This window comes from Micromonospora sp. DT53 (assembly GCF_049841535.1).
Lineage (GTDB): Bacteria > Actinomycetota > Actinomycetes > Mycobacteriales > Micromonosporaceae > Micromonospora.
This window is the reverse complement of the sequence record NZ_JBNCKM010000002.1, coordinates 1-57,231: the sequence shown is the minus strand read 5'-3', so window position 1 is coordinate 57,231 and position 57,231 is coordinate 1. Positions and strand designations below refer to the sequence as shown.

Sequence of the window (57,231 nt, the reverse complement as noted above, 5' to 3'; positions counted from 1 at the left end):
CCACCGCCCTCAGCACCGCGCTGGAGGACGAGGCGAGCCGGATCGACGTCACGATCAACCCGCGCTACCGGGCGGTAGGTGTGCCGTCGGTGGTGAGCACCGGCCAGTCGCTGGTCTTCTACTCGCTGCCGTACATCAACGAGGCCGGCCCGGTCACGGACATCTCCACCCCGGAGCCGCTGCCGTCGAGCGACGCCCCGAGTGCCGAGGGCCCAGCACCGGACGAGGGCACGGCCAGCTGAGCATGACCGCACGGATCGTCCTCCTGGTCACCTCACCCCGGTTGCCCGCCGGCCTGTTGACCTCCGCGGCCTGGGACGTCGTACGCCAGCACCCGGTGCTGACCGGCGCGGACGGCGAGTTGGTCATGGCCGTGCGCCAGGCGGGCGCCGAGGTCACTGTGGTGGACGGCCCGGCGACGCAGCCGTTGTTGGACGCGGTGGCGACGCACGGCACTGTGGTGTGGCTGGCCGGCCCGGCCGGCGACGAGGCGCTGGCCCGGGAGTTGGGTCTGCGGCTGGCCCGGCAGCCGGGGTTGGCCGAGATGGAGCTGATGTACGGCTCGTGGGATCCGCCGGGTGCCCGGCTGCTCGACGCGGTGGCCGTGCTGGATCGACTGGCCTCGCCGGGTGGCGACCCGTGGAAGCGGGCGCAGACGCACCGCAGCCTCGCCGGTTACCTGCTGGAGGAGAGCTACGAGGCGTACGACGCGATAAGCGCCGACGACACCGACGCGTTGCGTGAGGAGTTGGGCGACGTCCTGTTGCAGGTGGTGCTGCACGCGCGGCTCGCCGAGGAGTTGCCCGAGGATGAGCGGTGGACCATCGACGACGTGGCCGGTGGCCTGGTCGACAAGATGATCCGGCGTAATCCGCACGTCTTCGCCGGTGCCGAGGTGGGCACCCTGGAGGAGATCACCGAGAACTGGGAGCGGATCAAGCGCGTCGAGAAGGCACGGCACTCGGTGCTGGACGGCGTGGCCCTGAGCCAGCCCGCGCTGGCCCTGGCGACGCAGATCCTGGACCGCGCGGCCCGCAGAGGCATCGAGGTTCCGCCCCCGTTGGCGGACACCCAGACGGACGCCGAAGCCAAACTGGGCGCCAACCTCCTGGCAACGGTAGCCGCAGCCCGCGAGCAGGGCATAGACCCGGAAGCAGCCCTCCGCCGAACCATCCTGTCCCACGCCCAGTCCATCCGCGCCGCCGAACCCCCACCCCCACCCAAACCCGCCAGCCCGCGGTGATCATGAAGTTATTGCCCCGACACGCCGAGGTGGATGGCAATAACTTCATGATCGACGCAGTGGCCTCAACCCGGCCGTGTCGGGGTGGGTGGTCGGTAGGGTGGGCGGGTGGAAGCGTTTGGGGTGCTGGCCGAGCGGGTTGTCGAGGCATTGCTGGAGTCGCGGCCGGGGGTTGCCACCGCGGCAGGTGACCACCGGTTCGACGACCGGCTGCCGGACCTGTCCGCCGACGGGTTGACTGCCGATCGGGCGATGCTCTCCGACGCGGCCAACGCACTGTCCGAACTGGACCCGGACTCGCTCGACGTCGAGGAGCAGGTCGACCACGCGCTGCTCACCTCATTCGTGGACCGGGAGCTGTTCGAGCTGACCGAGATCCGGTCGTACGAGTGGGATCCGCTGCGGCACAACCCCGGCCCGCTGCTGCACCCGCTGCTGTCCCGCCCGTACGCCCCCGCGGAGGTGCGGCTGACCCAACTGGCCGGCCGGCTCGCCGCCGTACCGGACGCCCTCGCCACCGCCCGCGCGACGCTGCGGGACATGCCGCGGATCCACGCGGAGACGGCGGTCGGGCAGTTCACCGGCACGGCCGCGCTGATCCGCGACGAGCTGCCCGCGCTGCTCGCCCAGGCGCCGAGCCACCTCGACCGGGTCGAGCCGGCGGCCACCGCGGCGATCGCCGCGCTTGACGAGTTCGTCGCCTGGCTGCGCGTCGGCCTGGCCGCCGATGCGGGCCCCGGCCGTGACCCGCGACTGGGCCGGCGCCGTTGGGAGGCCCGACTCTGGCACACCCTCGACACCGAGCTGGGCGCCGCCGAGATCCAGCGGCGCGCCTGGGCCAACCTGGACCGGGTCACCGCGGAGATCCGCGAGGCGGCCGTCGAGCTGGTCGGCGGCCCGGCCGACGACGCCACCGTGCGCCGGGCGCTGGACCTGCTCGCCGCCGAGCACCCGAACGACGCGACGATCGTCGATCTGGCCGGGGTGACCCTGGACGAGGCGACCGACTTCGTCCGCGCACACGACCTGGTCAGCCTGGTCGACGACAGGTGCGTGATCCAGGAGATGCCGGAGTTCGCCCGGGGGGTCGCGGTGGCGTACTGCGACGCGCCCGGCCCGCTGGAAACCGCCGTCGTGCCGACCTTCTACTGCATCGCGCCCACCCCGTCGGACTGGCCGGCGCAGCGGGTCGAGTCGTTCTACCGCGAGTACAACGACCACATGATCCGCAACCTGACGGTGCACGAGGCGATGCCTGGGCACTTCCTCCAGCTCGCCCACGCCCGCCGCTACGTCGGTGGCACGCGGGTTCGCGCGCTGGCCGAGTCCGGCCCGTTCATCGAGGGCTGGGCGGTCTACGCGGAGGAGGTGATGACGGCGCTCGGCTTCGGCGGTCTGCCGGTGCGGTTGCAGCAGCTCAAGATGCAACTACGGATGACCATCAACGCGCTGCTCGACCAGTTGGTGCACGCCGAGGACCTGCCCGAGGCCGAGGCGATGGCGTTGATGACCGGGCGCGGCTTCCAGGAGGAGGGCGAGGCGGCCGGCAAGTGGCGGCGGGCGCAACTCACCTCCACCCAGCTCTCCACCTACTTCGTCGGGTACAGCGAGGTGGCCGAGATCGCCGCCGCCCGCCCGGACGGGGTGTCGGTCCGCGACTGGCACGACGCGATGCTCGCCCACGACTGCCCGCCCCCGCGCCACCTGCGCACCCTGCTCGGTCTCTGACAAGAAACGCCGGGCCGCGCGGGCTCAGCGCCGCGCGGCGGTCACCGTCACGTCGATCAGCCAGCGCGAGATGGAGTACGCGGGCGGCAGTCGCGCCGGCAGCGCACCCAGGCCGAACCGGTGGGTCGGTCACGAGCCGCCGGGACGGCGGTCGACGACGCCGGCGCCGGCGGGCGGATCGAAGGCCTGCTCGTCGACAGTCGCGGAGTAGTCGCTCAGCGCCAGCTCCATCGGCTTGCCGTCGACCGGCCCGGTGAAACTGCCGAGCACGCCCTCGGTGGTGACGCAGGCGGTGAAGTCGCCGGACGAGCTCTCCACCGCCACGCAGGCGGCGTGGTGCCCGGCGACTGTGGTGTCGCTCGGCTTGATGACCGCCTGCGGGTCGAGTGCGGCGGCGGTGAGCAGCCCGACCACCACCGGCGGCGTGACGAGGCCCTGCCGGTTGGCCTCGCCGAACAGCGTCACCGTGGGCTTGCTGCCCGGGGTGGGCGGGGCGATCAGCGTGCACTGCGGGCGGGCGCCGGTCGTCGTGCACCGGGTGATGGCGTCCGGGGTGACGGTGAGTTGCCCGCCCGGATAGGTGTACGCGGATCGGGCCGGGTCCTGTGCCTGCACGATCGCGGCGCGCTGGCCGCCGGGCAGTTGGTAGTCGGCCGAGTAGGTCAACTCCAGTGCCCGATCGAGCCGGGCGGCGAGGTCGTTGACGATTTCCGAGCGGCCCATGGCGACTCCGGCGTCCTCGAATGTCTGACAGCCGGTGACCGTGAGCGACGCGATGACCGACACGGCGAGCATGCGGAGGGTGGTCGAGGCGGCGGGCATGGCGACCAGCCTGGTGGATCTGGTCCGCGCAGCGCAAACCCGTTGCCGGTTGACGCCCGGAAATCCGGGAATGTCCGTCAACGCGGGGCGAGCCGGGTGCGCGGGCGACGCCGTGCCCGTTCGCGCCGCCCGATACGCTGCGTTCAACACCTGCCTCAGCCGCACCGTCGCGGCCCACCCACGGACCGGATCACAACAACGAGGAGCGACTTAGTGGCAACCATCGAGGGAATCGTCGCCCGGGAGATTCTCGACTCGCGGGGCAACCCGACGGTCGAGGTCGAGGTCGGTCTGGACGACGGCACGGTAGCCCGCGCCGCCGTGCCCTCCGGCGCCTCCACCGGCGCCTTCGAGGCGATCGAGCTGCGCGACGGTGATGACGACCGTTACCAGGGCAAGGGCGTGGAGAAGGCGGTCTCCAACGTCGAAGACAAGATCGTCGACCAGATCATCGGGTACGAGGCCAGCGAGCAGCGGCTGATCGACCAGAAGATGCTCGACATCGACGGCACCGACACCAAGTCGGAGCTGGGCGCGAACGCCATCCTCGGGGTCTCCCTGGCGGTGGCGAAGGCTGCTGCCGGCAGCGCCGAGCTGAGCCTCTTCCGCTACCTGGGCGGCCCGAACGCGCACCTCCTGCCCGTGCCGATGATGAACATCCTCAACGGTGGCGCGCACGCCGACTCGAACGTCGACATCCAGGAATTCATGATCGCGCCGATCGGCGCGCCCACGTTCCGTGAGGCGCTGCGCTCGGGCGCGGAGGTCTACCACGCGCTGAAGTCGGTGCTGAAGAAGAAGGGCCTCTCCACCGGGCTCGGCGACGAGGGTGGCTTCGCGCCGAACCTGCCGACCAACGCGGCGGCCCTGGACCTGATCGCCGAGGCGGTCGAGAAGGCCGGTTACCGGCTCGGCACCGACATCGTGTTCGCGCTCGACGTGGCGGCCACCGAGTTCTTCGACAACGGCAGCTACACCTTCGAGGGCGCCGCGAAGTCCGCCGAGGACATGAGCACCTACTACACGAAGCTCGCCGACGAGTACCCGATTGTGTCGATCGAGGACCCGCTGGCCGAGGACGACTGGAGCGGTTGGCAGACGCTTACCGCCTCGATCGGCGACCGGGTGCAGATCGTCGGTGACGACCTGTTCGTGACCAACCCGCAGCGCATCGCCCGTGGCATCGCGGAGAAGTCGGCGAACGCGGTCCTGGTCAAGGTCAACCAGATCGGCTCGCTGACCGAGACCCTGGACGCGGTGGACCTGGCCCACCGGGCCGGCTTCAAGTGCATGATGAGCCATCGCTCCGGCGAGACCGAGGACACCACAATCGCCGACCTGGCGGTGGCCACCGGCTGCGGCCAGATCAAGACCGGCGCGCCGGCCCGCTCGGACCGCGTCGCGAAGTACAACCAGCTGCTCCGGATCGAGGAGGAGCTGGCCGACGCGGCGCGCTACGCCGGCGCTGGCGCGTTCCCGCGCTACCGTTCGGCCTGAGACGCACGAAGCCTCGGGGGAGGGGTGTGACGATGCAGCAGCGCCGCACACCGGGTGGTCAGCGTCCCGCCCGTCGGCCGGGTCAGTCCGGTCGGCCGGGCGGTGGGCGCGCCACTCGGGGATCGGTCCGGGAGGCCGGCGTACGCGCCGAGCCGCGCGCCGCCGGTCGCGCACCGGGTGCTGCCCGGGGCGCCGAGGGTGTGCGCTCCGCGAATCGTCCGGCGGCCGCTCGGCGTACCGCCGCCGGTGGTGCCGTGAAGCGGCTCGCCGCACCCCACCCCCGTCGCTTCACCGGCCGGGCCACCGTGCTGTTCGCGGTCCTGATCGCGCTTGCTCTGGCCTACACCTACCCGGTCCGGGTCTACCTGGACCAACAGGCCAACATCGAGCGGATGGAGGCCGCCCAGGCGGTGCAGGAGCGGGAGATCGCGAAGCTCGCCGAGAGGGCCGCGAAGTGGCAGGACAAGGCGTTCATCGAGACGCAGGCTCGGGAACGGTTCTTCATGGGCCGGCCGGGCGAGAAAATCATGGTGGTGCTGCACGACCCGGAGGGCGCCGCCCGGGACGCGGGGAAGTCGGCCGGTTCGGCCACCCCGCCCGGGCCGGCGACCTGGTACGACACGCTCTGGTCGAGCGTGCAGGCGGCGGACAGCCAGCAGCCGGGCAAGTGATCCACCGACCAGCACACCAGGAGAGATGGGCACCGTGACTGTCGTACCACCGTCGGAGCCGGCGGCGGATTCCGTTCCCCTGCCGCAGCGGGAGCCGGCCACCGAGGCCGATTTGGCGGCGGTGGCCGCGCAGCTCGGCCGGACGCCCCGGGGCACCCGGGCGGTTGCCCATCGTTGCCCGTGCGGCCTGCCGGACGTGGTGGAGACGACCCCCCGCCTCGCCGACGGCACCCCGTTCCCGACCCTCTACTACCTGACCTGCCCCCGGGCCACCGCGGCGTGCAGCCGACTGGAGTCGGCGGGGCTGATGAAGGAGATGGCGGACCGGCTGGCGACGGACCCGGAGTTGGCCGCCCGCTACCGTGCGGCGCACGAGGACTACCTCACCCGCCGGGAGGCGGTCGGCGAGGTGCCGGAGATCGCCGGCATCTCGGCCGGCGGGATGCCGGGCCGGGTGAAGTGCCTGCACGTGCACCTGGGTCATGCGCTGGGCGCCGGCCCCGGCGTGAACCCGTTCGGCGACGAGACGTTGGAGCTGGTCGAGCCCTGGTGGTCGGCGGGGCCGTGCGTGGACGTGCCGGCGGGCGAGTGAACGCCCAGACCGGGTCCGAGGCGCCCGAGAGTCAGATCCTCGTACGGCGGGCCCGCACCGGGGACGTGCGGGGCATCCGGCGACTCGTCGACACCTACACCGACGACCGACGGCTGTTGAGCAAGGCCACCGTCACCCTCTTCGAGGACGTGCAGGAGTTCCGGGTCGCGGTCCGGTCCGAGGACGACGTGGTGGTGGGCTGCGGCGCGCTGCACGTCATGTGGGAGGACCTGGCCGAGATCCGCACGGTGGCCGTGGACCCGTCCTGCCGGGGCCGGCGGATCGGTCACCGACTGGTCGGCGAGCTGATCGACGCGGCCCGGGAGTTGGGCGTGGCGCGGATCTTCGTGCTCACCTTCGAGACCCGGTTCTTCGGCTCGTTCGGCTTCCGCGAGATCGACGGCGCTCCGGTGCCGCAGCCCGTCTACGAGCAGTTGCTGCGCTCGTACGACGAGGGTGTCGCCGAGTTCCTGGACCTGGAGCGGGTCAAGCCGAACACGCTGGGCAACACCCGGATGCTGCTGCGGCTCTGATCAGCCCCTGCGGGGGTGGGCGGCGAAGAACTCCCACATCAGGTCGGTGGCGGACAGCCCGGCGGACGACGCGGCGAGTTGACCGGTCTTCGCTCCCGGCCAGCTGTGGCCCATGTCGGCGAGCGTGTAGACGCTGACCTCGCTGCCGTCGGCGCAGCCTGCCACGGTGTGCGTCACACCCGGCACCCCGGACGCCTTCGGGCTCGGCCGGCAGTTGAGCCGCTGCTGCCAGGTGCGCATGCCGGTCTGGAAGGTCGAGGCGTACCGGTCCTGGCCGCCGATGAAGGTGATCACGGAGACCGGGCTCTTCGGCACGTAGCTGTCGGGGGTGGTCAAGTGTCCGCTGTAACCACCGCTGACCACCCCGATCGCGGCGAACTTGCCAGTGCTCTCCACCGCTGCCCGGAAGCTCATGTCGCCGCCGTTCGAGATGCCGGTGAGGAACACCCGGTTCGGGTCCGCGTGCCAGGTCTGCACCAGATGGTCGGTGAGGACGTTGAGGAAGCCGACGTCGTCCGCCTTGCCGCAGCAGATCAGCGCGTTGAAACCGCCGCCCTGCCCATCGGGGTAGGCCACCAGCGCGTTGTCCTTGTCGGCCTTGGCGTCCAGGCCCGCCATCTCCCACAGGGAGGTGCCGCTGCCGGGATAGAAGTGCAACGCGATGACGAGCGCGGAGGACGTGCCCGGGTCGTACCCCGGTGGCGCGTGCAGCAGGTAGGTGCGGTCGAGCCCGTTGTGCCGCAGGGTGAGCTGGTGGTCCCCGGCCGCCGGTCGTTCGCTCGACACCGACGGTGTGGCTGGAGGGGCCGACGAGGGCTGCCCCCGCTCACCACAGGCCGCGGCCACGACGATGACGCAGAGCCCCGTTAACACTGCCACCGTTCGCCGCACGCCGGCCACCCCCCGTCGACCCCTGGGTCCACACTGGAGATCATCCGGCGGCGAATCAACCCTTTCGGTCCTGGCCGAAGGCAGGCAGGCTGTTGCCATGCTTCGCCTCCACCTCGGGTCGGCCGACCTGTGCCGGGTGCGCTTCGCCAACCGGTTGCATCCGGTCGGGATCGCGCTGCTGGCCGGTCAGTGGCTGCGCGATCCCACGGTCGCGGCGATGGCACCGACCCTGGCCGAGCGGGCGGTGGCGGCCGAGGGCACGGCTACCGCCCAGGCTGCCACCGCGATCCTGCGGCACCTGCTGCCCGACCGGGGGCGTCTGCCGGACTTCGTCACGCCCTTCGCCGGCCTGGAGTCGGTGGAGGCCGGTCTGGAGGCGATTCGGGCCACCCCGGCCCGGCGGGTCCGCGCCGAGGTCACCATGGCGTACGCGGACACGCCGGCCAGCCCGCTGCGGCGGCGGTTCGCGGCGGCCGACCCGGAGGTGCTGGACCTGTTCGGCGGGGCCGTGCAGACCTGGTTCGACACGGTGCTCGAACCGCACTGGGCCGAGCTGGTGTCCTCGTACCGTCAGCAGGTGACGTCTGCCAGCCAGCGGCTGGCGCAGCACGGGCTGGCCGGTCTCTTCGCGGGTCTGCACCCGGCGATCCGGTGGCGGGAGCCGGTGCTGGAGGTGCGGACGTGGTGGGACGCTGATCTCCCCGGCACCGGCCACGGGGTCATCCTGCTGCCCTCCCCGTTGGCCGGGCCGCGCCCCCGGGTGCTGGTCGAGCAGGGTTACCCGATCCTGCTCGTCTACCCGGTGGTCATGCCCGCGCCCGGGCCCTCCGACGACGGTTCCCTCGGTCGGCTGCTCGGCGTCACCCGGGCGCAGGTGCTGCGCCGACTCGCGGCCGACGGCGGGTTGACCACCACCGTGTTGTCCCGGGCGGTCGGGATCAGCCTGTCCTCGGCCTCGGAGCACGCCCGCGCGCTGCGGACCGCCGGTCTGGTGGCCAGCGAGCGCGAGGGCGGGGCCGTCCGACATCGCCTGACCTCGCTCGGCGCGGAGCTGTTGGGTGCTGGTCGTCCTGTTGAGCGTGATGCCCCTGAGTCATTTTGATGCCTGGTAGTCATCGGGCTCAGTAGGGCGACCGGCCTGCCAGGTCGGCTGCCGCCCGCTCGGCCCGCCAGGCAGGCACCGCCGGTGGGCTGCCGTAGGGTTGCGGGGTGACGACGCGTGTGGCGGCCATCGACTGCGGGACCAACTCGATCCGACTGCTGGTCGCCGACCTGCCCGATGCCTCGACCGAGCCGCAGGCGCCGCTTGTCGACCTGACCCGGCGGATGGAGATCGTCCGGTTGGGGCAGGGCGTGGACCGCACCGGCCGACTGGCGCCGGAGGCGATCGAGCGGACCCGGGTGGCGTTGGCGTCGTACGCCGCAGACATCGAGAAGCTGGGTGCGCAGCGGGTACGGATGTGCGCCACCTCGGCCTCCCGGGATGCCGCCAACGCCGGTGACTTCACCGACATGGTTCGGGCCACCCTCGGTGTCGCGCCCGAGGTGGTCAGCGGCGACGAGGAGGCCCGGCTGTCGTTCACCGGCGCGGTGCGCGGGTTGCCCGCCGACGCGAAGGAGCCGTTCCTGGTCGTCGACATCGGCGGTGGCTCCACCGAGTTCGTGGTCGGTGACCGGGCCGCCGGAGTGCGGTCGGCGATCTCGGTGGACATCGGCTGCGTCCGGATGACCGAGCGGCACCTGCCCGGCGACCCGCCGACGTCCGAGCAGGTCGCGGCGGCGCAGGCCGACATCGCGGCAGTGGTGGACCGGGCGCTCGCCGTGGTGCCCGGTCGCGAGGCGGCCACCCTGGTCGGCCTCGCCGGGTCGGTCACCACAGTTGTCGCTCTCGCGCAGGGCCTGCGGGAGTACGACCCGGAGCGCATCCACCACGCCCGGGTGTCGTACGAGGAGGTCACCCGGGTGACCGCGGAGTTGCTGGGTCAGACCCGTGCGCAGCGGTTGGCGAACCCGGTGATGCACCCGGGTCGGGCCGACGTGATCGGCGCGGGAGCGCTGGTGCTTCGCGTGATCATGGAGCGGGCCGGGATGCCGTCGGTGGTCGCGTCGGAGCACGACATCCTCGACGGCATCGCCTGGAGTCTCCAGCCGGCCGCAGCAGGCTAACCAGAGCGCTTGAGCAACTCGTCGTCATTGACGTCGCGGTGTCCGAGCGCCTCGGATGCCCCGACTTCCTGAAAACCGAGTCGATCTCGTCCGGCCGCGCTTGCCCGCCCGCCCGGCGTGTCGCGGTGGATCCGTTGACGCTACTTCGCATTACGCAGTAGTGTGCAATGCGTGGACACCACACAGTTGCTGAAGGGCGTGCTTGATCTGGCCGTCCTGGCCGTGCTCCGAGAGGAGGACGGTTACGGTTACGACATCCTGCGCCGGCTTCGCGAGGCCGGCCTGGAAGAGGTCGGTGACGCCTCGGTCTACGGGACGCTGCGCCGCCTCTTCGCCGCCGGCCTGCTCACCACCTACGTCGTTCCGAGCGAATCCGGGCCGCACCGCAAGTACTACTCACTCAACGCCGCGGGGCGCGACCAGCTGACCCGCTCCGGCAAACTCTGGCGCTCGTTCGCCACCACCATGGACACTCTGCTCGACGATCGGGGGCTGGCGGCATGACCGTCACGGAGCAGGAGATCACCGACTACGTGGCGCGGGTCCGGGCCGCTCTGGCCGACCTGCCGCCCACGCAACGCGACGAGCTGACCGAGGATCTGGCCGACCACCTCACCGAGGTCGCCGCCGAGTCCGAGGGCACCCTGGTCGAGCGGTTGGGCGAGCCCGAGACGTACGCCGCCGAGCTGCGCGCCGCGGCCGGCGCCGCGCCGGGCAGCGGGCGCAACCTCGACCAGCGGGTGGCGAGCGCGATGGCCCGGGCCCGCGGCCGGCTGCGCGCGATGGACACCCGTCTCGGCCCACCCCTGGGGTACGCGACGGCCAGCGACTTCCTCCGACTGCTGCGCCCGGCCTGGTGGGTGCTCCGGGGCTATCTGGCGGCGATGCTGGTCACCGTGGTCACCACCGGTGGCGAGTTCGGGCTGCTGCCGAGGCTCGGCGGTGAGCTGCTCGCCGGCCTGATCATGCTGATCGGCTTCCTGCTCGGCTCCATCTGGATCGGTCGCCGTTCGGCCCAGCTGACCCGCTGGCCGCGCTCGGTCGTGCAGGTGAGCAGCGCGGTGCTTGTGGTCTTCGCGCTCGCCGCACTGGTCAACGCGGAGAACGGGCGTGACAACGACTACTACTACGACCAGACCTCGGTAGACAGCCAGTACAGCCAGATCCGGGACGTCTTCGTCTACGACGGTGAGGGCCGGCTGGTCGAGAACGTCCGGCTCTTCGACCAGAACGGCAATCCGATCCGGCTCGGCTATCACCCGGACTGCCCGAGCCCGCTCGACGTCTATGGCCAGCCGTTGCTGCGGCCGTACCCGTACTGCCCGGATCAGGCTCCCTTTGGGCCTCGCGGCCCGGGGGTGCCTCTCCTGCCGACGCCGCCCACGACCACGCCCGACCCGAGCAGCACCTCCAGCTTGACCGGAACGCCGACGCCAACGGCCACCGGTCAGCCCACGGCGGGCCCGAGCGCGACGCCGAGCGGCACACCAACACCCACCCCGACGAGTTGAACCACGATGTGAACTGGATCATGCTGGTGCGGCTGGGAAATAGCTGAACGGACGAGGCGAGCGGGACGACACCGGAAATCAATGATCGTTACGGTGTCGTCTGCTCATCAACCCCTCGGAAGGAACCCCCGTGCCAGAGCAGGTCGCACCGCCCCCCGCGCCCGACGCCGAAACCCCTGAGCCGGCCGTCGAGACGCCACAGGCGGCCGTGCCGCAGCAGGCCAAGCCGGAGTCGGCCACCGAGGCGCCGCAAGCGGCCGCGTCGGAGTCGGCCCCCGAAACTCCGCAGCCGGCCGCGCCGGAGCAGGCTGAGTCGCAGCCGGCCGAGTCGCAGTCGGCCGTCGAGACGCCGCAGCCGGCCGAGCCGAAGGCGGAGAAGTCCGGTGCGAAGAAGGCCCTCGGCATCGTCGGTGCGATCCTCGCCATCGTCGTCATCGCCGGCCTGAAGTTCGGCGTCGCCTCGGCGATCGGCAACTTCTTCAACAAGGACGAGACCGCGGACGCCAAGACCGGCGACTGCATCGCCGAACTGCCCGAGGTCACCGGCACCGAGCAGGAGGAGGTCGACGGCGCCAAGGTCGTCGAGTGCACCTCCACCGACGCCGCGTACAACGTGGTCGGTCGGGTGGACGGCCAGAGCGAGGCTCAGGCCAAGGCCGAGACCACCTGCACCCAGTACTTCAAGGCGGGCGAGGAGGGGTACATCTTCTCCAGCATCGAGCCGGGTAAGACGGGCTATGTGCTCTGCCTGACCAAGAAGGTCTGACCGGAGCGGTAGATCGGTGTCGACGGCGGCGGGAGAGACCCCGCCGCCGTCGGCGTACCCGGAGTCACCGGCGGGCGAACAGGAGGTGAATGCCACTGTTCCGGCGTCTTCCCGACGGCCCCGCGGCGTGGCAGGCTACCGGCACGTAGGACCACTGGGCGACCAGCCAACGATGACTGACCGCTAGGAGGACGGCCCATGGGCGAAATGGTGAGCTACCGCGGCAACGAGGGCGCGAGCGAGGGGTATCTCGCGATACCCGCCAGCGGCACGGCCAGCCCCGCCGTCATCGTCATTCAGGAATGGTGGGGTCTGGTCCCGCACATCCGGTCGGTGGCGGACCGGTTCGCCGAGGCCGGTTTCGTGGCCCTCGCCCCGGACTTCTACCACGGTGAGACGGCCAGCGAGCCGGACGAGGCACAGCGGCTCCTGCTGGCGATGCGGATGGACGAGGCGGCGAAGGACATCGCCGCAGCGGCCGACTATCTCGCCGGGCGGCCCGAGGTCACCGGTAAGGTCGGTGCCGTGGGCTTCTGCGCCGGTGGCAGCCTCGCCCTCTGGTCGGCCACCATCTCCGAGCGGATCGTCGCCACCGCCGGGTTCTATCCGGTGCTGCCCTGGGAGTCGATGCGCCCCGAGTGGGCCGACTACGCCGGCAAGGCCGCGGTCATCCACTGCTCCGAAGAGGACGGCACCTCGGCCGACGAGGGCGTACAAACCGCCCGTCGGGCCATCGAGGAGGCCGGTGGCGACTGCCACCTCTACGACTACCCGGGCACCTCGCACGCCTTCTTCAACGACGACCGGCCGGAGGCGTTCGACCAGCGCGCCGCCGCCAGCGCCTGGGCACGCACCCTGGAACTCTTCCGGGCCAAGCTTGGCTGAGACGCGTACCCCCGAACAGGTGGTCGCCCGCGCAGCGCGGGCGACCGACCTGGCCGACCTCGACGCGGCGGTGAGCGACTGTTTCGCCTGCCCACGGCTGGTCGAATGGCGGGAGGAGGTCGCCCGCACCCGCCGGGCCTCGTTCCGCGACCAGGAGTACTGGGGACGACCGGTGCCCGGCTTCGGCACCGGTGACGCGCGGCTCGCCATCCTCGGGCTGGCGCCCGCCGCGCACGGCGGCAACCGCACCGGCCGGATCTTCACCGGCGACCGGTCCGGCGACGTGCTGTTCGCCGCGCTGCACCGCGCCGGGCTGGCCAACCAGCCGACAAGCGTCGCCGCCGACGACGGGCTCACCCTGCGGGACCTGCGGATTTTCTCGGCCGTCAGGTGCGCGCCTCCGGACAACAAGCCGACCCCGGCGGAACGGGACACCTGCGCACCCTGGCTGCACCGTGAGGTCACGCTGATCCGGCCCACGCTGCGGGTCGTGGTCGCGCTGGGCGCGTTCGCCTGGGCAGCGTGGTGGCCGGTGCTCCGCGCGGTGTACGGGCAGCGCCCGCCCAGCCCGCGACCGGCGTTCGGTCATGGGGCACACTGGTCCGGCACGAACGCTCCGGACTTGCTGGGCTGCTACCACGTCAGTCAGCAGAACACCTTCACCGGGCGGTTGACACCAGGGATGTTGGACGACGTCTTCGGCCAGGCTAAGCAGCTGGCCGGAGTGGACTGAGACGACGCGTGGGGTGGTGGCGATGACAGACGGAACACGCCCGCCCACGCCGGCCCCGTCCGCCGAGTCGGGTGTGCTGCCGCCGGTGCTCGGCCTGCTCCGCCGCTGGTGGCCGGTCGGCACGGTCGCCGTCCTGCTCGCCGGCGCCGCGCTGGCGTCCGCTCACTCGTCGATCGGGGCCAGCCGGATTCCGCCGGCCGCGGACAACGTTCCCTGGGTTCCCGAGTACCCGACCGTCGAGCCGTCACCGTCCATCCCGATCGAGCCACGCGACGCCGGTGAGGCCACCCAGGCGCACATCCCGCAGTGGGTCGGCACGGTGGCGGTGGTCCTACTCGGGCTGGCCATTCTCGCCGCACTCGGCTACCTCACCTGGATCCTGATCCGGGGCGCGCTGCGCCGCACCACCCGGGCACTACCGGCGCAGCGGGCCCGCCGTACCGCCGAGGGCACCGCCCGGGAGGTGGTCGCCGCCCTCGACGCCGGCCTCGTGGAACTCGACGACCGGGACACCGACCCGCGGGTGGCGGTGATCGCCTGCTGGGTGCGTCTGGAGGAGACCGCCGCCGCGGCCGGTGTGCCGAGGCTCGCCGGGGACACCCCCACCGACCTGGTCAGCCGGCTGTTGCAAGGTGACCCGGCCGCGGGCGTGCCGGCCATCGCCAGCACCGACGTGCTGGCCGAGTTCGCGTACGTCTACCGGGAGGCCCGGTACGCCACCCACCCGGTTGGCGAACGTACCCGGGACCAGGCCCGCGCCGCGCTCGGCCGGCTACGCGGAGAACTCACCGCGGCGGTGACCTCATGAGCAGCACCAGCATCGACGATCTGCTCGCGTTCGAGGAGGAGGCCGCGCCGGCCGGTCCGCAGGCGCGCCCGTCCCGATGGCGTCCGGTGCTGCGCTCGCTCGCGTGGGCCGCCGCGCTTGTCGCGGTCCTGCTGGTCGGCCTCCGCGCGGTGGGCCTCCAGGTCTCGCTGCCCGTACTGATCGCCGGGGTGCTCGCCGTGCTGGCGGTCCGCCGGGTCACCGCCCTGCTGGCGCCGCCACCCCCGCCGCCGCCGACTCGCCAGGCCGGCGCGGGCGAAGAGGACGGCAGCTACAACTGGGACGCCCGGGACGCGCTGCGTGGCGCGATCAACCAGTGGGAACGCCCCCTGGACTGGTCCTCGAACCGACCCGAACGATTCACCGAGGTGGTCCTGCCCCGGCTCGGTGAGCTGGCCGACGAACGGATGCGGCTGAAACACGGCGTCACCCGTGAGTCGGATCCCGCCCGCGCTCGCGTCCTGCTGGGTGAACGCCTGTGGACGTTCCTGGAGACCCCGCCTCGCCGCACCCCGTCGCCGCGCGACCTCGCGGTGATCGTCGCCGAACTGGAGAGCATCTGATGAACGACGTGGACCGGAGCATTGCCCCCGCCGAGGTCGGGCACCTGGCTCGGGCGGTCCTGGACGCGGTCGGCACCGTCGTGGTCGGCAAACGGGACGCGTTGGAGCTGGTCCTCGCCGGCATCCTCGCGGGCGGGCACGTGCTCCTGGAGGACCTGCCAGGGCTCGGTAAGACGCTCACCGCCCGCTCGTTCGCCCAGGCCCTCGGGTTGGATTTCCGACGGTTGCAGTTCACCCCCGACCTGCTCCCCGCCGACGTCACCGGCTCGTTCCTGTACGACCAGCGCAACGGCGACTTCACCTTCCGGGCCGGCCCGGTCTTCACCAACCTGCTCCTCGCCGACGAGATCAACCGGACGCCGCCGAAGACCCAGTCCGCGTTGCTGGAGGCGATGCAGGAGAAGCAGGTCTCGGTGGAGGGTGTGACCTACAAGCTGGACGAGCCGTTCCACGTGCTGGCCACCGCCAACCCCATCGAGTACGAGGGCACCTACCCGCTGCCCGAGGCGCAGCTGGACCGGTTCCTCCTGCGGGTCTCGTTCGGTTACCCGCAGCACGAAGAGGAGTGGGAGGTGCTGCGCCGTCGGATGAGCCGTCGCCGGGAGGAGGCGGACATCAAGCCGGTGGTCGACGCGGCAACGCTGCGGGCCATGCAGGCCGCCCTGGAGGACGTGGTGGTGGAGGACTCCATCGGCCGCTACATCGTGTCGCTCACCGCGGCCACCCGGGAGCACCCGTCGGTGCTGGTCGGCGCCTCACCTCGCGGTTCGCTGGCGCTGCTGCTGCTGGCCCGCGTCCGCGCGGTGTTCGGCGGACGGGACTACGTGGTGCCGGAGGACGTCAAGTCGGTGGCGGCGCCCGCCCTGGCGCACCGGATCACCCTGCGCCCGGAGATGTGGTTGCGCCGGGTCGACCCGGCGTTCGTGGTGGCCGAGGTGCTGGAGGCGACTCCCGCCCCGGCCAGTGGCGCGCTGCCCAGCTACGCCGCCGGCGGGCCCCGGCACTGATGACCGGACCGACCGTGCCGAGGGCCACCGAAGCCGAACCGGCCGCCGGCTGGGCGCCCACCCCGGCGCTCGGCCGCGCGGTGCTGCTCGCCGGCCTGCTGCTGGTGGCCGGGGTGCTGCTGGGTCGGGTGGACCTGATCGTGCTTGCCGCCCCGTTCGCGCTGGGTACCGCGTACGCGCTGCGTCGACGGCCCACGGCGCTGCCACAGGTGTGGATCAGCCAGGGTGACGGCGGGCCGCTGGTCGAGGGTGGTGACGTGGCGGCGGCGGTGAGCGTCGGCAACCCGGACACGGTCGACTACGACCTGGTGGTGATGCGGTCCCGAGTGTCGCCGTGGTTGCGGATCGACCGGGCCGGCTTCGCCCGCGACGAGGCCGTCGACGACGGGCAGCCGAACGCCGTCCCGACCGGTGCGACGGCGCAGGGCAACGACCGGCGCCGTTCCGTCGCGGACCGGCCATTCGTGACCTCGGTGCCGATCGCTGCCGCGGTGGACCTGGAGTTGGCCGGCAAGGCCCTGCGCTGGGGCCGGCACCCGATCGGCCCCGCCGGTGCCCGGGTCGCCACGGCCGGCGGCCTGCTGGTCTCCCGAGCGGTGATCACCGAGCCGGTCCGGCTGCGGGTCTACCCGCGTACCGAGCCGTTCGAGGCAGTCGAGGCGATGCCTCGTGCCGCAGGCCTGGTCGGGGCGCACCACTCCCGTCGACCCGGCGAGGGCGGCGAGCTGGCCGGCGTACGCGTCTTCGCCCCCGGCGACCGGCTGCGCCGGATCGACTGGCGGGTCTCGTTGCGGGCCCGGCAACTGCACGTGGCCGCCACCCTGTCCGACCGGGACGCGGAGGTCGTGGTGTTGCTCGACGTGCTCGCCGAGGCGGGCCGCTCCGGCGGGGTGGGCGGCGCGGCCTCGGTGCTGGACACCACCGTCCGGGCCACCGCCGCGATCGCCGAGCACTACCTGCATCGTGGCGACCGGGTCTCCCTGCTGGAGTACGGGCCGGCAGCCCGCCGGCTCCGGCCGGCCGCCGGGCGACGCCAGTACCTGACCGTCCTGGAGTGGCTGCTCGACGTCCGGGTCCACGCGTCCGCGCACGAGCCGTACGACCAGGTCTTCGGCCCGCAGTTGCTCTCCTCGGACGCGTTGGTGGTGGTGCTCACCCCGCTGCTGGACGAACGGTCGGCGCAGATGCTCGCCCGGTTGGCCCGCGGCGGGCGGTTCGTGGTGGCGGTCGACACGTTGCCGACCGACCTGGCGTCGCCGAAGGACCGGGGCTGGGCCGAGGTGGCGTACGGACTGTGGCGCCTGGATCGGGAGGTCATGATCGGGCAGCTCCGGGAGCACGGCGTACCTGTGGTGCGCTGGGCCGGCGCCGGCAGCCTGGACCAGGTGCTGCGGGACGTGGCCAGGTTGGCGACGGCCCCAAGGGTGGGTGGCCGGTGAGCGCGTTCGTGGAGCGGGTTCGGGCGGCGCAGTACGCCGTCGCCCGCATCAGCGCGGCCCCGCTGTTGGTTCGGGCCGCGATCTTCGTCATCGTGTTTGCCGGGTTCGCGCTGGCGTTCCCCGCGGAGGTGCTTTCCGGCCGGCCGATCCTCTTCCTGGCGGTGGCGGCCCTGTTGCCCGCGTTCGGGCCGCGCAAGGTCTGGGCGACCTTCACGGCGTTGGTCACTGTCGGCGGTTGGCTGCTCGCCACCGACGGGTACGGCCGTCCGGTCGCCCTGTGGCGGCTGCTCGCCGTCGCGGCCCTGCTCTATCTCGGTCACACCCTCTGCGCGCTGGCCGCGCTGTTGCCCTACGACGCGGTGGTGGACCCCGAGTTGATCACCCGTTGGTTGGTGCGGTCGGCCGCCGTGTTGTTGGGTGCCGCCGTGCTCGGCGTGCTGTTGTTGCAGGCGGCGGGGACGGGTGGCGGGGCCGGACACCAGTGGGTGACGGTGGTGGGGCTGCTGGTGGCGGTGGGGACGGCAGCGTTGCTGGGGTGGCTGCTGCGCCGCCGGTGACGGCTGCGAACTGAGGGTTACGCAGGTCACATGGGTTGTGCTCCGTCACAGATGGGGGGCGCGAGCGGGATTACCTGAGCCGGCCGGGGAAAGATAGACAACGTGAATCCGAAGCGGATCCTTGTGGTTGGTGCCGGGCACGTCGGTCTGTACGCGGCCCTGCGCCTGTCGAAGAAGCTCAGCTCCCGTGAGGCTGAGGTCATGGTGGTTGACCCTCAACCCCACATGACCTATCAGCCGTTCCTGCCCGAGGCGGCGGCGGGCAACATCTCCCCGCGGCACTCCGTGGTCCCGCTGCGGCGGGAGTTGCGCCGGTGCAAGATGGTGGCCGGCACGGTCACGCGGATCGAGCACGACCGCAAGGTGGCCACCGTGCAGCCGATCAGCGGCCCGGCCCGGGAGATCACCTACGACCACGTGATCGTGGCCCCTGGTTCGGTCTCCCGCACCCTGCCGATCCCCGGCCTGCACGAGCAGGGCATCGGGTTCAAGACCATCGGCGAGGCGATCTACCTGCGCAACCACGTGCTGGATCGGCTCGACGTGGCGGCCGCCACGCCGGATCCGGACGTCCGCCGTTCGGCGCTGACCTTCACCTTCGTCGGCGGTGGGTACGCCGGCATCGAGGCGCTCGCCGAGATGGAGGACATGGCTCGCGACGCCCTGCGGTACTACCCGGAGCTCAAGCAGGACGAGGTCCGGTGGGTGCTGGTCGAGGCCACCCAGCGGGTGCTGCCCGAGGTCGACCGGGACATGGGCGCCTACACCGTGCAGCAGCTGATGAAGCGCAACATGGACATCCGGCTGGACACCCGCCTCGAGTCCTGCGTCGACGGGGTGGTCAAGCTCTCCGACGGTGACAGCTTCCGCTCCGACACGATCGTCTGGACGGCCGGCGTGAAGCCGTCGCCGATGCTGGACGCGACCGACTTCCCGCGCGACGACCGTCGGCGGATCACCTGCCTGCCCACGCTCCAGGTGGTCGACGGTGACCAGGTGGTCGAGGGTGCCTGGAGCGCCGGCGACTGCGCCGCCGTACCGGACCTGACCAAGGAGCCGGGCAACTTCTGCTCACCGAGCGCTCAGCACGCGGTGCGCCAGGCCGCCCGGATGGCCGACAACATCGCGGCCGTGATCCGGGGCCGCGAGCCGGTGAACTACAAGCACAAGCACGTCGGCAGCGTCGCGAGCCTCGGCCTGCACAAGGGCGTGGCCCAGGTGTACGGGATCAAGATGACCGGTTGGCCGGCCTGGGTGATGCACCGGACGTACCACATGAGCCGGATCCCGTCGTTCAACCGGAAGGTCCGCGTGGTGGTGGACTGGTCGTTGGCGTTCTTCCTCAAGCGTGAGGTGGTCGCCCTGGGTCAGCTGCACGACCCGCGCGAGGAGTTCGCCGAGGCGTCCCAGCCGGTCGGCGCGCCGCGCGTCTGATCTCAGGTCTGCAAAGGGCCCCTCCCGGCTTGGGAGGGGCCCTTTTGTGCTGCGGTGCCGGAAGCACCCAGCCGATCATGGAGTTGTGGTGCCGGTTTGGTTCCACAGCAGGCGCTTTGTCACCCACCACAACTGCATGATCGACCCGGGCGGGGTGGGGGTGGGGCGGGGTGGGGTGGGGGTGGGGTGGGGGTGGGGTCAGACGCGCCAGGTCCAGGCGTCGGCTATCCGGGTCGCCGGGCCGTAGAGCTGCTCCAGGGTCGTCCGCAGGCTTTCCGCGTGCGGGGCGTCGTCGGTGAGCGCCACGCAGGAGGCACCCCAGAAGTCCGCGTCGCGGGCTGCCTGCCGGCGCTGCTCGTCGCCGATGGCAGGTTGGTCGCCGCGCCGCGCGACATCCGCCAGTAGTGCGGAGGTGGGCTGCTTGAAGGTGCCCATCGCCGCGGTGCCGCCCCTCCCGTACGGGCCGATGAAGAAGCCTTCCGGCAGCCCGAAACCGGCGTCGGCGGCGATCGCCCAGCGCATCGGCCAGGGCTCCTTCGGGGTGGGCAGCGGCACCGGGACCAGCACCCCTCCCGGCGGTACGCACTGCCGCCAGTGGCCGCCGGTGATGAACTCCGGCACGGCCGGTCGGCCGGTGGTCGGCAGGGGGGCCGGGAAGATCGGCAGCAGCGCCACGCCGACGGCCAGTGGCACCAGCCGCCGCGCCCGACCGGAGCTGCGCAGGGCCCGGTCGACCGCCAGCACCAGCAGCGTCGCGACGATCGGCAGCAACGCCAGCGCGAACCGCATCGGCAACGCCCCGTCCACCACCGGCAGCCCTCCGATCAGGGCGTACGGGCCGGGGATGGCCGTCCGGGTGCCGCCGAGCACCACCTCCGGGCCGAGCGAGAGCGCCCCCATCACCAGACCCGCCACGACGCAGGCGAAGACCAGCCGGCGTCGCCCGGCCCAGATCGCGCACACCGCGGCGACCAGCAGCAGTGGCCAGCCGAGGAAGGTGTTGTACTCGGCGGGGCCGGTGGTCAGCCGGGCGGACTCGTCGCTGCCGGCCACCGACAGTGGGGAGAGCGTCCACCAACTGCTCAGGTCGGCGGAGAAGTAGGCCGGGGTGAACATTCCGTCGGCGACTCCCTGCGGCCCGGCGAACTGGAACCACAGCGGATAGCCGAGCACCAGCAGGGCGAGCCCGGCGGCGATCGCCAACCCGCCGACGAAGCCGGGGAGCGCCCGGCGGGCCAGGTCCCGGTCCGCCACGGCGTACCCGACCGCCATCACCAGCAGCGTGACCGCGGCGAGGAAGAGCACCTCCTCGCCGATGAAGACCTGGGCGGTGACCGCGCCGGCCAGCCCCGCCGCGGAGGTGAACTGCCGCCGACGATCCGGCCCACCGCTTCGGGTACGGCCGGCCTCGTCGGGTGTCCAGGGCCCCGGGTCGGACGCCCGTAGCAGCCGGACCACCAGCCAGACGATCACCGGCACCAGCCACTGGGCGGTCATGTGCAGGTGGCTGTTTGTCTGCGAGACCATGCCCGGCCCGAATCCGCACAGCCCTCCACCGAGCGCGGCGGCCAGCCGACGGACGCGCAGCGTCCGGTGGAACAGCAGGTACCAGGCGAGGGCGGTGCCGGCGAGGTTGGCGGCGGCGAGCAGCGCGAAGGTGACCGGCGCGCCCAGCAGCAGGGTGACCGGCGCGAACAGGACGCCGAGCGCGATCACCGTGGTGTTGGCCATCAGGTTGACGCCGTCGGGAGCGTTGAGCCGGTCGGTGAGCAGATCGAAGTCGCCGAGCAGCGCGCGGGCGTCCACCGCCAGGAACCACTCGTAGAGGGCCTGGTCCTCCGGGTTGAGCGCCAGGGTGCGGCCACTCGGGTCGGGCCACAGCCCGTGGGTGAGCCAGCCGGCCAGCACCGCGAAGATCAATGCGGTCAGCAGGTCCGTCCGGTGCCGGCGGACGGCGGCCAGCAGCCGGGTGGCCCGGGGTCGGCGGTTGACGCGATCGGCGAGGCGGAATGCCTGCTCAGGGCCGGCGTCGGAGGCCGTGGGGGCTGCGCTGCTCACGGCATCGACCCTAATGTGGCCGGGCCGGCGGGGTACGCCGGGTCGCCGCAGACCGGCTACGGTGACACTGCACCAGGCGTGTCGGCGCGCCGGTGCCACTCGCCCGGGTGGTGGAAAGGCAGACACGGCCGCCTTAAAAGCGGCTGCCGAGAGGCGTGCGGGTTCGACCCCCGCCCCGGGCACCGGTCGGCTCACACATTCTCATTCGTGATCTCCAGGACTTGGCCGCGCCGTTTACTCTTGGAGGGCACGTTCACGTGCAAACGACCCCCTGAGGGAGGCCAGACAGTGAAGACCTCGAACCCGGTGCTCGCCCGGCTCGGCCAAGCGGCCGAGCGGGAGCGCTCCGCCGGGTACGCCCCGGCTGGGCCGTACGGACAGCCCGGCATTCCCCAGCAGTACCCGTCCCAGGCCGGTTACCCGGCCGCGCCGCCGACCGTGGCGCCGATGACCGTCGACGACGTGGTCGTCAAGACTGTCGCTCTGCTCGGCATCCTCGGCATCACCGCCGCGGCCGCCTGGGTGCTCGTGCCCGACGCGCTGGTCGGTACCGCCTGGATCGGCGCGGCAGTGGTCGGCCTGGTCCTCGGCTTGATCATTTCGTTCTCCCGGATGGCCAACCCGGCGCTCGTGATCGCGTACGCGGTCGTCGAGGGTGTTTTCGTCGGCATGGTCAGCAAGGCTTTCGAGACGGCCTACGACGGCATCGTGCTCCAGGCCGCCGCGGCCAGCTTCGGCATTTTCTTCCTGATGGCGATGCTCTACCGGGCGAAGGTCATCCGGGCCACCCCGGCCTTCGTCAAGGGCATGATCGCGGTGATGACCGGCCTCTTCGCGGTCATGATGATCAACCTGGTGCTGGCGCTGTTCGGCGTCAACACCGGGCTGCGCGACGGCAGCCCGCTGGCCATCGGCTTCAGCCTGGTCTGCATCGTGGTCGCCTCGCTGAGCTTCGTGCTCAGCTTCAAGGAGATCGAGGACGGCGTCCGGATGGGCCTGCCGCAGCGCTACTCCTGGGTGGCCGCGTTCGGCATCCTGGTCAGCCTGGTCTGGCTCTACATCGAGATCCTGCGCCTGCTGAGCTACTTCCAGGGCGACGACTGACCTCGTCCGCACTGCCGACCGGCGCCCGTCCCCACAGCGGTGGGGGCGGGCGCCGTCGTCCGCGCCGTTTGCCCGCCGCCGCCGGCCCGCCCGGGGCAGAGTGAGCCCTGGGAGTACGCGGGCGAAGGAGGCGGCGGTGCGCAGCAACAACCCGGTGCTCAACCGGCTGGACGAGACCGGCCGGGTCGAGGCCCGGGTGCTCGGCGCCCGTGACGTCGAGCCGATGACAGTCGACGACGTGGTGGTCCGTACCGTCGGGTTGCTGCTGGTGACCGGCGTGGCGGCGGCGGTGTCCTGGGCGGTGATCCCCGACGCCGTGTGGCTGGGCGCCGCGCTGGCCGGCAGCGCGCTCGCCTCGATCGCGCTGGTCCTGGTCATCTCGTTGCGGGGGATCACCAACCCGGTGCCGATCGTCGGCTACGCCATCCTCCAGGGCCTGCTGCTGGGGGTGGCGAGCCGCACCTTCGAACAGGTCTATCCGGGCATCGTGGTGCAGGCGGTGGCCGGCACCTTCGGCGTCTTCCTCGGCATGGCGGCGCTCTACCGGGCCCGGGTGATCCGGGCGACGCCCCGGCTGGCCCGCCTGGTGATCGGCACCCTGCTCGGCATCGCCGTGCTCAGCGTGGTCAACCTGGTGTCGTACCTGATCACCGGGCGACCGGGCCTGGAGGTCTACAGCGTCAGCGGGGAGGTCGGCTGGCTGCCGTACGCCTTCTCGGTGGTGGCCATCATCGCCGGGGCGTTCAGCTTCATCCTCGACTTCGATCTCGTCGAGCGCTCGGTGCGCGACGGTCGAGCCCGTCGGTACGCGTGGCTGAGCGCGTTCGGCCTGCTCACCGGGTTGGTCTTCCTCTACTGGCAGCTGCTCCGGCTGCTCAGCTACCTGCGCCGCTGACCGGCCCGACCCGGCCGGGCGCGGTGCCGGCCGTAGACTCGGCGACGATGAGCGCAGCGGAGTTGGACAAGGCCGTGCAGTTGCTGGTCCGTCAGATCGCGCACTGGCAGCAGCCGCGGTGGGCGGCGGTCGCGACCGTCGGCAACGTGTCCCGCGCCGACCTGGTGCACCGCCTGGTACAGGAGATCGCCAACCTGGCCGCCGACGCCGAGTCTGCGCCTCGGCGGGTGGTGCCCCGACTGGACAACGACCTGGCCCTGCCCGATCAGCTGCGGGTGGTCACGGCGGACCTGCTGGCCGCCGACCCGGGAGCCGAGGCGCTGACCCGGGCCGCCGCCGAGGTGACGGCGACCCGCAGCGCGCTCTGAGGGTGGCTCGGCTCAGCTGAGCCGTTCGAGCACCATGGCCATGCCCTGGCCACCGCCCACGCACATGGTCTCCAGACCGATGGTCTTGTCGTGCCACTGGAGTGCGTTGAGCAGGGTGCCGGTGATCCGGGCGCCGGTCATGCCGAACGGGTGGCCGACCGCGATGGCACCGCCCATCACGTTCAGCTTCTCCTCCGGGATGCCCAGCTGGCGGTAGGAGGGGATGACCTGCGCCGCGAACGCCTCGTTGATCTCGACGAGGTCGACGTCGTCGATGGTCATGCCGGCTCGGCGCAGCGCCTGCCGGGACGCCTCGACCGGCCCGAGACCCATGATCTCCGGCGACAGGGCGGTCACACCTGTCGAGACGATCCGGGCCAGCGGGGTGAGCCCGAGCTCCTCGGCCCGCTGGGCGCTCATCACCACCACGGCGGCCGCGCCGTCGTTGAGTGGGCAGCAGTTGCCGGCGGTGATCCGACCGTCCGGGCGGAACACCGGCTTCAGGCCGGCGACCGCGTCGAGGGTGACGCCGGCCCGGGGCCCGTCGTCGGTGCTCACCACTGTGCCGTCCGGCGTGGTGACCGGGGTGATCTCCCGGGCCCAGAAACCGTCGACGATGGCCTTCTCGGCGAGGTTCTGGCTGCGTACGCCGAACTCGTCCATGTCGGCGCGGGTGACGTCGTACACCTGGGCCAGGTTTTCCGCGGTCTGCCCCATGGTCAGGTAGATGTCGGGCAGCTCACCGGCGTCGCGCGGGTCGGTCCACACCTCGGCGTCGCCCTGCGCGCGGCGCTTCGAGCGCTCGCCGGCCGGCGCGAAGCGCGGGTTCTCCCAGCCGCCGCCGACCAGGGCCTGCGCCTCGGGCGGCAGCCCGTCGGAGCTGCCCCGGGCATAGCGGGAGACCATCTCGACACCTGCGGAGACGAACACGTCGCCCTCGCCGGCCCGGATCGCGTGCATCGCCATCCGTGTGGTCTGCAACGACGAGGCGCAGTATCGGGTCAGCGTGGCGCCGGGGACAGTGTCCAGACCGAGGAGGGTCGACACCACCCGGGCCATGTTGAAGCCCTGCTCGCCGCCGGGCAGGCCGCACCCGAGGTAGAGGTCGTCGATCGTGGTCGGATCCAGCGCGGGGATCTTGTCCAGTGCGGCCTGGACGATTGTCGCGGCGAGGTCGTCGGAGCGGACCTCACGCAGGGACCCCTTGTGTGCCCGGCCGATGGGGGAGCGGGCGGTGGCGACGATGACGGCGTCGCGGGACGACTCAATCGGCATGGACCAACGTTAACCCGCCAGTAACATGGCGCGGAAGAAGCCGGCGCGGCGGGAAATGTCACCCGGAGCCGAGGCGATCTAGCGTCGGGTCGTGGCCGCCGCCGCGGCGACGATCGCGGGCAGCAGCGCGTGCGCCCACACCCGGTAGCCGTCGGCGGAGGGGTGGAAGCCGTCCGGGCAGAGCGTCCCCGCGTCGGCCCGGAACACCGGCCCGGTCTCGGTGGCCAGGTCGACCACCGAGCCGCCCGCCTCCAGCACGGCCGTGGTCTGCGCGCGGGCCACCCGACGCCCGGACCAGCCGACCACCTGGCGCAGTGGAGGCGCGATGGCACGCACCGCGCCGAGGTCGGGGCAGGTGCCCACCACCACCTCGACGCGCGCCTCACGCAGCCGGTGCACCGCCGCACCGAGATAGGCCGCCGCGTCGGAGGGGCCGCGCAGCCCGGTGGCGTCGTTCGCGCCGATCAGGATCAACGCCACGTCGGGCCGCTCACCGAGCAGGGCCCTGGCCACCTGGGTGGCGAGGTCCGTCGAGCGGGACCCGGAGACGCCGACGCTGGACAGGTGCACCCGGCGGCCGGTCGGGCCCTCGGCGAGCAGGTTGGCCAGCTGCCCGCCGATGGTGTCCTCCAGACGGTCGACACCGACGCCCAGTGCCGAGGAGTCGCCCAGCAGCACCAGTCGCAGCGGAGGAGCGCCCGCCCGGCCGATCGTGGCGCGCAGCGCCAGGCCCAGCTCCGGTTGCGCGTAGCGTCGGTGCCGGGCGACGAACGCCTCACCGGCGAGGACGGCGGCGCCCCCAACGGTGCCGGCGAGCAGCGAGAACGCCGCCGCCCGACCCAGTCGGCCGGCGAGGCCGGAGGCCACGCTCCGCGCGCTGCGCTCGTTCATGCCAGTCCCTCCACTGTCGAGGTGTCCGCGGCGGGCCCGTGCTGCGGCACCGCGCCGACACCGAAGAACGCCCGTCGGCGCAGCTGCGCCCACCGGCCGGCCGGCCCTCGATCGCGGCCCCGGACCTGGACGCCGCTGACCTCCGTGCCGGCGTGTCGAGCCGCCTCCTGCGCGGCCTTCGGCAGCGACCGTACGCCGTCGCCGCGCGTCGGTGTGGCCCGTCGTTCCGGGGTCGCGCCGAGGGCGGAGAGCATCGTCGGCAGGAGCGCGGCGGCGGCCATCGCGTACCCCTCGGCGGAGGGATGGAACCGGTCCCAGGCGAACATCCGGGTCGGCTCGGCCGCGAACCGGGGGCCGAGCAGGTCACCGAGGGAGACGGTCCAGCCGCCCGCCTCGACCACTGCCACCGTCTGGGCGGCTGCGAGCTGGCGGCTCCAGCGGTGTGCCAGCCAGCGCAGGGGTGGTTGGATCGGGCGGATCGCGCCCAGGTCGGGGCAGGTGCCGACGACCACCTCGCAGCCCGCGTCGCGCAGGGTGTGCACCGCCTCGACCAGGTAGCGCACCGCCAGGCCGCGTGGGGTGCGGTTGGTGATGTCGTTGCCGCCGATGAGGATCACCGCGATGTCGGGCCGGCACTCCAGGGCCGCCTCCACCTGGTGGCGCAGCGCCGCCGAGATGGCGCCGACCACCGCGAAGCGGTGCAGCCGCACCGGCCGGTGCAGTCGACGGGACAGGCCGGTGGCGAGCAGCGCCCCGGGCGTCTCCCGACGGCGGTGCACCCCGTAGCCGGCCGCCGACGAGTCGCCGAGCACGACCATGGTGAGCGCCGGACCGGGGAACTTCGCGCCGTACATCCCGTCGCAGCGGGGTGGCGGCGCCTCGGCCATCGGGATGGTCCGTCGCGCCTGGCGGGCCTGGCCGACCAGCACCCCGCCGGTCGCCACCGCGGCCGCCGCGGTGGCGCCCGTCCCGATGGCAGCCAACATTGCGAACCGCCGGGCCTGCCGCCAGCGCTCACCACCGGGTACGACGGAATGTGCCACCCCCATACCGCGACATTATCGCGCTGGCCCGACACACCGCTGTCGTCGTGACGGCACCCGGGTGCCTGGAAACCGACGCGACGGGGTACCTGAGTGGAAGAGGCCGGCCGACTTGCGCCGACCCGCCACGCTGATCCGGCGGAGAGGAGCGCGACGATGGGTAAGACACTGAAGCGCAGCGCGGCGTTCACGGCCCTGGCGCGGGCCCTGGCGGCCGGCGCGCGCAACGGGCCGTCGATCGGCACGCGGCTGGCCGCGCTGCCCCGGATGATCCGAGCCACCGCCAAGGGAGAGTACGACGGCGGCCTCCGGCTGGCCCTGATGACCGCGGCGACGGCGTACATCGTCTCGCCGATCGACCTGCTCCCGGAGATCCCGCTGGCGATCTTCGGGCTGGCCGACGACGCGGTCATGATCACGTGGTTGGCCGGCAGCGTGCTCGCCGAGACCGATCGCTTCCTGGAGTGGGAGGCCCGTCGCAGCTCGGTCATCCCCGGGGGGCTGGTGCCCTGACGGCACGTACGCTGGGCGGTGAGCAAACGTCTTCCCGGCCGCCACCGCCGGCGCCGCAACGAAGGGCACACCGTGCAGTACTACGACAACGTCGTCGACATGATCGGCAACACCCCGCTGGTGCGTCTGCGTAACGTCACCAGGGGCATCCAGGCCACGGTGCTGGCCAAGGTGGAGTACGTCAACCCGGGCGGCTCGGTGAAGGACCGGATCGCGTTGCGGATGGTGGAGGACGCCGAGGCAGCCGGCCTGCTCAAGCCCGGCGGCACCATCGTCGAGCCGACCAGCGGCAACACCGGTGTCGGGCTGGCCCTGGTAGCCCAGCTCAAGGGCTACAAGTGTGTCTTCGTCTGCCCCGACAAGGTCAGCCAGGACAAGCAGGACGTGCTCCGGGCGTACGGCGCCGAGGTGGTGGTCTGCCCGACCGCCGTCGCTCCGGAGGACCCGCGCTCGTACTACAACGTCTCCGACCGGCTGACCCGGGAGATCCCCGGCGCCTGGAAGCCCAACCAGTACAGCAACCCGGCCAACCCGCGCTCGCACTACGAGACGACAGGCCCGGAGCTGTGGAAGCAGACCGACGGCGAGCTCACCCACTTCGTGACCGGCGTCGGCACCGGCGGCACCATCTCCGGCATGGGCCGGTACCTCAAGGAGGCCTCCGAGGGCCGGGTGCGGATCATCGGGGCTGACCCGGAGGGCTCGGTCTACTCCGGCGGCACCGGCCGCCCGTACCTCGTGGAGGGCGTCGGCGAGGACTTCTGGCCGGAGACGTATGACAGGGGTGTCGCCGACGAGATCGTGGAGGTCTCCGACAAGGCGTCCTTCGAGATGACCCGGCGACTGGCCCGCGAGGAGGGGCTGCTGGTCGGCGGTTCCTGCGGAATGGCGGTGGTCGCCGCCCTGGAGGTCGCCCGTCGGGCCGGCCCGGACGACGTGGTGGTCGTGCTGCTGCCCGATGGCGGCCGAGGCTACCTCTCCAAGATCTTCAACGACTCGTGGATGGCCCGGTACGGCTTCCTCGACAACTCCGGTGCCGAGCCGACGGTGGCCGACGCGCTGGCCAGCAAGCCGGGCGGGCTGCCCGAGCTGGTGCACGTGCACCCGACCGAGACCGTCCGCGACGCGATCGACTACATGCGCGAGTACGGCGTCTCGCAGCTGCCGGTGCTCAAGGCCGAGCCGCCCGTGGTGACCGGTGAGGTTGCCGGATCGATCGCCGAACGGGACCTGCTCGACGCGCTGTTCACCGGTCAGGCCCACCTGCACGACACGATCGAGCGGCACATGGGCGACCCGCTGCCGATGATCGGTGGCGGTCAGCCGGTCAGCGAGGCGGTGGGCATGCTGGAGAAGTCCGACGCCGCCCTGGTCCTGGTCGACGGCAAGCCCAAGGGCGTCCTGACCCGCCAGGATCTCCTGTCCCACCTGGGCGCCCACTAACTGCCACCCTCGGAAGCACCCGGGTCCGCCCGCAGGCGGCACCGGGTGTCTCCGTGCCGTCCTTTGCTCTGCTTCACTCCACGCACGACCGAGTGTCCGATAATCGGACATCCGCTGTTGCGCATGGTGAAGCAGAGCAAAGGACGCGGAACAGGGGTCGCCCCCGCCGGCCGAGGCGCAGGCGGTGCTCAGAGGCGGCGGCGGTGTTCAGAGGCGGCGGGCGTAGCGCAACTGTCGAGTCTGCGCCGACCCGATCGCCTCGTCCCGCTCGTCCCCGGTGGGCCCCCAGCCGCCGCGCTCGTAGAAGGAGCGGGCGTGGACGTTGTCGCTCAGCACCCAGAGCACGGCACGTCGCCAGCCCAACCCACGCATGGCGTCCAGGGCGTCGACCATCAGCGCCCGACCGGTGCCCCGGCCCTGCTCGGCCGGGTCGAGGTGGATCGCGTTGAGCAGCCCGGTGGCCGGCTCGTCCTCGTCGTCCGGGCCCAGGTGGCTGAACCCGACCAGCGCACCGGCCCGCTCGGCCACGGTCATCCGGTGGGTGTCCCGCTCCCAGATCCACCGCTCGACCCAGTACCGCCCCATCGCCTCCGGCGTCGGGTCGGCCAGCGCCTCGGCCGGCAGGAAGGCAGAGTACGCGGCGACCCGGGAGCGCTGGTGCAGGGCGCCCACCGCCATCAGGTCGCCTTCGGTCGCGGAGCGGAGCGTGACGGTCACCCGGCCGAGGCTACCCGGCGCGGCGGAAGCTGCACCGTGGTCAGGTCCTCGGCGATGATCAGTTCGCCGTCGAAGTGCGCGCGCGCCTCGTCGTGGAACCGGCGCGGATCGGGGTAGCGCTGGGAGAAGTGGGTGAGCACGAGTCGACGTACCCCGGACTCGGTCGCCACCCGGGCGGCCTGCGCCGCGGTCAGGTGGCCGACCTCGGCAGCGAGCGCGGCCTCCGACTCCAGGAACGTCGACTCGATGACCAGCAGGTCGGCGTGCTCGGCGAGGGCGTACACCCCGTCGCAGAGGCCGGTGTCCATCACGAACGCGAACCGCTGCCCCGGCCGGGGCACGCTCACCTCGGCCCGGGTGACGCGGCGTCCGTCGAGGTCCAGGTGCCCGACGCGAATCAGCTCGCCGACTGCCGGCCCGGCGATGCCGTACGCGGCCAGCCTCTCCGGCAGCATCCGGTGCCCGTCCGGCTCGACCAGCCGGTAGCCGTACGTCTCGATGGGGTGCCGGAGCCGGCGTGCCTCCAGCGTGCCGCAGCGTAGGGCGATCCGTTGCCCGTCGTTCTCGATGGGCTCGACCCGCAGCTCGGCGGTCTCGTGGAACGAGGTGGCGTACCGCAGTCGGGCGAAGTATTCCGCGCCCCCGGCGGGGAAGTGCACGGCCACCGGGTGCGGCACCCGGTCCAGGGAGAGCCGCTGGATGGTGCCGGGAAGGCCGAGGCAGTGGTCGCCGTGGAAGTGGGTGACACAGATCCGGGTCAGATCGGTGGCGGTGACAGTGGTGTGCAGGAGCTGACGTTGGCTGCCCTCGCCCGGGTCGAAGAGGATCACTTCGTCGTCCCAGCGCAGCACGTACCCGTTGTGGTTGCGCTGACGGGTCGGCGCCTGGCTGGCCGTCCCCAGCACCACCAGCTCGCGCATGGACATCGCCACTCCCGCGGATATGGAGCGACCCCCGGGGCGCTCCGCGCATGTGCGCGGGCCGGCTGGACTTGGCCGGCACCCCGGGGGTCGGGTGGCTGTCGTGGATTCGCCGCACCGCTGCCACACGGTCTCGACGATGGTGCTGCTGCCCGCCTTACGGCGAGCCGTTCACTGTCGAGGACAGCGGCTAGCTGACAGCCACCTCACGAGTCCGATTGCTATACAAGTCTGGACCACCTCCTTTCACGTGTACGGCCACGTTATCGAGTCCTCGGCGGGCTCTGCAACGGATTTCGATCACACGGTCCAACGGGAATGCCCGGCCACCTTCTCGGCGGCCGGGCATCACGCGTGTACGGGTGGTGGTGTTCAGCCGCCGACACGGGCCACGCCGACCGGGCAGCTCAGCCCGTTCGGGCCGTGGTTGCAGTACCCGTTCGGGTTCTTGGTCGGGGCGAGGTACTGCTGGTGGTAGTCCTCGGCGAAGTAGTAGCTGCCGAGCGGGGCGATCTCGGTGGTGATCTCACCCTTGCCGGCGCGCGACACGATGGGCTGGAACGCGTCCCGGGACGACTCCGCGATGGTCCGCTGCTCGTCCGTGGTCGTGTAGATGGCCGAGCGGTACTGGGTGCCCACGTCGTTGCCCTGGCGCATGCCCTGGGTCGGGTCGTGGTTCTCCCAGAAGACCTTCAGCAGATCCTCATAGTTGATCTTGCTGGGGTCGTACACCACCTGGACGACCTCGGCGTGCCCGGTCCGGCCGGAGCACGTCTCCTCGTACGTCGGGTTCTTGGTGATGCCACCCGCGTAGCCGGCGGAGGTGGTGTAGACGCCGGGAAGCGTCCAGAACAGCCGCTCGGCGCCCCAGAAGCAGCCCATGCCGAAGACCGCTACCTGGAGGCCCTCCGGGAACGGGCCCTTCAGCGGGGTGCCCAGCACCTCGTGGCGGTCGGCGACCGGCATGGCGATCGGACGGCCCGGCAGGGCCTGGTCGGGCGTGACCATCTCGGCGTTCGTACGGCGCAAAAACACGGTGGGGATCTCCTCTCGTACCTCTCCCAGCGTGTAACACCGGAGGGTTCAGCTTCCTTACCCGCGTGACCGTGAGTCAGGCCCCCTCAGGAGAGTGCCGTCGCGACCCGGTCGGCGTACGTCTGGGCCTCGGTGTCGTCGTCGTAGCGGGTGCGCGGCCAGAAGAAGCCACGCAACCCGTCGCCCTTGGTCCGCGGGACCACGTGGGTGTGCAGATGGGGCACCGATTGGGACACCTTGTTGTTCATCGCCACGAACGTCCCACCGGCTCCGAGAGCGGTCTCCACCGCCACCGCCAACCGCTGGACCATGGCGAAGTAGCCGGGCAACAGGTCGGACGGCAACTCCGCCAGGGTCACCAGGTGCACCCGGGGCACCACCAGCACATGCCCCTTGAACACCGGCCGGGTGTCCAGGAATGCCACCCCGTCCGGGGTGTCAGCCACGCGGAACGCCGGCACCTCGCCCGTCACGATCCCGCAGAACACGCAACCGCTCATCGGCTCAGGCTATGCCGACGGGCCGACCGGTCGACGGGTCGCGGTGCCCCCACGCGGGCATCGACTGTGATAATCATTGACCAGTCTGGATAAGTACACGGGGGCAACGTGCTGTCGCGACAGCGGCGCCCGGCCGGTGGGCCGAGGCGGGCTGTCGCCTGGACGGCGCCCTCACGGCGACGATCGGATTCCTTGTTGCGGCCTCAGGACCCCGGGCCGTCGTGGTTCGGTTCGTCGATACTCCGAAAGGACGCACCTTGCAGATCAGAAGAGGTCCGACCCTGGCGCTGGCCGCCCTGACCGTCGGGCTGCTGACCGCCGCGATCTCGACCCCGGCCCAGGCGGCCACCGCGCAGACGGCCACCCCGTTGGCGCTGCCGGGCGTCGCCGACGTGGTGTCGGCCGGTGACCGGGTCTTCGTCAGCGGTGGCTACTCCTCGACCGAGGTCGCGGTGACCAGCGCGACGGGCACTGTGGTCGGCACCCTGTCGGGGCTGCCGGGCCCCACCGACCTGCTGCTCAGCGCCGACCGGCAGACGCTCTACGTGGCGCTGCCCAGCGCCAACGCCATCGCCGCCTTCAACACCGGGTCGCTGACCGAGTCGGCCCGGTACGACACCGGCGCGGGGGAGTGCCCGTCGTCGCTCGCGTTGACCGGGCGGTACCTGTGGTTCGGCTACGGCTGTGACCAGTGGGGCGGCAACATCGGCCGGATCGATCTGGCCCGGCAACCGGCCCTGGTGACCACCGGGGTGGCCACCGGTCAGGACTTCTACGACGCCCCGCTGCTGACCGCCGCCAGCCAGAACCGTTCGGTGCTACTGGCCGGGCAGCCCGGGTTGAGCCCCGCATCGGTGTACGCGTACACGATCGGCACCGGAGGCGCACTGAGCGCGCCCAGGGAGAACGACTTCATGGCGGTCGGCAGCAACCTGCAGGACGTCGCGCTCGACCCCACCGGCACCACCGTCTTCACCGCTTCCGGTGCCCCGTACGTGGTGCAGGCGTTCCCGTTCGCCGACATCAGCACCCCGTCCGTGACCTATCCCACCGGTGCGTACCCGAATGCGGTCGAGGTGTCCCGCGACGGCACCAAGATCGCCGGCGGCGCGGACGCCTCCTACGACCCGGACGTGTTCGTCTTCCGGGCCGACGGCACCGAGCTGGCCCACTTCGAGCTGAACGACGACCTCAGCCCGGGCGCGCTGGCCTGGGCACCGAACGGTGCCCGGGTCTACGCGGTCTCCTACGACTGGACCGGGGACCACCCGGTCACCCTGCACGTCCTGCCCGTTCCGGCCGGCTGACCGGCCCGCCGGCCCCCTGGTCGGCACATGGGGGCCGGGCCGGATGGTCCGGCCCCCACCCGGAGTGCGGGTTCCGTTCCAGCCCTCGGGACGGGGGCACTAGCCTCACCAGAATGAGTCACGGCTTCGAGACGCTCGCCATTCACGCCGGTCAGGACCCTGAGGCCCGCACCGGCGCGGTGATCCCGCCGATCTACCAGACCAGCACGTACGCCCAGGACGCCGTCGGCGCGCCCCGGCTCGGCTACGAGTACAGCCGCTCCGGCAACCCGACCCGCGACGCACTCCAGGAGTGCCTGGCAGCGCTGGAGGGCGGGCCGGTGGGCCTCGCCTTCGCCAGCGGCCTGGCCGCGGAGGACACCCTGCTGCGGGCCGTGTGCCAGCCGGGCGACCACGTGGTGATCCCGGACGACGCGTACGGCGGCACGTACCGGCTCTTCGCCCGGGTCGCCCAGCGCTGGGGCCTGGAGTTCAGCCCGGCCAAGATCTCCGACCCGGCCGCGGTCCGGGCGGCCGTGCAGCCCGGCCGCACGAAGATCGTCTGGGTGGAGACGCCGACCAACCCGCTGCTCGACATCGCCGACATCGCCGCCCTGGCCGCCGTGGCACACGACGCGGGCGCCCTGCTGGTGGTGGACAACACCTTCGCCTCGCCGTACCTCCAGCAGCCGATCGCCTTCGGCGCGGACGTGGTGGTGCACTCCACCACCAAGTACGTCGGTGGGCACTCCGACGTGGTCGGCGGCGCGCTCGTCGTCGCCGACGCCGGGCTCGGCGAGGAGTTGCGCTACCACCAGAACGCGATGGGCGCGATCAACGGCCCGTTCGACGCCTGGCTCACCCTGCGGGGCATCAAGACCCTCGGGGTACGCATGGACCGGCACTGCGACAACGCCGAGCGGCTCGCCGCGTACCTCGACGGGCACGCCAAGGTCGCCCAGGTGATCTATCCGGGGCTGCCCTCGCACCCCGGTCACGAGGTGGCCGCCAAGCAGATGCGCCGGTTCGGCGGCATGATCTCGTTCCGCGCCGCAGGCGGTGAGGAGCACGCCGTGGACATCTGCAACCGGGCCAAGCTCTTCGTGCTCGCCGAGTCGCTGGGCGGTGTGGAATCCCTGATCGAGCACCCGGGTCGGATGACACACGCAAGTGCTGCCGGCTCGCCGCTTGAAGTTCCCGGCGATCTCGTGCGACTGTCTGTCGGCATCGAGACGGTCGACGACCTACTCGCCGATCTGGAGCAGGCGCTGGGCTGACCGCTGGGGGAGGATGGCCGTGCAGGACATCATGGCGACCTGGGTCGGAGCGACCGCCAAGCAGATCGCCCGAGGCGTACGCCGAGGTGACGTCTCGGCGACCCAGGTCGTCGCCGACCACCTCGAGTACATCTCCCGGGCCGACCGTGAGCTGGCCGCGTTCCGCGCCGTGCGCGGCGGGGAGGCGATCACCGAGGCCGAGAAGGTCGACGAGCAGGAGGATCTGGCCAACCTGCCGTTGGCCGGGGTTCCGGTGGCGGTCAAGGAGAACACCCCGGTCGCTGGCCTGCCCACCTGGAACGGGTCGGCCGCCGCCCGCACCGACGTCGCGGAGGCCGACCACGAGGTGGTGCGTCGGCTGCGTGGCGCCGGAGCGGTGATCCTCGGCGTGACCCGGATGCCGGAGCTGGGGCTGTGGGCGCTCACCGACGACGAGAGCGCGGTGACCCGTAACCCGTGGGACAGCACGCGTACCCCTGGTGGGTCCTCGGGTGGTGCCGCCGCCGCGGTGGCCGCCGGGCTGGTGCCGATCGCGCACGCCAACGACGGTCTCGGCTCCATCCGGATCCCGGCGGCCTGCTGCGGGCTCGTCGGGCTCAAGCCCGGTCGCGGTGTGGTCCCCTGCCAGCTCGGGGCGGACGACTGGTTCGGCCTCACCGAGCACGGCATGCTGACCAGCACTGTCGCCGACGCGGCGGTCGGCTTCTCGGTGCTCGCCGGCCGCCGCCCCGAGAAGCTGGTCCCCCCGCAGCGCCTGCGGGTGGGCGTCTCGCTGCGCTCCCCGGTGCGCGGTGTCGCGGCGGACGCGCCCAACCGGGACGCGGTCGCGGCCGCCGGGCGGCTCCTCGCCACCGCCGGGCACGACACGGTGCCGGCCGATCCGGTCTATCCCACCGCGCTCGGCCTGCAGGGCATCGCCACCTGGTTCGCCGCAGCCGCCACCGACGTCCGGGCCTCCGGCCTGGACCGGCGCGGTCTGCAGCGGCGTACCCGGCGGCACGTCGCGCTGGGCGAGTGGGCGCAGCGTCGCGGCTACGTGCGGGAGGCGGACCGGGCCGCCTGGCGGCAACGGTCGGTCGACTTCTTCACCGACCACTCGGTCGACCTGCTGCTCACCCCGGCGCTGGCCAGCGCGCCACCGGAGGCGGTCCGCTGGTCGGAGCGGTCCTGGCGGGCGAACATGGCAGCCAACATCCGGTACGCCCCGTTCGCCGCGCCCTGGAACATCGCCGGCCTGCCGGCGGTCGTCGTGCCGGTCGGCCGCCGCCCGGACGGCCTGCCGGTCGCGGTGCAACTTGTCGGTCCGCCCGGCTCGGAGCTGCTGCTGCTCGGTGTGGCAGGTCAGTTCGAGATGGCCGCCCCGTGGACGCGCCACGCTCCCGGCTACCCCCGGGTCGGCACGGAGTCCCCGGCCACTGCCTGATCGTCGACGCCAGGCGCGGCGTCGTGCACCAGGTGTCGCCGCCGAGGGCACCGGAGTCGGGTGGCACGATCGGGGCATGACGGAACTGGTCGGTCTCGACGACGTGCGGGCCGCACGGGAGTTGCTCGCTGGCGTCACCCGCACCACCCCGCTGGAGCCCTCCCGGCCGCTCACCGCGGCGCTGGGCGGGCCGACGTGGCTCAAGTGCGAGAACGTGCAGCGCGCCGGCTCGTACAAGGTGCGGGGCGCGTACGTGCGGATCTCCCGGTTGTCGGCGGCCGAGCGGGAGCGCGGTGTGGTCGCGGCGAGCGCGGGCAACCACGCGCAGGGGGTGGCCCTCGCGGCCGGTCTGGTCGGCACGCACGCCACCGTCTTCATGCCGGTCAACGCGCCGCTGCCGAAGGTGGCCGCCACCAAGGGGTACGGCGCTCAGGTCGAGCTGGCCGGCAACACCGTCGACGAGTCGCTGGTCGCCGCGCACACGTATGCCGAGCGCACCGGAGCGGTGCTGATCCACCCGTTCGACCACCCCGATGTGATCGCCGGGCAGGGCACGGTGGCACTGGAGATCCTCGAACAGTGCCCGGACGTTAAGACGATCATCACCGGGGTGGGTGGCGGCGGTCTGATCTCGGGCATGGCGGTGGCCGCGAAGGCGTTGCGGCCGGACGTCCGGATCATCGGCGTGCAGGCGGCCGGCGCGGCGGCGTTCCCGCCCTCACTGGTGGCCGGAGAACCGGTCCGGCTGCCCTTCTTCTCCACCATCGCCGACGGCATCGCTGTCGGCCGGCCGGGCGAGATCACCTTCAACCACGTTCGCAAGCTGGTCGACGAGATCGTCACGGTCTCCGAGGAGGACATCTCCCGGGCCCTGCTGATGCTGCTGGAGCGCGGCAAGCAGGTGGTCGAGCCGGCCGGAGCGGTAGGTGTCGCCGCGCTGCTGGCCGGCGTGGTCGAGGTGGAGACACCTGTGGTCGCGGTGCTCTCCGGCGGCAACATCGACCCGTTGCTGATGATGCGGGTCATCGAGCACGGGTTGGCCGCCGCGGGTCGCTACCTGCGGGTGACCATCCGCTGTTCGGACCGGCCGGGGCAGCTCGCGTCGCTGCTCAGCCAGATCGCCGAGCACCGGGCCAACGTGGTGGACGTGGAGCACCAGCGGGCCAACCCGCACCTCAGCCTCGGCGAGGTAGAGGTGGCGCTGTCGGTGGAGACCCGGGGCGTGGAGCACTCGGACACGCTGATCAGCGCCCTGCGGGCCAGCGGCTACCAGGTGGTCTTCGCGGCCGAGGCGTGACACCTGTGGGTGCCACGCCTCGGATGCGCGGTGTTCGACAGTGGGTGCCGGCGGTCGGTCAGCCCGGCCGGCAGCGGGTGGCGCGGCCGGCGACGGTCAGCCGGAGAACGGCTCGAAGCTGACCACTGTCACCTTGATGTCGGCGCCGCTGGGCGCCGTGTAGGTGCAGGTCTGCCCGGCACGCCCGCCCAGGATCGCCTTGCCCAGCGCGGACTCGGGGCTGTAGACGGTCAGGTCGGTCGTGGCCGCGATCTCGCGAGAACCGAGCAGGAAGGTCTCGGTGTCGTTGGTGTCGTCGTCGAAGTAGATCGTCACCACCATGCCCGGCGACACCGCGTCGGCGGTCGGCGCCTCGCCGACCTTCGCGGTGCGCAGCAGCTCCTGCAGGTAGCGGATGCGACCCTCGGCCTTGCCCTGCTCCTCGCGGGCGGCGTGGTAGCCGCCGTTCTCCCGCAGGTCGCCCTCCTCGCGCCGAGCGTTGATCTCGGCTGCGATCGCCGGACGGTTGGCGATGTGCTCGTCGAGCTCGGCCTGGAGGCGGTCGTACGCGTCCTGCGACAGCCAGGTGGCGGGCGCCTCGTTGCCAGTGGACACAGGCGTTCTCCTCAGTTGTGCGTGGCTGGCTGACAGGTGAACTACCAAGTTACCAGTGCGGTACGACACAGCGTGTCGGCCATCACCGCCGGTGTCCGGATCCCATACCCCGGGTAGGCACTCGGTCGGCACCGTTTCCGGTGCTGTTCGGGCAGCTCAGGACGGCTGTCGGCAGCGCAGCACCTCGCCGATGAACGGCCGGGCGGTGGTGGCCAGGCGGTGCCGGGTCGTGACGTGCCGATCCCCCGGATCGGCGGTCACGGTGACCTGATCGCGGGCCACCTCGGCGCCGGAACGGTCCCGGGCACGCAGCACGCAGACCGCTGATCCACCCGGCGGGACGGTCACCCGAAAGTCGACAAGCACCTGGTTGTCCGTGATGTCGGTGTAGGTGATCACCTGGGCGTCGTAGACCGGGTCGCCGTACTGGCGGTAGAGCCGGACCGAGATCACGGTCAGCGTCGCCACGAGTGCCAGCAGCACCAGCGCGGCCAGCAGCGTACGGCGGCGCTTTCCGCCGGCTGCCCGACGGCGGCCGTAGCGCCCGGCCGGGAACACCGGCGAGCCCGGTGAAATTGTGGCGTGCGTCTCGGTCACCGGCGGGTATCTCCTGGCGTTGTTGTCGGCGGCATCGGCAAGAATGGCAGAGTCCCATCCTCCCACCCGGTCCAGCGGCAGGAATGGCAGGTCATGCCCGGCGCTGGTGGCCGGTGACAGGGTGCGGTGAGGAAAGATCCCGGCAGGTCAGCCGGTCGAGCCCGGTCGGGTCCACCGTCCGGCACAGACGAGGAGCGCCGAAGTTGGCAGAGCAACTGCGTCTCATGGCCGTGCACGCGCACCCGGACGACGAGTCGAGCAAGGGCGCGGCGACGACGGCGAAGTATGTCGCTCAGGGGGTGGACGTCCTGGTCGTGACGTGCACGGGCGGCGAGCGCGGGAGCGTGCTCAACCCCAAGCTCGACCGGCCCGACGTGTGGGCCAATATCGGCGAGATCCGGCGTGCCGAGATGGACGCCGCGCGCGCGATCCTCGGCGTCGACCAGGCCTGGTTGGGCTTCGTCGACTCGGGTCTGCCCGAGGGCGACCCGCTGCCGCCGCTGCCCGAGGGCTGTTTCGCCCTTCAGGACGTCGAGGTCGCCGCGGGCCCGCTGGTGCGGCTGATGCGCGAGTTCCGTCCGCACGTCGTGACCACGTACGACGAAGAGGGTGGCTACCCGCACCCGGACCACATCATGTGCCACAAGGTGAGCGTGGCCGCGTTCGAGGCCGCCGGTGACCCGGAGCGCTACCCCGAGCTGGGCGCGCCCTGGCAGCCGCTGAAGCTCTACTACGACATCGGCTTCTCCAAGGGCAAGATCATGGCGCTGCACGAGGGCATGCTGGCCGCCGGGTTGGAGTCGCCCTACGAGGAGTGGCTCAAGCGGTGGGAGGATCGGCCCGACAAGGGCCCCCGGATCACCACCCGGGTCGAGTGCGCCGAATTCTTCCCGGTCCGCGACGACGCGCTGCGTGCCCACGCCACCCAGGTCGACCCGGACGGCTTCTGGTTCCACGTGCCGATGGAGCTCCAGCGAACCGCCTGGCCGACCGAGGATTACGAGCTGGCCCGCTCGATGGTCGACAGTCCGCTGCCCGAGTCCGACCTCTTCGCGGGAGTGCGGGAGACGGCGCACGCACGCTGATTCCCGGCGGGGCTACGCTGGTTACCAACCGCACATCGGAGGAACGCCATGCTGACCGCTGCCCAGGTGCTCGCGGAGAACAACTTCGGGGACACCCGCACGGGTGGTCTGGCCGGGCCGATGGGCCTCTTCCTCATCCTGCTGCTGGCCGCCGCGACGATCCTGCTGATCCGCAACATGAACGCTCGGCTGCGCCGTCTGCCGGACCGTTTCCCCCAGCAGTCCGGGTCGACCGACCCGACCAGGGCCGATGCGGCAGTCGTCGATCCGACAGACGGGACCGGAGGGCGTGATTCATCCACGCCCGCTCCCAACGGGCACCAGCAGCACCTGAACGGGTAGTCCGCGCATGAATCACGCCGAACCGGTTGGTCGCCCCCTGTTGCGGCCACCCGGTTTGGCTTAGCCTTCCGCCGGGGGGACCAAAAGTCTCCGAGCCGTGTGCGGGAGGGGGCGCCGATGACCAGCACAGCACCGGCCGCCCGCCGCGACGTCGGTCGGTCGGCTGACGGGGGAGGTCGATGACCTCCGGTCCGGCCGACGACCCGTTCGATCGGCTCGGGGTGCGTGGCACACCGGGCCGGCTGCTGGTGCTCACCGCCGCCGTCACGCTGACCGCCCTGGCCGCCGCCGCCGTCGGGTTGACCCTTCCGGTCCGGCTGCCGACCGACGACCCCCTCGGCGGTCCGGCCCGCTTCGGCATCGCCGTCGCCGTCCTGGCCCTCGCCCAGCTCGCCCGCCTGCGGTTCCGTTCGGCCGCGGGCATGGTCAGCATCACCTGGGGCGAAGCGGCCCTGATCGTCTGCCTCTACCTGACCCCAGCGGGCTGGCTGCCGTCCGCCACGCTGCTCGGCACCGGGCTGGCCTGGACGATGCTGTCACTGCACAACGACCGCCGGCCGGCCCTCGAGATCGTCCGGATCGCCGCGTCGTTGGCCGCCGCGTCGGCGCTGGCCGTCTCCGTGACGACCGCGCTCGGCCGGCCGCTGCTCTCTCCGCCCACCCCGATGCTGGCGCTGGCCGTGATCGCCGGTTCGGTGACGTACCTCCTGGTGACCGCCTGGCTGGGCGGGGTGACGCTGGGCCTGCGGCACGGGCTGCCGATCGGGCCACCGCTGCTCGCCGCGCTGCGCGGCAAGCTGCTGATGTTCGTCGGCAACGTGGCGGTCGGCCTCGTGGTCGTCGCCCTGCTGGAGCTCGACCCGCGCTGGCTGCTGTTGCTGCCGCCGCTGCTGTGGCTACTGCAGCAGACCTACCGTTACCGGCTGCGCTCCGATCAGGAGCGCCGCACCTGGCGTGCCTTCGCCGAGGCCACCGCGGCCCTCAACCAGCTCGACGAGCGGGGTGTGGCCAGCGCGGCGGTCACCGGGGCGCTGACGCTGTTCAACGCCGAACTGGTCGACGTCGACGTGGCTCGGCCCGACGGGCGGTGGCACCGCTACCGGGGCGACGCCGGCGGTCAGCTGGTCGACCGGGAGACCGGCGCACCGGACCAGTCGGAATCGGACGAGCACGAGTTGAGCCGGGCACTGTCGGTCGGCGCCGCGCCGGTCGGTCGGTTGCGGGTGCGATTCCCCCGCTCGGCCCCTCCCTCGGCCCGGGAGCGCGACGCGGTGGCCGCGTTCGGCGACGCGCTCGCCGCCGCACTGCACGACGCCGCGACCCACCACGAGCTGCGGCTGGTGACCGCCCGTTCGTCGTACGAGGCGGTGCACGACCCGCTCACCGGGCTCGTCAACCGGGCGGCGATGCTGAGCAAGGGCGACCAGTCGCTGCGACAGCTCAGCCACGATCACCCGGTGGCGCTGCTGCTGCTGGACATCAACCAGTTCAAGGAAGTCAACGACACCCTCGGCCACGCGGCGGGTGACCAGCTGCTGCGGCTGACCGCGAACCGACTCAACGCCCTGGTCCGCGCCGGCGACCTGCTCGGCCGACTCGGTGGCGACGAGTTCGCCCTGCTGCTCACGGCGGTGCCGGTGCTCGGCGACCGGGCCGCCCCGATGGCCCACGCGTTGCGCCAGGCCCGTGAGATCGCCGAGCGGCTGGCCGCGCCGACCGAGGTGGCCGGCGTACGGATGTCCATCGAGGTCTCGGTCGGGGTGGTGGTGGCCGCCGCCGGCACCGCGGACCTGACCGAGCTGCTGCGTCGGGCCGACATCGCGATGTACCAGGCCAAGGAGGGCGGCGGCAACGTCGCCGCGTACGACAGCGCCCGCGACGCGGCCAGCACCGACCAGCTCGCCCTGCTGGCCGAGCTGCGTGAGGCGTTGACTGTCGACGATCAGCTGGTGTTGGCGCTGCAGCCGGCTGTCGACCTGGCCACGGGTGCGCCCACCGGGGTGGAGGCGCTGATCCGTTGGCAGCACCCCCGGCGTGGGTGGCTGAACCCGGCCGACTTCATCCGGCCGGTGGAGAACAGCGAGCAACTCGGCACCTTCACCCGCTACGTGCTGAACAAGGCGCTCGGCGTGGCCGCCGGCTGGGCCCGCGAGGGGTTGGACGTCCCGATCTCGGTTAACCTCTCGGCGCGCAGCCTGCTCGACCCCCGACTGCCGGTGGAGATCGCCGACGCGTTGCGCCGTCACCAGGTGCCGCCGCACCGGCTCGTTCTGGAGATCACCGAGACGGTGGTGATGAGCGAGCTGGAGGTCATCGACGAGGTGCTGGCGACGCTCCGGTCGATGGGTGTGCAACTCGCGGTCGACGACTTCGGCACCGGCTTCTCGTCGCTGACCTTCCTCACCCGGATCGCGGTGGACGAGCTGAAGGTGGACCGCTCCTTCGTCATCCGGATGACCGACTCGCCGGAGGCCGCCGCGATCGTCCGGACGACGGTGGGCCTCGCGCACGAGCTGGGGCTGCGGGTGGTCGCCGAAGGGGTGGAGACCGCCGAGCAGCGGATGGCCCTGGCCGAGCTGGGCTGCACCTCCGCGCAGGGCTACCACTTCTTCAAGCCGATGCCGGCGGACAAGATCGGCGCGGTGCTGGGGTCGCTGCGCGACTCGGCGGAGTCGAACGTGTTCCGGCTCCGCGCCGACGGCGCGTCCTGACCGTCCGGGTGGAGCCCGCGCGGTCCGCGCCGGGGCTGGCTATGGTCGTCAGGTGAACCGACTCGTCGACGCCACCAGCCCGTACCTGCTGCAGCACGCCGACAACCCGGTCGACTGGTGGCCCTGGTCGGACGAGGCGTTCGCCGAGGCGAAGCGGCGGGACGTTCCGGTGACCGTCGGTTGCGGCCATCGCTGACCTTGTCGGCATCTCGGAGCGCACCGTCCAGCGCGCCCTCGCCAGGCTCGTCCAGCTCGGCCGCGTCATCTGGCGGTCGGTCGCCGGCATCACCGCGCGGGTCTGCCGCCTCGTCCTCGGGGTGACGAGCCAGCCGGCGGGGGTGTCAAACAGCGGCAGCGGGGTGTCAAACTCGCCGGCCGGGGGTGACAGCCCGAGCGGGGCGGGACCCGGACAAACCGCCGCTGGATCGGCGGGTTGACTTTGACGTTACGTCAACTTCTAACCTGGACTGGCACGACGAGATCAGGGGTGGACGGCGATGGAATGGTCGATCCAGGACCTCGCCCGTTCGGCCGGGACGACCAGTCGGACCCTGCGCCACTACGGGCAGGTCGGACTGCTGGCTCCGAGTCGGATCGGCCGCAACGGTTACCGCTACTACGACCAGGAGTCCCTGGTACGGCTGCAGCGAATTCTGCTGCTGCGCGAACTGGGCCTCGCCCTGGCCGATATCGGCCAGGTGCTGGACGGTGAACGGGAGCCGACGGCCGCGCTCCGCACCCATCTGCGGCTCCTGTTGCGGGAGCGCGAGCGGATCGGGCGGCAGATCGAGTCGGTACGGACCACGCTGCGCAAGATGGAAGGAGGTGAACAACTCATGGCGGAGGAAGTGTTCGACGGCTTCGACCACACCCAGTACGAGCAGGAGGTGACGCAGCGGTGGGGCCGCGAGGCGTACCAGCGGGCTGACCAGTGGTGGCGCTCGCTCAGCGATGCCGACAAGAAGGCGTTCCAGCAACGTCAGCTCGACATTGCGGCCGACTTCGGTCGAGCGCACGACGCCGGCATCCCGGTCGAGAGCGACGAGGTGCAGGCGATCACCCAGCGCCTCTACGACTGGCTGTCGCTGACGACCGAGCCGGTGACGAAGGAGTATTTCGTCAACCTCGGCGAGATGTATGTCGCGGACCCGCGCTTCACGGCGAACTACGACGTGCACGGCGACGGCACGGCGATATTCATCCGGGACGCGATGAAGGTCTACGCCGAGCGGAAGCTCAGCGGCTGATCCGGGCGGGCGGGGCTGCAGACCCGCTCACCCGCGTACGGGGGGTTATGGTCGTCGGGTGAATCGACTGGCCAGCGCGACCAGCCCGTACCTGCTCCAGCACGCCGACAACCCGGTCGACTGGTGGCCCTGGTCGGACGAGGCGTTCGCCGAGGCGAAGCGGCGGGACGTTCCGGTGCTCATCTCGGTGGGTTACGCGGCCTGCCACTGGTGCCACGTGATGGCGCACGAGTCGTTCGAGAACGAGCAGGTCGGCGCCCTGATGAACGACAACTTCGTGTCGATCAAGGTGGATCGTGAGGAGCGTCCGGACGTGGACGCGGTCTACATGACCGCCACCCAGGCGATGACCGGCCAGGGCGGTTGGCCGATGACCGTCTTCGCCACCCCGGACGGCACCCCGTTCTTCTGCGGCACCTACTTCCCGCGACCCAACTTCGTCCAGTTGCTCCAGTCGGTCGCCACCGCCTGGCGGGAGCAGCGCGAGGCGGTGCTGGGCCAGGGCGCCGCGGTGGTCGAGGCGATCGGCGGCGCCCAGGCCGTGGGTGGCCCCAGCGCCCCGCTGGACGCCCCGCTGCTCGACGCGGCGGCCGCCAAGCTGGCCAGCGAGTACGACGCGACGAACGGCGGGTTCGGTGGCGCCCCGAAGTTTCCGCCGCACATGAACCTGCTCTTCCTGCTGCGTCACCACCAGCGCACCGGCGATCCGGCCAGCTTGGAGATCACCCGGCACACCGCCGAGGCGATGGCCCGGGGCGGCATCTACGACCAGCTCGCGGGCGGCTTCGCCAGGTACTCGGTGGACGCGCACTGGACGGTGCCGCACTTCGAGAAGATGCTCTACGACAACGCTCTACTGCTGCGGGTCTACACCCAGCTGTGGCGACTCACCGGTGACCCGTTGGCCCGCCGGGTGGCCCGGGACACCGCCCGGTTCCTCGCCGACGAGTTGCACCGGCCGGGCCAGGGGTTCGCGTCCGCACTGGACGCCGACACCGAGGGCGTCGAGGGGCTCACCTACGCCTGGACGCCCGCCCAACTCGTCGAGGCGTTGGGCGAGGAGGACGGCCGGTTCGCCGCCGACCTGTTCACGGTGACCGACGACGGCACCTTTGAACACGGCATGAGCGTGCTCAAGCTCGCCCGGGACGTGGACGATGCCGCGCCCGAGGTGCGCGCCCGCTGGCAGCAGGTGGTCGGACGGCTGCTTGCCGCGCGGGACACCCGCCCGCAGCCGGCCCTCGACGACAAGGTGGTGGCCGCCTGGAACGGCCTGGCGATCACCGCCATCGCCGAGTTCCAGCAGGTCGCCGCCGTTTACGCGTCCCCGCAGGACGACGATGCCAACCTGATGGACGGCGTCACCATCGTGGCCGACGGGGCGATGCGTCAGGCCGCCGAGCACCTGGCCACCGTGCACCTGGTCGACGGCCGGCTGCGCCGGGTCTCCCGGGACGGCAAGGTCGGCGAGCCGGCCGGTGTCCTGGAGGACTACGGCTGTGTGGCCGAGGCCTTCTGCGCGCTGCACCAGCTCACCGGCGAGGGCCGCTGGCTGACGCTGGCCGGCGAGCTGCTGGACACCGCCCTGGCGCACTTCGCCGCGCCCGGCGGCGCCTTCTACGACACCGCCGACGACGCGGAGCGGCTCGTCGCCCGGCCGGCCGACCCGACCGACAACGCCACCCCGTCCGGCCGGTCGGCGTTGATCGCCGGGCTGGTGGCGTACTCGGCGCTGACCGGCGAGACGCGCTACCGGGACGCCGCCGAAGCGGCCCTCGGCACGGTCGCGCCGATCGTCGGGAAGCACCCCCGCTTCACCGGCTACGCGGCCATGGTCGGCGAGGCGTTGCTCTCCGGGCCGTACGAGATCGCCGTGGTCACCGACGACCCGGCCGGCGACCCCCTGGTGGCCGCCGCGCACCGGCACGCCCCACCCGGAGCGGTTGTCGTCGCCGGGCGTCCGGACCAGCCGGGTGTGCCGCTGCTCGCCGATCGTCCGCTGGTCCAGGGTCGGTCCGCCGCGTACGTCTGTCGGGGTTTCGTCTGCCAGCGGCCGGTCACCTCGGTCGAGGACCTGGTCGCCGAGCTGGGCTGAACGCACGGACACGGCCGGTAGTCGCCCGCGACACCCGCCGGCTCGTCTCTGCAACGCTTCCGAGGCGGGGTCGCCAGCCCTCCGGGCGAGCACGGCGGCGGCCCGGATAGGCTGGCCGCGCTATGGATTCCCGTACCGGTCTGCCAGTTGTCGGCATGGTGGGTGGCGGCCAGTTGGCCCGCATGACCCACCAGGCCGCGATCGCCCTCGGCCAGTCACTGCGTGTGCTCGCGGCAGCCCCCGACGACGGCGCGGCGCTCGTCGCCGCCGACGTCCAGTACGGCGACCACACCGACCTGGCCGCCCTGCGCACCTTCGCCAAGGGCTGCGATGTCGTCACCTTCGACCACGAGCAGGTGCCCTCCGAGCACATTCGCACGCTGGCGGCGGAAGGGGTGCCCCTGTACCCGCCGGCGGACGCGCTGCTGCACGCCCAGGACAAGCAGGTCATGCGGGAACGCCTGACCGAGCTGGGTGCCCCCAACCCGGCCTGGTCGCCGGTCGGGGAGCCCGCTGACCTCGTCGGCTTCGGCGAGCAGGTCGGCTGGCCCGTGGTGCTCAAGGCGGCCCGGGGTGGGTACGACGGCCGGGGCGTCTGGATGGTCGACGACGCGGCACAGGCCACCGAGCTGGCGAGCACGCTGCTCGCTGGCGGCACCCGGCTGATTGTCGAGGAACGGGTGCCGCTGCGACGGGAGTTGGCCGTCCAGGTGGCCCGTTCGCCGTTCGGTCAGGTGGCCGCGTACCCGGTGGTCGAGACGGTGCAGCGCGACGGCATCAACGTGGAGGTGCTGGCCCCGGCGCCCGGCCTGGACGAGGAGTTGGCGGTCTCCGCCCAGCAGCTCGCCATCGATTTGGCCACCGCGCTCGGTGTGATCGGCCTGCTGGCCGTGGAGCTGTTCGAGGTGCGCGACGACGCCGGCCGGCCGGCGATCGTGGTCAACGAGCTGGCGATGCGCCCGCACAACTCCGGGCACTGGACCATCGAGGGTGCCCGGACGTCGCAGTTCGAGCAGCACCTGCGGGCCGTGCTGGACTACCCGATGGGTGACACCGCGCTGACCGCCCCGGTGGTGGTGTCGGCGAACGTGCTCGGCGGTGAGCCGGGCGGAATGTCGATCGACGAGCGGTTGCACCACCTCTTCGCGGCCGAGCCCGGCGCCAAGGTGCACCTGTACGGCAAGCAGGTGCGACCTGGCCGCAAGATCGGGCACGTCACGGTGCTCGGGGACGACCTGGACGACCTGCGGGCACGGGCCGCACGGGCCGCACGCTGGCTGCGCGAGGGCCACGAGTGAGCCACGGTTTCGGCAACGACGAGAGGGCCGCAGTGAGCACGGTTGGCTTGATCATGGGTAGCGACTCGGACTGGCCGACCATGCGGGCCGCCGCCGAGGTGTTGGACGACTTCGGCGTGGCCTACGAGGTGCGTGTGATCTCGGCACACCGGACTCCGGTCGCGATGATCGAGTACGGGCGCGACGCCGCCGACCGGGGCCTCAAAGTCATCATCGCGGGGGCTGGGGGTGCCGCAGCGCTGCCCGGCATGGTCGCCTCGGTGACGCCGCTGCCGGTGATCGGTGTGCCGGTGCCGCTGAAGCACCTCGACGGCATGGACTCGCTGCTGTCCATCGTGCAGATGCCGGCGGGGATCCCGGTCGCCACCGTGTCGATCGGCAACGCCCGCAACGCCGGCCTGCTCGCCGTGCGGATCCTCGGTGCCGGCGACGAGAACCTGCGCGCCAAGATGACGACCTACCAGCAGGGCCTGGAGAAGCTCGTAGCCGAAAAGGAAGCCGCCCTCCAGGCAACCCTGCACTAACCCCACCCCACCGCCCGCCCTCAACGGTGTCGATCATGGAGCTGTGGTGCCCGAAAGAGGGCGTATCTAGCCCTTTGTCCCCCACCACAACTCCATGATCGACGCGGGCGGGGCGGACGGGGCGGGCGGACCCGGCCCACTCACCGCACACACCCACCCACGCCATGGGGACCCTCCGATTCATCTCATGCCGCGGAGGGCGGTCTGTAGGCGTTCCTGGGCTCGGCGGCGGCGCTCGTTGCTCGCGCCGAGCACCAACAGCAGGATGCCCACCGGGATCAGCGCCAGCCACGGGCCGAGACTGAACAGGGCGTGGATCGCGGTGATCGCGGTGACCGACGCGCCGACGATCACCGGCGCCTGCTGGCGACTGGACGAGCCGAAGATCAGCACCGCGACCGCGCCGAGCAGCAGCAGCATCTGCCGCACCGTGCTGGATTCGGTGGCCACCACGATGGCCAGCGTCGGCACGAACGCCGCGACCAGCGCAGGCCCGTACGCCACCCAACTGCTCATGTCCGGTCGGTGACGCAGCTCCAGGACTCCGACGAGGAGGGCCAACGCGGCGAACGGCAGCGTGTACGCCTCGGGCAGCGCCACGTCAGCGACTCGCATCAGGATCCACCACGCGGTGATCTCACAGACCACCACCGCCCAGAACAGGATCCGGCGTTCCACCGGCCGGCGGCCGGGTCGGGTCGCCGCCACTCCGAGGACAGCGCCCCAGGCGGCCAGCAGGGCGGCGATGTGTCGGGGCGAGTCGAAGGCGAGGGCCAACGCGATAAGCGCGGCAGCGTACCCGGTCCATTCCACGGTGGAGGCTTCCCGCTGCGCCTCGGGGCGGCGCAGCCGGGGCAGGGTCGCGGCGAGCACCTGTAGGACCGCGCCGACGGCCAGCACCCCGAACGCGGACCAGACCGCGGCCAGCCCGGCGACCAGGCCGGCGGTGAGCACGAAGAGCTGCGCCATGAGTGAGGCGAAGAGCCAGCCGAGGATGCGCGCCCGCTGGGTGGTGCCGAACAGCGCCGCCACCGCACCCACCCCGACCGCGCTGCCGAGGGTGAACAGGGTCATCTGCCGGTCGGCCAGGCTGCCGGCGAGCCCGGCGCTGCCGCCGGCCAGACCGATGGCGAACACCAGGACCCGGGCCAGCCGCAGCGAGCGGGCCCGCTCGACCAGCGGCGGCGGTGGGGTCAGTGCGAGACCGAGCATCGCGATGGTGAAGACGGAGAGCGCGGCGACGGTGCTGGCGGGCCAGCCCTGACCCAGCGCGATGGGTGCGATCAGCAGCGTGACGGCTGCCCCGGGCAGCACCACCGGCACGGCCCGAGACCGCCGACCGCCGCTGAACCCGGTGGCGGCCAGCGCGGCGGTCGCGGTGAGCAACAGCGCCGTCAGCACGTGGGTCGGGTTGACCACGTCCGGCGGTGGGATGAGCAGCTCCGGTGGCGGGCCCTGCCAGATCCGGGTCAGTGTGCGGTGCGGCTCGACCAGGGCGGTGACCAGCGCGGGTGCGATCGAGGCGAGGGCCAGGGCTGTCGGAAGGGCTGCCGCGGCCAAGGCACCCGCGGCGGGGTTGACCCGCCAGCGTCGTCGCTCCGGGTCGTCCGGCAGCCGCCGGAGGGCGCCGTCGAGTCGTACCGACCAGCGCCGGACCGGTTGGGCGGCGCCGGTGGGCGGCACGGTGGCCGCGCGGATCAGCTCGGCCAGCACGCCGAGCAGGGCGGCGGCGGCCGCGTAGACGCCGGCGGCGAGGCCGGTGGGGATGGCGGCGAGGGCGCTGATAGTGGCCCCGCCGACCACCGCCACGCTCACCCAGGGCAGATATTGCGGCACCTGCCGGCGGACCGCGGCCACGGCGGCCAGGCCGAGACTGGTCGCGGCCAGCGCGGCGGTCAGCACCACCTGCGCCGAGTGTTCGAACTCGGCGGCCAGTGCCGCCACCGCACCGGGGAGGGCCAGCAGGGCGGCACCGATCGCCGCGCCACCGATCTGCGCCAGGTGTGGCGGCATCCCCTCGGTGTCGATGTCGGTGACCTGGGGGCCGGCGAGGACGCGGGCCAACGTGGCCACCACCACGCCGATCAGAGCGATGCTGCCCAGCGCCAGGGCCGTGGTCCACGGGCGGACCAGTCCGGCTCCCGCGGCGTGCAGCGCGACAACCCCGGCCACGGTGGCCCGGGACAGCCCGGCGCGCGCCTCCTCGGTGGCCACCGCGGCCATGCCGAACACGGTGGCGACCATTCCGCCGACCAGGACCGGTGACCACCAGGCCAGGTCGAATGCGGCCGGCCCGCCGATCGTGGCGAGCACCACCGCCACGCCGGACACGTCCCAACGCCAGGGCGGCGGGAGCAGGATGCCGGCGGCGAGGGCCAACAGCGCCAGCGCCACCGGCGCCTGCCAGGTGGCGCCGCCGACGGGGGCGGCCGGCCAGTCGATCAGGTCGCCCCTCCAGATCGGGCCAGGGGTGGCCAGTACGCCGACCCCACCGCGCACCGCCGACCAGCCGGCGAGTACGCCGATCAGGACACCGCCGACGGTGAGGCCGAGGATCGGCCCGCGTCGCCACTCCTCCGGCATGCTGCGGGCGCCCACGGCGACCACCAGGAGCAGGGCCGCGGCCACCGCCAGCTGCCCGCCCGGGGCGAGTACCGCACCGATCCGTACCAGCGTGGCGATCAGGGCGGTGGTGACCGCCGCGGCGGCCAGGTCCGAGCCGTCGAGGGTGAGGTCGGCGCGACGGCCGGCGTCGATCGAGGGGGCCAGGAAGAGCAGCACCGCCGCGACCAGCAGGAGCGCGCCGACCCAGGCGTCGGCGACTGTCGCGCCGGGCGCCCCGAACGCGGCGGCGGTGACCACCAGCGCGCCCAGCCCGGTACCGACCGACAGCGGCGCGGGGATGTGGCGCTGGGAGACCTGCACGACGGCGGCGTAGCCGAGGGTCACGCAGACGGCCAGGAAGCTGGCCGCCAGGATCGGGACGGTCACCTCGCGGAGGCTCGCCGGGGTGGGGGTCGGGTCGCTCGGCATGGTGGCGGCCACGAACGCGGCCACCGCCCCGGGCAACGCGAACGCGGCGCCACCGGCAGCCCAGGCGGTGACCGTGTCGGAGGCGGCCGAGGCGATCCGGACTCGGGGCGCCAGCGCGACGAGCGTGCCGGCCAGGAACAGGGTGATCAGGACTGCGGCCGTGAGGGCGGGACTGGACAGGCTGGCACCCGCGCCGAACAGGCCGACCACGGCCGCCCCGATGGCGTGCGCCACCGCGGCCCGGTCGGTGCGGGCGGAGAGCCCGATGACTCCGATGCCGATCGCGGTGACCACCATTGGCCAGGGTGCCGTCGCCCAGCCGAGGCCGAACGAGGCCGGGACGGCGAGCGCGGTAAGCGCCGCGCCGGCGACCGCGAACTCCCGGCGGATCTCGGTGGGCAGGGCCAGCACCGCCGCGATGGTGAGCAGGAATGCGGCACCCGCGAGTTGCCAGGTGGTCGGCCCGACCGCGGCGGCCAGCTCGCCCGGGTACCGGCTGAGGTCGGGGTCCCAGGCGGGCAGTGCCGCCCGGACCGGTGCCACCCCGGCGCGTAGCGCGCCGCCGGCGACCACCAGACCGCTGACGGTCAGCGCCACCGCGGAGGCGATCTGTGGGCCACGTCGGGCCGCCTCCGGGACCGCGCGTACCGCCAGCCCGGTCACCGTGATGACCGCCGCGATCAGCAGCAGCGCCTGGCCGGGGAGGGCCACCGAGGCGATTCGGCTGAGCGCGCCGATCACGGCCAGGGTGACGATGCCGGCCGCGACGTCGGGCAGCGGCGGGCGACGCAGCACCAACGCGCCGGCCAGCCCGATCATGGCGGCCAACAGCAGCACCACCCCGGCGCCCGTCGCGGTCGGCACGGTCTCCGCCCGCAGCAGGGCGGTGACCGCGTACGCCAGCGAGACGGCGACGGCCAGCGCGTGCAGCAACCAGGTCAGCTCACGCAGACCGGGCACCGGGCGGGTCGGCAGCGGGTCGGCGGAGCCCGCGCTGGCGTCGATCAGCTCGGCGGCCTCCTCCGGGTCGCCCTCCGGTCGGCTTTCGGCGTCGCGTCGGCGGGGCGCCGACGGCGTGCCCGGCGATGGCAGGTCCTGCCGGACGGGGCGTTCGACGGTCACGCCGGAGCGGGCCAGGCCGAGGTTGACGAGGGCGACCAAGGCCAGCACCAGCGCCCAGCCGCCCGGCCCGGTGATCTGGTCGTACGCCAGCAGCGGCAGCACCGGCTGCGCGGCGAGCACGGTGGCGAAGCGGGGCGCGCGCAGACCTGTCCAACCGGCGTACCCGAATGCGACGGCTGCGGTGACCGCGAAGATCACCCCGGCGAAGACCGTGGCGGAGCCGCCGCCGGCGCCGATCCGGTCCACCGCCCAGAGGGCGTTACCGGCGAGCGGCACCAGCAACAGGCCGACCGCGGCGATGGTCTCGGCGGTCGAGGTGAGCCCGCGTCGGGCCAGTGCCGGTGGGGCGAGCAGCATCAGCACGGTGGCCAGGAGCAGGATGCCCAGCCGGGCCAGCGCGTCCATCGAACTGGTGGCCACCGCGGCGAAGACCACCGCGGCCACGCCGAGCAGCAGCGCGCCCAGCCCGAGGGGGATGTTCTGCACCTCGCGGGAGGAGGCCTCCGGCGGGTGCTCCGGGTCGTCCACGTCCAACCAGGTGGCCTGGGGCGGGGGCGGCGGCGGATCCTCCGGGCCGGGTGGAGTGCCCTGGCGGGGCACCCGCGGCGGCGCCCCCATGGTGGCGGTCGGTGGCCGCCGGCCGGGGCGGCGGCGGAGCACCCGGCGGGGCCGGGTGGCCTGCTTGATCCGCTCCTCGCCGGCGTGGGCGAGGATGTCCCGCTGGAAGAGCGCGGCCTGCATCTTGGCGGCGATCTGCCGCTGCTCGCGCGCGATGGCGGCGTCGCGCGCCTTCATCTCCGCGATCGAACGCTCGATGTCGGCCAGGTGCTCGACCCACTGGGGTTGATCTGCCCCACAGTGCGGGCATCGGACGGCCGGCTTGATCTCCCGGCCGCACGAGGAGCATTGAAAGGTCGCCACGACACCCCTCCACCCGCACTGTGGACTCCCACTGTCGCAGCATGCCCAAAGCTGGCGCGGATTTCGACTCTTGTCGGCGGGTCCCGGAAAAACAACGACACCGGCCGGCCATCGAGATGCTCGATGACCGGCCGGTGGGCGTCGGTTACGTCAGGGGCGACCCATGCCCCGGTACTCCCAGCCCGCCTGGGTCCACAGTGCCGGGTCGAGGCAGTTGCGGCCGTCGACGACCTTGCGGCCCTTGACCAGCTCGCCGAGGGCGACCGGATCGGCGTTGCGGAAGTCGGCCCACTCGGTGAGGACGCAGACCAGGTCGGCGTCGTTGACCGCCTCGTTGATGCTGCTCTCGTAGGTCAGCTCGGGAACCGCGCGGCGGGCGTTCTCGGTGCCCTGCGGGTCGTACACGTGCACGTCGGCGCCGGCCTTCTGTAGCAGCGCGGCGACGGCGAGCGCCGGGGCGTCGCGGACGTCGTCGGTGTTGGGCTTGAAGGTGGCGCCGAGCACGGCGATCCGGGTGCCGGAGAAGTCCGGGCCGGCCGGGCCGGAGCGGCGGCCGAGCAGGTCCGCGGCGAGCTGGAGCACCCGGGTACGCCGGCGCAGGTTGATCAGGTCGACCTCGTGCAGGAAACGCAGCGCCTCGCCGGCGCCCAGTTCCTGGGCGCGGGCCTGGAAGGCCCGGATGTCCTTGGGCAGGCAGGCGCCGCCGAAGCCGAGGCCGGCCTGGAGGAACCGGTTGCCGATCCGCGGGTCGTAGCCGATCGCACGGGCCAGCTGGGTGACGTCGCCACCGGAGGCCTCGCAGACCTCGGCCATCGCGTTGATGAACGAGATCTTGGTGGCCAGGAAGGCGTTCGCGGCGACCTTGACCAGCTCGGCCGTGGAGAAGTCGGTGACCACCAGGGGCACCTCGCGGTCCTCCGTGGCGGCCAGGTCGAACACGCCCTTGTGCGCGGCGTAGAGCATGCCGTTGGCCCACTCGCTCTTGACGCCGACCACGATCCGGTTGGGCCGCAGGACGTCGTCGACGGCGAAGCCCTCCTGGAGGAACTCGGGGCTCCACGCCACCTCGACGTCCAGGTCGTGGGGGGTGTGCTTGCCGACGAGCTGCTCGACCCACTCGGCGGTGCCGACCGGCACGGTGGACTTGCCGACGATCAGCGCCTTGCGGGTCAGGTGCTGCGCGAGGCTGGTGACCGACGCCTCGACGTACGACAGGTCGGCGCCCATGCCGTCGGCCCGCTGAGGGGTGCCGACGCAGATGAAGTGCACGTCACCGAAGTCGGCGGTCTCGGCGATGTCGGTGCTGAACCGGAGCCGGCCGGCGGCGAGGTTGCGCCGGAGCAGCTCGTCCAGGCCGGGCTCGTGGATCGGCACCTGGCCCGCGTTCAGCATCGCGATCTTGTCGGCGTCGACGTCGAACCCGAGGACCTCGTACCCCAGCTCCGCGTAGCAGATGGCGTACGTCGCACCGAGGTAACCAGTCCCTAGGAACGTCACCCGCGGCCGGGGTGCGCCCGAGGGCGGGGTCACCGCGGCGATGACGGGGGTCGGCTGGATGGTGGGGTAGGGGATCGTCACGCCTGTCTTCTCCGCTCGCGCTGGCGTCGCGTCGTCGCGTCGCATTCTGCTGCGGCGCCTGGGCGGGGCACCGGAGGGTGGCTCACTGTCTCGGTCTTCATCATCGTCGAGCGCGTCAGGTGCACCATCTTGCCCATGCCTACGCGCCGGTAACATCACCTGAACTGCAGTCGCTAGTCTTCAGTCTGCGCGGTCGGCGGTCAGGAGTCGTCACAGACTGCGCATGATAGCGGGGAAGGGGAGGGTCGAGATGGCCGCAGGGGAGTCGTTCGACGTCTACCGGTTGCCTGAGGAGCACCAGGCTATCCGGGAAGCGGTGCGTGAGGTCTGCGCCGCGAAGGTGGCTCCGCATGCCGCGGAGGCCGACGAAACCGGGGAGTTCCCCAAGGCGTCCTACGAGGCGCTGCGGGCAGCCGACTTCCACGCCCCGCACATCCCCGAGGAGTACGGCGGCGCGGGCGCGGACGCGCTGGCCACCGCCATCGTGATCGAGGAGGTGGCCCGTGCCTGCGCGTCCTCCTCGCTGATCCCGGCGGTGAACAAACTCGGCACGATGCCACTGTTGTTGTCCGGTTCCGCCGACCTCAAGAGTCGGTACCTGACGCCGGTCGCGGCCGGTGACGCGATGTTCTCGTACTGCCTCTCCGAGCCGGAGGCGGGCAGCGACGCGGCGTCGATGACCACCAGGGCCGTACGTGACGGGGATCACTGGGTGCTCAACGGTGTGAAGCGGTGGATCACGAACGCTGGCGTGTCCGAGTTCTACACCGTATTTGCCGTTACCGACCCATCCGCCCGGTCTCGGGGCATCTCGGCCTTTGTTGTCGAGAAGTCCGATCCTGGGGTGAGCTTCGGCGCGCCGGAGAAGAAGCTCGGCATCAAGGGCTCGCCGACCCGCGAGGTCTACCTCGACAACGTGCGGATCCCCGCCGATCGCATGATCGGCGCGGAGGGCACCGGCTTCGCGACCGCGATGAAGACCCTGGACCACACCCGGGTCACCATCGCCGCGCAGGCCGTCGGGATCGCGCAGGGCGCGCTCGACTACGCGAAGGGGTACGTGGCCGAGCGTCGACAGTTCGGCAAGGCGGTCGCCGAGTTCCAGGGGATCCAGTTCATGCTCGCCGACATGGGCATGAAGCTGGAGGCGGCCCGGCAACTCACGTACGCGGCTGCCGGGAAGTCGGAGCGCGGCGACGCGGATCTCACCTACTTCGGCGCGGCGGCGAAGTGCTTCGCCTCGGACGCCGCCATGGAGATCACCACCGACGCGGTGCAACTGCTCGGTGGCTACGGCTACACGAGGGACTACCCCGTCGAGCGGATGATGCGGGACGCCAAGATCACCCAGATCTACGAGGGTACGAATCAGGTGCAGCGGATCGTCATGGCCCGGGAGTTGCTGAAGGGCTGATCCGGGGCTGTTTTAGCAGCTCAGGGCAGGCGCAAGCGGGTCGACCGGCACAATTCCTCCGGCGCCACGTAACGGCGTGATCCGGAAGCCCGGCCGGCGTCGAGAGTTCCCCTCGTCACTCAGGCGGAGTTACTTCATCCGGCTACGCTCGGTCACCCCCATCGCGGACGCATGCGCGCCCGGATCGCGGCAGATGAGGATGCCGAGGGTCGTACCGTTCCGCCATGCCGACCGCTCATGCCGCCGTTGCCAAGACGGAGCCCTGGGGGACCCGGGCTGAGGTGTCGAGCTCGGTTCGGTGGGCGTCGCTCACCGGCCGTCGAGTTGCTCGCGTACCAGAGCGGCGATGCGGGAGAGCGCGGCGCCGAGGTGGCGTTGCTGTGCAGCGCTGAGTGGGTCGAACACCAGTTGCCTGACCCGCTCGACGTGAGCTGGGGCGCTGTCCTCGACTTTGTGCAGTCCGGCGTCAGTCAGGGTCGCGAGGGTGTACCGGCCGTTGTTCGGGTCAGGGCACCGGGTGACCCACCCCTGCTGCTCGAAACGGACCATCAGCTTGGACAGCCGTGGCTGCGTGCTGTCGCACTGCGCGGCAAGGTCGCTGAGCCGCATCGTGTGCGTCTCGGTCATGGACAGCCGAGCCATCACGCTGTACTCGAAGTTCGAGATGCCCTCGTCCCGCTGCAGCTGGCGGTCTAGCAGCGTGGGCAGCGCGATGACCACGGTGCGCAGGTCCTGCCACAGCTTTTGCTGCTCGTCGTCGA

Annotated in this window: 52 protein-coding genes, 1 tRNA gene and 2 pseudogenes (1 of these 55 only partly in view); 40 read left to right on the top strand and 15 right to left on the bottom strand. The window is 72.0% G+C overall.

Annotated features, from left to right (window positions below; genetic code table 11):
• The 3 genes from ACLQ3B_RS06125 to ACLQ3B_RS06115 form a co-directional block, all read left to right on the top strand.
• On the top strand, positions 1-242 hold the final stretch of the coding sequence (locus ACLQ3B_RS06125) for a hypothetical protein (protein ID WP_425778158.1). It extends 565 nt beyond the left edge of the window; only the last 242 of its 807 coding nucleotides appear in the window; its start codon lies beyond the left edge, outside the window; the stop codon is at positions 240-242.
• A gap of 2 nt (positions 243-244) precedes the next feature.
• Positions 245-1,243 carry a nucleoside triphosphate pyrophosphohydrolase gene (locus tag ACLQ3B_RS06120; RefSeq protein WP_425778156.1) on the top strand — a complete coding sequence of 333 codons (999 nt, stop codon included), beginning with the start codon at positions 245-247 and terminating at the stop codon, positions 1,241-1,243.
• Between the two features lie 108 nt (positions 1,244-1,351).
• Complete coding sequence (locus ACLQ3B_RS06115; protein WP_425778154.1) at positions 1,352-2,971, top strand: DUF885 domain-containing protein; 1,620 nt, start codon at positions 1,352-1,354, stop codon at positions 2,969-2,971.
• A gap of 129 nt (positions 2,972-3,100) precedes the next feature.
• On the opposite strand, the gene ACLQ3B_RS06110 is transcribed toward ACLQ3B_RS06115, so the two are convergent.
• Positions 3,101-3,793: a hypothetical protein gene (locus tag ACLQ3B_RS06110; RefSeq protein ID WP_425778152.1), complete on the bottom strand. Its 693-nt coding sequence runs from the start codon at positions 3,791-3,793 to the stop codon at positions 3,101-3,103.
• A gap of 213 nt (positions 3,794-4,006) precedes the next feature.
• On the opposite strand from ACLQ3B_RS06110, the gene eno reads away from it, so the two are divergent.
• Genes eno through ACLQ3B_RS06090 form a run of 4 tightly spaced genes read left to right on the top strand, consistent with a single transcriptional unit; the run spans position 4,007 to position 7,086 of the window.
• Positions 4,007-5,290, top strand: a complete 1,284-nt coding sequence (gene eno / locus ACLQ3B_RS06105; protein WP_124818073.1) for a phosphopyruvate hydratase — start codon at positions 4,007-4,009, stop codon at positions 5,288-5,290.
• A 32-nt stretch (positions 5,291-5,322) separates the two neighbouring features.
• The gene (locus ACLQ3B_RS06100) at positions 5,323-5,961 is read left to right on the top strand and encodes an FtsB family cell division protein (RefSeq protein ID WP_425778149.1); all 639 of its coding nucleotides are present in this window, start codon (positions 5,323-5,325) and stop codon (positions 5,959-5,961) included.
• A 34-nt stretch (positions 5,962-5,995) separates the two neighbouring features.
• Complete coding sequence (locus ACLQ3B_RS06095) at positions 5,996-6,553, top strand: DUF501 domain-containing protein (protein WP_425778147.1); 558 nt, start codon at positions 5,996-5,998, stop codon at positions 6,551-6,553.
• A gap of 35 nt (positions 6,554-6,588) precedes the next feature.
• Positions 6,589-7,086, top strand: coding sequence for an amino-acid N-acetyltransferase (locus ACLQ3B_RS06090; RefSeq protein WP_425779779.1), 498 nt, complete (start codon positions 6,589-6,591; stop codon positions 7,084-7,086).
• On the opposite strand, the gene ACLQ3B_RS06085 is transcribed toward ACLQ3B_RS06090, so the two are convergent.
• The gene (locus tag ACLQ3B_RS06085) at positions 7,087-7,872 is read right to left on the bottom strand and encodes an alpha/beta hydrolase family esterase (RefSeq protein ID WP_425778145.1); all 786 of its coding nucleotides are present in this window, start codon (positions 7,870-7,872) and stop codon (positions 7,087-7,089) included.
• 202 nt (positions 7,873-8,074) lie between these two features.
• On the opposite strand from ACLQ3B_RS06085, the gene ACLQ3B_RS06080 reads away from it, so the two are divergent.
• The 13 genes from ACLQ3B_RS06080 to ACLQ3B_RS06020 all read left to right on the top strand — a co-directional run bounded on the left by ACLQ3B_RS06080 (position 8,075) and on the right by ACLQ3B_RS06020 (position 19,864).
• Positions 8,075-9,079: an ArsR/SmtB family transcription factor gene (locus ACLQ3B_RS06080; protein ID WP_425778143.1), complete on the top strand. Its 1,005-nt coding sequence runs from the start codon at positions 8,075-8,077 to the stop codon at positions 9,077-9,079.
• A gap of 119 nt (positions 9,080-9,198) precedes the next feature.
• On the top strand, positions 9,199-10,143 hold the full coding sequence (locus tag ACLQ3B_RS06075) for an exopolyphosphatase (RefSeq protein ID WP_425779777.1): 945 nt from the start codon (positions 9,199-9,201) through the stop codon (positions 10,141-10,143).
• A 171-nt stretch (positions 10,144-10,314) separates the two neighbouring features.
• Positions 10,315-10,647, top strand: coding sequence for a PadR family transcriptional regulator (locus ACLQ3B_RS06070; protein WP_088986312.1), 333 nt, complete (start codon positions 10,315-10,317; stop codon positions 10,645-10,647).
• On the top strand, positions 10,644-11,654 hold the full coding sequence (locus ACLQ3B_RS06065; protein WP_425778140.1) for an HAAS signaling domain-containing protein: 1,011 nt from the start codon (positions 10,644-10,646) through the stop codon (positions 11,652-11,654). The genes ACLQ3B_RS06070 and ACLQ3B_RS06065 overlap by 4 nt, the downstream gene beginning before the upstream one ends.
• Positions 11,655-11,784: 130 nt before the next feature.
• On the top strand, positions 11,785-12,420 hold the full coding sequence (locus tag ACLQ3B_RS06060; RefSeq protein ID WP_425778138.1) for an LppU/SCO3897 family protein: 636 nt from the start codon (positions 11,785-11,787) through the stop codon (positions 12,418-12,420).
• A gap of 198 nt (positions 12,421-12,618) precedes the next feature.
• Complete coding sequence (locus ACLQ3B_RS06055; protein WP_425778136.1) at positions 12,619-13,305, top strand: dienelactone hydrolase family protein; 687 nt, start codon at positions 12,619-12,621, stop codon at positions 13,303-13,305.
• A 19-nt stretch (positions 13,306-13,324) separates the two neighbouring features.
• The gene (locus tag ACLQ3B_RS06050) at positions 13,325-14,038 is read left to right on the top strand and encodes a uracil-DNA glycosylase (RefSeq protein WP_425778134.1); all 714 of its coding nucleotides are present in this window, start codon (positions 13,325-13,327) and stop codon (positions 14,036-14,038) included.
• Between the two features lie 22 nt (positions 14,039-14,060).
• Complete coding sequence (locus tag ACLQ3B_RS06045) at positions 14,061-14,846, top strand: DUF4129 domain-containing protein (protein WP_425778132.1); 786 nt, start codon at positions 14,061-14,063, stop codon at positions 14,844-14,846.
• Positions 14,843-15,427 carry a hypothetical protein gene (locus tag ACLQ3B_RS06040; RefSeq protein ID WP_425778130.1) on the top strand — a complete coding sequence of 195 codons (585 nt, stop codon included), beginning with the start codon at positions 14,843-14,845 and terminating at the stop codon, positions 15,425-15,427. Before ACLQ3B_RS06045 ends, ACLQ3B_RS06040 begins: the two co-directional genes overlap by 4 nt.
• On the top strand, positions 15,427-16,434 hold the full coding sequence (locus ACLQ3B_RS06035; protein WP_425778128.1) for an AAA family ATPase: 1,008 nt from the start codon (positions 15,427-15,429) through the stop codon (positions 16,432-16,434). The genes ACLQ3B_RS06040 and ACLQ3B_RS06035 overlap by 1 nt, the downstream gene beginning before the upstream one ends.
• Entirely contained in the window at positions 16,434-17,873 is a 1,440-nt protein-coding gene (locus tag ACLQ3B_RS06030; protein WP_425778126.1) for a DUF58 domain-containing protein, read from the top strand. The genes ACLQ3B_RS06035 and ACLQ3B_RS06030 overlap by 1 nt, the downstream gene beginning before the upstream one ends.
• Positions 17,870-18,430 (top strand): hypothetical protein, encoded by a 561-nt coding sequence (locus tag ACLQ3B_RS06025; protein WP_425778124.1) that lies wholly within the window; start codon positions 17,870-17,872, stop codon positions 18,428-18,430. The genes ACLQ3B_RS06030 and ACLQ3B_RS06025 overlap by 4 nt, the downstream gene beginning before the upstream one ends.
• A 102-nt stretch (positions 18,431-18,532) precedes the next feature.
• Positions 18,533-19,864 carry an NAD(P)/FAD-dependent oxidoreductase gene (locus tag ACLQ3B_RS06020; protein ID WP_425778122.1) on the top strand — a complete coding sequence of 444 codons (1,332 nt, stop codon included), beginning with the start codon at positions 18,533-18,535 and terminating at the stop codon, positions 19,862-19,864.
• 198 nt (positions 19,865-20,062) lie between these two features.
• On the opposite strand, the gene ACLQ3B_RS06015 is transcribed toward ACLQ3B_RS06020, so the two are convergent.
• The gene (locus tag ACLQ3B_RS06015; RefSeq protein ID WP_425778120.1) at positions 20,063-21,922 is read right to left on the bottom strand and encodes a hypothetical protein; all 1,860 of its coding nucleotides are present in this window, start codon (positions 21,920-21,922) and stop codon (positions 20,063-20,065) included.
• A 101-nt stretch (positions 21,923-22,023) separates the two neighbouring features.
• Here ACLQ3B_RS06015 and ACLQ3B_RS06010 point away from each other — a divergent pair.
• The 4 genes from ACLQ3B_RS06010 to ACLQ3B_RS05995 all read left to right on the top strand — a co-directional run bounded on the left by ACLQ3B_RS06010 (position 22,024) and on the right by ACLQ3B_RS05995 (position 24,289).
• Positions 22,024-22,104: transfer RNA gene (locus tag ACLQ3B_RS06010), tRNA-Leu, on the top strand.
• Between the two features lie 106 nt (positions 22,105-22,210).
• Entirely contained in the window at positions 22,211-23,026 is an 816-nt protein-coding gene (locus tag ACLQ3B_RS06005) for a Bax inhibitor-1/YccA family protein (protein ID WP_355027826.1), read from the top strand.
• A 136-nt stretch (positions 23,027-23,162) separates the two neighbouring features.
• Positions 23,163-23,921, top strand: a complete 759-nt coding sequence (locus ACLQ3B_RS06000) for a Bax inhibitor-1/YccA family protein (protein ID WP_124818042.1) — start codon at positions 23,163-23,165, stop codon at positions 23,919-23,921.
• Positions 23,922-23,968: 47 nt separating this feature from the next.
• The gene (locus ACLQ3B_RS05995; protein ID WP_425778117.1) at positions 23,969-24,289 is read left to right on the top strand and encodes a hypothetical protein; all 321 of its coding nucleotides are present in this window, start codon (positions 23,969-23,971) and stop codon (positions 24,287-24,289) included.
• Positions 24,290-24,301: 12 nt separating this feature from the next.
• Here ACLQ3B_RS05995 and ACLQ3B_RS05990 read toward each other — a convergent pair whose 3' ends face one another.
• From ACLQ3B_RS05990 to ACLQ3B_RS05980, 3 genes and pseudogenes are all read right to left on the bottom strand, one after another.
• Complete coding sequence (locus tag ACLQ3B_RS05990; RefSeq protein WP_425778115.1) at positions 24,302-25,564, bottom strand: acetyl-CoA C-acetyltransferase; 1,263 nt, start codon at positions 25,562-25,564, stop codon at positions 24,302-24,304.
• A gap of 78 nt (positions 25,565-25,642) precedes the next feature.
• On the bottom strand, positions 25,643-26,455 hold the full coding sequence (locus ACLQ3B_RS05985) for an SGNH/GDSL hydrolase family protein (protein ID WP_425779775.1): 813 nt from the start codon (positions 26,453-26,455) through the stop codon (positions 25,643-25,645).
• Positions 26,441-27,504: pseudogene (locus ACLQ3B_RS05980) on the bottom strand (SGNH/GDSL hydrolase family protein); the annotation flags it as partial. The pseudogene ACLQ3B_RS05980 and the gene ACLQ3B_RS05985, both read right to left, overlap by 15 nt.
• Positions 27,505-27,654: 150 nt before the next feature.
• Here ACLQ3B_RS05980 and ACLQ3B_RS05975 point away from each other — a divergent pair.
• Both ACLQ3B_RS05975 and ACLQ3B_RS05970 read left to right on the top strand, forming a co-directional pair.
• Complete coding sequence (locus ACLQ3B_RS05975) at positions 27,655-28,011, top strand: YkvA family protein (RefSeq protein WP_124818033.1); 357 nt, start codon at positions 27,655-27,657, stop codon at positions 28,009-28,011.
• A gap of 72 nt (positions 28,012-28,083) precedes the next feature.
• A complete protein-coding gene (locus ACLQ3B_RS05970; RefSeq protein WP_357710280.1) occupies positions 28,084-29,454 on the top strand; it encodes a cystathionine beta-synthase in 1,371 nt (456 codons plus the stop codon).
• Positions 29,455-29,661: 207 nt separating this feature from the next.
• Here the strand turns inward: ACLQ3B_RS05970 and ACLQ3B_RS05965 are convergent, their stop codons facing one another.
• From ACLQ3B_RS05965 to ACLQ3B_RS05950, 4 genes are all read right to left on the bottom strand, one after another.
• Positions 29,662-30,171, bottom strand: a complete 510-nt coding sequence (locus tag ACLQ3B_RS05965) for a GNAT family N-acetyltransferase (RefSeq protein ID WP_425778113.1) — start codon at positions 30,169-30,171, stop codon at positions 29,662-29,664.
• On the bottom strand, positions 30,168-31,097 hold the full coding sequence (locus ACLQ3B_RS05960) for a ribonuclease Z (RefSeq protein WP_425778111.1): 930 nt from the start codon (positions 31,095-31,097) through the stop codon (positions 30,168-30,170). The genes ACLQ3B_RS05965 and ACLQ3B_RS05960 overlap by 4 nt, the downstream gene beginning before the upstream one ends.
• 366 nt (positions 31,098-31,463) lie before the next feature.
• On the bottom strand, positions 31,464-32,126 hold the full coding sequence (msrA, locus tag ACLQ3B_RS05955; protein ID WP_425778109.1) for a peptide-methionine (S)-S-oxide reductase MsrA: 663 nt from the start codon (positions 32,124-32,126) through the stop codon (positions 31,464-31,466).
• 86 nt (positions 32,127-32,212) lie between these two features.
• A complete protein-coding gene (locus ACLQ3B_RS05950) occupies positions 32,213-32,626 on the bottom strand; it encodes an HIT family protein (protein WP_425778107.1) in 414 nt (137 codons plus the stop codon).
• Positions 32,627-32,883: 257 nt separating this feature from the next.
• Here ACLQ3B_RS05950 and ACLQ3B_RS05945 point away from each other — a divergent pair, with 257 nt between their 5' ends.
• The 4 genes from ACLQ3B_RS05945 (at position 32,884) to ilvA (ending at position 37,909) form a co-directional block, all read left to right on the top strand.
• Positions 32,884-33,933 carry a hypothetical protein gene (locus ACLQ3B_RS05945; protein WP_425778105.1) on the top strand — a complete coding sequence of 350 codons (1,050 nt, stop codon included), beginning with the start codon at positions 32,884-32,886 and terminating at the stop codon, positions 33,931-33,933.
• 113 nt (positions 33,934-34,046) lie between these two features.
• Positions 34,047-35,189 (top strand): cystathionine gamma-synthase, encoded by a 1,143-nt coding sequence (locus tag ACLQ3B_RS05940; RefSeq protein ID WP_124818015.1) that lies wholly within the window; start codon positions 34,047-34,049, stop codon positions 35,187-35,189.
• Between the two features lie 13 nt (positions 35,190-35,202).
• Entirely contained in the window at positions 35,203-36,612 is a 1,410-nt protein-coding gene (locus tag ACLQ3B_RS05935) for an amidase (protein ID WP_425778103.1), read from the top strand.
• A gap of 76 nt (positions 36,613-36,688) precedes the next feature.
• Positions 36,689-37,909 carry a threonine ammonia-lyase gene (gene ilvA / locus ACLQ3B_RS05930; RefSeq protein WP_425778101.1) on the top strand — a complete coding sequence of 407 codons (1,221 nt, stop codon included), beginning with the start codon at positions 36,689-36,691 and terminating at the stop codon, positions 37,907-37,909.
• A gap of 96 nt (positions 37,910-38,005) precedes the next feature.
• Here the strand turns inward: ilvA and greA are convergent, their stop codons facing one another.
• Positions 38,006-38,503 (bottom strand): transcription elongation factor GreA, encoded by a 498-nt coding sequence (greA, locus tag ACLQ3B_RS05925; RefSeq protein WP_091394193.1) that lies wholly within the window; start codon positions 38,501-38,503, stop codon positions 38,006-38,008.
• A 156-nt stretch (positions 38,504-38,659) separates the two neighbouring features.
• Positions 38,660-39,100, bottom strand: coding sequence for a DUF4307 domain-containing protein (locus tag ACLQ3B_RS05920; RefSeq protein ID WP_425778099.1), 441 nt, complete (start codon positions 39,098-39,100; stop codon positions 38,660-38,662).
• 203 nt (positions 39,101-39,303) lie between these two features.
• On the opposite strand from ACLQ3B_RS05920, the gene mca reads away from it, so the two are divergent.
• From mca to purE, 9 genes and pseudogenes are all read left to right on the top strand, one after another.
• Complete coding sequence (mca, locus tag ACLQ3B_RS05915) at positions 39,304-40,185, top strand: mycothiol conjugate amidase Mca (protein ID WP_425778097.1); 882 nt, start codon at positions 39,304-39,306, stop codon at positions 40,183-40,185.
• Positions 40,186-40,233: 48 nt separating this feature from the next.
• A complete protein-coding gene (locus ACLQ3B_RS05910; RefSeq protein ID WP_425778095.1) occupies positions 40,234-40,527 on the top strand; it encodes a hypothetical protein in 294 nt (97 codons plus the stop codon).
• A gap of 179 nt (positions 40,528-40,706) precedes the next feature.
• The gene (locus ACLQ3B_RS05905; RefSeq protein WP_425778093.1) at positions 40,707-43,238 is read left to right on the top strand and encodes a putative bifunctional diguanylate cyclase/phosphodiesterase; all 2,532 of its coding nucleotides are present in this window, start codon (positions 40,707-40,709) and stop codon (positions 43,236-43,238) included.
• Between the two features lie 52 nt (positions 43,239-43,290).
• Positions 43,291-43,428 (top strand): annotated as a pseudogene (locus tag ACLQ3B_RS05900) (DUF255 domain-containing protein); the annotation flags it as partial.
• Entirely contained in the window at positions 43,427-43,675 is a 249-nt protein-coding gene (locus tag ACLQ3B_RS05895; protein WP_425779773.1) for a hypothetical protein, read from the top strand. The pseudogene ACLQ3B_RS05900 and the gene ACLQ3B_RS05895, both read left to right, overlap by 2 nt.
• Before the next feature lie 60 nt (positions 43,676-43,735).
• Positions 43,736-44,485 (top strand): MerR family transcriptional regulator, encoded by a 750-nt coding sequence (locus ACLQ3B_RS05890; RefSeq protein WP_425778091.1) that lies wholly within the window; start codon positions 43,736-43,738, stop codon positions 44,483-44,485.
• A gap of 58 nt (positions 44,486-44,543) precedes the next feature.
• Positions 44,544-46,580: a thioredoxin domain-containing protein gene (locus ACLQ3B_RS05885; RefSeq protein ID WP_425778089.1), complete on the top strand. Its 2,037-nt coding sequence runs from the start codon at positions 44,544-44,546 to the stop codon at positions 46,578-46,580.
• A 122-nt stretch (positions 46,581-46,702) separates the two neighbouring features.
• The gene (locus tag ACLQ3B_RS05880) at positions 46,703-47,878 is read left to right on the top strand and encodes a 5-(carboxyamino)imidazole ribonucleotide synthase (RefSeq protein ID WP_425778087.1); all 1,176 of its coding nucleotides are present in this window, start codon (positions 46,703-46,705) and stop codon (positions 47,876-47,878) included.
• A gap of 32 nt (positions 47,879-47,910) precedes the next feature.
• A complete protein-coding gene (purE, locus tag ACLQ3B_RS05875) occupies positions 47,911-48,402 on the top strand; it encodes a 5-(carboxyamino)imidazole ribonucleotide mutase (protein WP_425778085.1) in 492 nt (163 codons plus the stop codon).
• Between the two features lie 180 nt (positions 48,403-48,582).
• Here the strand turns inward: purE and ACLQ3B_RS05870 are convergent, their stop codons facing one another.
• Both ACLQ3B_RS05870 and ACLQ3B_RS05865 read right to left on the bottom strand, forming a co-directional pair.
• Entirely contained in the window at positions 48,583-53,478 is a 4,896-nt protein-coding gene (locus ACLQ3B_RS05870; RefSeq protein ID WP_425778083.1) for an SCO7613 C-terminal domain-containing membrane protein, read from the bottom strand.
• 150 nt (positions 53,479-53,628) lie between these two features.
• Positions 53,629-55,056 (bottom strand): UDP-glucose dehydrogenase family protein, encoded by a 1,428-nt coding sequence (locus tag ACLQ3B_RS05865; RefSeq protein WP_425778081.1) that lies wholly within the window; start codon positions 55,054-55,056, stop codon positions 53,629-53,631.
• Between the two features lie 250 nt (positions 55,057-55,306).
• On the opposite strand from ACLQ3B_RS05865, the gene ACLQ3B_RS05860 reads away from it, so the two are divergent.
• A complete protein-coding gene (locus ACLQ3B_RS05860) occupies positions 55,307-56,470 on the top strand; it encodes an acyl-CoA dehydrogenase family protein (RefSeq protein ID WP_425778080.1) in 1,164 nt (387 codons plus the stop codon).
• Positions 56,471-56,779: 309 nt separating this feature from the next.
• Here ACLQ3B_RS05860 and ACLQ3B_RS05855 read toward each other — a convergent pair.
• The coding region (locus ACLQ3B_RS05855; RefSeq protein ID WP_425778078.1) for a MarR family winged helix-turn-helix transcriptional regulator at positions 56,780-57,231 on the bottom strand (452 nt) is incomplete at its 5' end.

What these genes read in the sequence shown, in the direction of transcription:
- ACLQ3B_RS05985 (WP_425779775.1), bottom strand. Translation starts at nt 26,455, where the DNA reads ATGAACGAGCGCAGCGCGCGGAGCGTGGCCTCCGGCCTCGCCGGCCGA.
- ACLQ3B_RS06030 (WP_425778126.1), top strand. Translation starts at nt 16,434, where the DNA reads ATGACCGGACCGACCGTGCCGAGGGCCACCGAAGCCGAACCGGCCGCC.
- ACLQ3B_RS06055 (WP_425778136.1), top strand. Translation starts at nt 12,619, where the DNA reads ATGGGCGAAATGGTGAGCTACCGCGGCAACGAGGGCGCGAGCGAGGGG.
- ACLQ3B_RS06080 (WP_425778143.1), top strand. Translation starts at nt 8,075, where the DNA reads ATGCTTCGCCTCCACCTCGGGTCGGCCGACCTGTGCCGGGTGCGCTTC.
- ACLQ3B_RS05950 (WP_425778107.1), bottom strand. Translation starts at nt 32,626, where the DNA reads ATGAGCGGTTGCGTGTTCTGCGGGATCGTGACGGGCGAGGTGCCGGCG.
- ACLQ3B_RS05860 (WP_425778080.1), top strand. Translation starts at nt 55,307, where the DNA reads ATGGCCGCAGGGGAGTCGTTCGACGTCTACCGGTTGCCTGAGGAGCAC.
- ilvA (WP_425778101.1), top strand. Translation starts at nt 36,689, where the DNA reads ATGACGGAACTGGTCGGTCTCGACGACGTGCGGGCCGCACGGGAGTTG.
- ACLQ3B_RS05940 (WP_124818015.1), top strand. Translation starts at nt 34,047, where the DNA reads ATGAGTCACGGCTTCGAGACGCTCGCCATTCACGCCGGTCAGGACCCT.
- ACLQ3B_RS05910 (WP_425778095.1), top strand. Translation starts at nt 40,234, where the DNA reads ATGCTGACCGCTGCCCAGGTGCTCGCGGAGAACAACTTCGGGGACACC.
- ACLQ3B_RS06045 (WP_425778132.1), top strand. Translation starts at nt 14,061, where the DNA reads ATGACAGACGGAACACGCCCGCCCACGCCGGCCCCGTCCGCCGAGTCG.
- ACLQ3B_RS05975 (WP_124818033.1), top strand. Translation starts at nt 27,655, where the DNA reads ATGGGTAAGACACTGAAGCGCAGCGCGGCGTTCACGGCCCTGGCGCGG.
- ACLQ3B_RS05935 (WP_425778103.1), top strand. Translation starts at nt 35,203, where the DNA reads ATGGCCGTGCAGGACATCATGGCGACCTGGGTCGGAGCGACCGCCAAG.
- ACLQ3B_RS06035 (WP_425778128.1), top strand. Translation starts at nt 15,427, where the DNA reads ATGAACGACGTGGACCGGAGCATTGCCCCCGCCGAGGTCGGGCACCTG.
- ACLQ3B_RS06040 (WP_425778130.1), top strand. Translation starts at nt 14,843, where the DNA reads ATGAGCAGCACCAGCATCGACGATCTGCTCGCGTTCGAGGAGGAGGCC.
- ACLQ3B_RS06120 (WP_425778156.1), top strand. Translation starts at nt 245, where the DNA reads ATGACCGCACGGATCGTCCTCCTGGTCACCTCACCCCGGTTGCCCGCC.
- ACLQ3B_RS05880 (WP_425778087.1), top strand. Translation starts at nt 46,703, where the DNA reads ATGGATTCCCGTACCGGTCTGCCAGTTGTCGGCATGGTGGGTGGCGGC.
- ACLQ3B_RS05890 (WP_425778091.1), top strand. Translation starts at nt 43,736, where the DNA reads ATGGAATGGTCGATCCAGGACCTCGCCCGTTCGGCCGGGACGACCAGT.
- ACLQ3B_RS06100 (WP_425778149.1), top strand. Translation starts at nt 5,323, where the DNA reads ATGCAGCAGCGCCGCACACCGGGTGGTCAGCGTCCCGCCCGTCGGCCG.
- ACLQ3B_RS06110 (WP_425778152.1), bottom strand. Translation starts at nt 3,793, where the DNA reads ATGCCCGCCGCCTCGACCACCCTCCGCATGCTCGCCGTGTCGGTCATC.
- ACLQ3B_RS05990 (WP_425778115.1), bottom strand. Translation starts at nt 25,564, where the DNA reads ATGCCGATTGAGTCGTCCCGCGACGCCGTCATCGTCGCCACCGCCCGC.
- ACLQ3B_RS05960 (WP_425778111.1), bottom strand. Translation starts at nt 31,097, where the DNA reads ATGTCCATGCGCGAGCTGGTGGTGCTGGGGACGGCCAGCCAGGCGCCG.
- ACLQ3B_RS06065 (WP_425778140.1), top strand. Translation starts at nt 10,644, where the DNA reads ATGACCGTCACGGAGCAGGAGATCACCGACTACGTGGCGCGGGTCCGG.
- ACLQ3B_RS05905 (WP_425778093.1), top strand. Translation starts at nt 40,707, where the DNA reads ATGACCTCCGGTCCGGCCGACGACCCGTTCGATCGGCTCGGGGTGCGT.
- ACLQ3B_RS05995 (WP_425778117.1), top strand. Translation starts at nt 23,969, where the DNA reads ATGAGCGCAGCGGAGTTGGACAAGGCCGTGCAGTTGCTGGTCCGTCAG.